The organism is Terriglobus roseus (genome assembly GCF_900102185.1).
In the GTDB taxonomy this organism is placed as follows: domain Bacteria; phylum Acidobacteriota; class Terriglobia; order Terriglobales; family Acidobacteriaceae; genus Terriglobus; species Terriglobus roseus_A.
On record NZ_LT629690.1, the window covers coordinates 2,994,287 to 3,051,003 of the forward strand.

The following is a 56,717-nucleotide window of genomic DNA, read 5'->3' on the forward strand; positions in this document are numbered from 1 at the left end:
CTTGATCCTGCGGTATTCGCTTCCGTAACAGGATTGCTATTGGCAGTGGCTGCGTTTGCTTGCTTCTTGCCTGCGTGGCATGCGGCTCGACTGGACCCGATGCAGGCACTGCGCAATGAGTGACGTTTATCCGATATGCTTCGCCGTGCTGGAGGATGAGCCACATGGCGGAGTATCAAAGCCCGGAAGACATGCGTTATGCGAAGAAGCTGATTGAGGGAGCACCAGCAGAAGCTGAAGCTTTCTTCAAATTGAAGGCCGTTACGGAGCGCAGCGATGGCGTGATTCCGGCGAAGTATCGCGAGTTGATTGCGCTTGCGGTGGCGCTTACGACGCAATGCGCTTACTGCCTGGATTCGCATACGCGCAATGCGGCAAAGGCTGGCGCAACGCGCGAAGAGATTGCCGAGACCGTATTTATGGCAGCAGCATTACGCGCAGGCGGAGCCGTGGGGCATGGCCTGTTGACGATGAAGTTGTTTGAGGATGCGGTAGGAAAGCTGGAGCACGATCCAGCAGCACTGGACCGCGCTCCTTGGGAATAGGCTAGATTTTTCCTGCGTCGCGCAACGCGTGAATCTCTTCATCGGTGAAGACGCGGGAGCGTGTGTGGAACTGCAAACCACCGGGTCCTTCAAGTGAAAACGCCGCGCCGAATCCGGGCACCACGTCGATGATGATCTGCGTGTGTTTCCAGTATTCAAACTGCTGCGGTGAGATGAAGAATTCTGCGCCACCGATTTCGCCGACCTTCTTATCGCGCGAGCCAATGCGGAACTCGCCGACGGGAAAGCACATGGGCGCGCTGCCTTCACAGCATCCACCCGATTGATAAAACATGATGGGGCCATGCTGGCCCTGAAGCTCATCGATGAGCTTCAGGGCTTCAGCCGTGGCGGTTACCTGTTCCGGCAATGTAGCAGTGGCCATTAGAACAATCCCAGTGCCTTGGTGCTGTAGCTGATGAGTTGGTTCTTCGTCTGCTGATAGTGGTTCAACATCATCAGGTGGTTCTCGCGTCCGATGCCGCTCTGCTTGTATCCGCCGAAGGCTGCGTGTGCGGGATACATGTGATAGCAGTTGGTCCAGACACGGCCTGCTTCAATGTTGCGACCAAAGCGGTAGGCGCGATTGATGTCGCGCGTCCACACGCCTGCGCCCAAGCCATAGAGCGTGTCGTTCGCAATCTCAAGAGCTTCGTCATCGTTCTTGAAGGTGGTCACGGATAGCACAGGTCCGAAGATTTCCTCCTGGAAGATGCGCATCTTGTTGTTGCCCTTGAAGACTGTCGGTTGGATGTAGTAACCGCCAGCGAGATCACCTTCGAGCTTGGCTGCGTTGCCACCGACGAGAAGCTCCGCACCTTCCTTGCGACCGAGGTCGAGGTAGGAGAGGATCTTTTCGTACTGCTGCTTCGATGCCTGTGCGCCCACCTGCGTGGAAGGATCGAACGGGTTGGCCTGCTTAATCGCAGCAACACGCTTGATAGCACGCTCCATGAACTTGTCATAGATTTTTTCGTGGATGAGTGCGCGCGATGGGCAGGTGCAGACTTCGCCCTGATTGAAGGCGAAGAGCACCATGCCTTCAATCGCCTTGTCGATGTAGTCCTCATCGGCATCCATCACATCTTCAAAGAAGATGTTGGGCGATTTGCCACCGAGTTCCAGCGTGAGCGGGATGATGTTTTCCGATGCGTACTGCATGATCATGCGGCCGGTGACCGTTGATCCTGTGAATGCAACTTTGTTGATACGCGGGTTGGTGGCGAGTTCCTTGCCCACTTCGCGACCGAAGCCATTCACCACGTTGAGCACGCCGGCGGGCAGGATGTCGCCAATGAGTTCCATCTGAATGAGGATGGAAACGGGCGTTTGTTCTGCGGGCTTGAGTACGACGCAATTACCTGCAGCGAGCGCCGGAGCCAGTTTCCATGCGGCCATCAGCAGCGGGAAGTTCCATGGGATGATCTGGCCTACAACGCCGAGCGGTTCGTGGAAGTGATACGCGACGGTATCGTGATCGATCTCAGAGATGCCGCCCTGCTGCGCACGGATGGCGCCCGCGAAATAACGGAAGTGGTCGGCGCTGAGCGGCACGTCGGCAGCGGTGGTTTCGCGGAGGGGCTTACCGTTGTCCCATGTTTCCGCTGCGGCAAGCAGGTCTGAATTTTCTTCAATGACCTGTGCGATGCGGATGAGCAGATTGGAGCGTTCCGTTACGGATGTTCTGCCCCATGCGGCCTTTGCCTTGTGGGCGGCATCAAGCGCCTTCTCTACGTCTTTTGCACCGGAACGCGGCACTTCGCACAGGACTTTGCCGGTGACCGGCGTGATGTTTTCAAAGTATTGCCCCTCAACGGGCTCTACCCATGCGCCGCCGATGTAGTTGCCGTAGCGCTTGCGGAACGGTACGGGCGTTGCACCGGAATGCGTGGGGTCCAAGGTGACTTCTGCTGTTGCCATGTGCTGCTCCTTCAGAAGAGACGCGATCAGGGCGTCTTTTTGATGGTGTACATCCTGCTCCTTTCTATTGACGTTTGCCAAGCGCGAACGTTGTTGCGTTTTATAGTCGGATTCCGATATAGTCGGGAACCGACCATGGCACACGCTGAAAACGAAACCGTAACTCCTTTACCTGCCGCCACACTCTACGTCCTGCTTGCGCTGGCGTCAGAGGATCGGCACGGCTACGGAATCATCCAGGAGGTGAGCCGACTTTCGTCGGCCACTTATCGCGTGGGTTCCGGAACGCTTTATGACAATTTGAAGAAATTGCTGCAGCAAGAGTGGGTAGAGGATTACGAGACACAGGAATCCGGCAGCGGTGAAACGCGAAGGATGTATCGCATCACGGACGAAGGCCGTCGCGTATTGGCAGCAGATGTAACGCGCATGAAACGCATTGTGCGTGTGGCTAATCGCATGTTGGCTGACGAGGGTGGCCGAGCATGATGCGGCTTCGTTGTGCACGCCGGGTGTACCAGTTGCTGCTGGCACTGCATCCTGCTGAGTTTCGTGAACGCTTTGCGCAGGAGATGCTGTGGGTGTTTGACCAGAGCGTTGCGGACACGGGCGTGTGCCATGTGCTGGCTGACGGCACGCTGTCGGTGATGAAGCAGTGGGTGGCAAACGATGTGAGTCCGCGCGCGGCTCACGGCATGTTTGGAAGGCTGCCGACGCAATCTCTCAGCCCGCAGCTTCTGGCGCAGGTAACGATATTGGCCACGATTGTTGCGTTGGGATTTTTCAAGTTGCTGACGCAGTCTGTTCCCTTGCCCAAGCCTGCGAAAACCTTTGAAGTGCGACGTGCAGGATGGGGTTTGTGCGAGGCGAGAAGACAGCATCCGGAACGGGTTGCTGTCCCTTGCGAATGATTTTCATCAGCGATGAAGACGAGGTGTTTGCATGATGCTTTCGAAACTTTTTCTGCTTAGCTTGATCGTTCTGGCAGAGCAAGCGCCTGTGCCGCTGTTACATCCTGTTTCGCCTATGCCGAGCTTTTCCGTGGTGAGTGTGCGGCTTAGCAAACCAGACGAGCAAGGCACAAACAGCGGTGTGAACCAGGACAGCTATCACGCCGAACGCACCACCATGAAAGATGTGTTGGCGTATGCGTTTGGCATGGGATACGACCAGGAGTTGGATGGCGGGCCTTCGTGGATGCGCAATGAGCGCTTCGACATCAATGGCAAGTTGGATCCAGAGGAAGCCGCGAGCATTAAGTCGATGAGCCGCGATGATCGCGAAGAGAAGATGCGCCTGATGGTGCAGTCGCTACTGAAGGAACGTTTTCATCTGACGTATCACTTTGAAGCGCGGGAGATGCCGGTGTATCGACTGCAGATTGCGAAAGGCGGACTCAAGTGTCCTCGCGATACGACTTCGCAACCAGCTATTCCTGATCCTTCGAAGCCGCGTTTCCGCTGGTCCGCAGCGCCTGCTCCTCCGCCTCCGCCGCCGGGATGGCACCAGCCTTCGCCTACGGAGTGGAAGAGGATGATGGGATCGTTGCACATGCATACGAAGGGCTGGCCGTGGTGGTTGATTGCAACTTCGTTGAGCCATCAACCGGAGCTGGCAGGCAAGCCGGTGATTGACGATACCGGTTTGGAAGGCGGTTATGAATGCGATCTGCAATGGTCTCAGGAAGGTTCAGAAGGAACGAATCAATACTTCTTTCAGGCGATACAGGACCAGATGGGATTGAAGATGACGCCGTCGCGCGGTCAGGTTGAGGTGCTGGTGGTCGACAGCATTGATCACCCCTCAGAAAACTAAACGCGCACGGTTTAATGCGCGAGGTATTCCTTCGGCGATGCGTTCAGTATTCGCTTGAAGACAGTCGTAAACGCTGCGGGGTTTTCATAGCCAAGGTCTAACGCCGTATTGGTTACGGATGTACCTGATGCGAGCATTGGCAGCGATGCAAGAACGCATGCCTGCTGTCGCCATGCAACGAAGCTTAGACCTGTTTCGCGTCGGAAGATGCGAGTGAAGGTGCGACGGCTGAGATAGAGGGCTGCCGCCCAATCATCAATGTTGTCTTTCGCCGTGGGGTGTTGCATGAATTTGCGGCAGAGGCGCGCGAGGTTCTTGTCCGTTGGCAACGGAAGTGAAAGCGGTAGTTCTGGCAGCGTTCCAATTTCGTATTGAATTAACTGGATCAGTGCGCCGGAGCGACCTTCATGACTGTAACGAACGGGCAATGCTACAGCTTCATCCATGAGACTGCGCATCAGCGGTGACACATCGACCACCTGGCAGTGATCGGGCATGGGCACCAGCGTGTCCGGTTCGAAGTAGAGGCTTTGCATTCTTACTTCACCCTGTGCGCGAAGTTCGTGCCGTACTCCTGCTGGAATCCATAAAGCGCGACGTGCTGGAACAGCCCATGTTCCCTGTGAAGTGGATGCAATCATCATTCCTGTAAGCGGGCAGAACAATTGGCTACGACGATGGCGATGCGGACGAACACGATGCGAGGCGGGATAGGTTCCAGCCAAAGCGAGCACAGGGCGTGTGCGATCCGTGAAGTATTTATCGATGTCGACGCTGAAACGGTGGCCCATTCGCATAGAAATTTGTCCCGGCTCAGGTGGTGGGCCTCTACATCAACATTGTATTGTCCAGACATAAGCTTTGAAACACCAGAGAAAGCAGATGATGCCATGAGCCAGAACTCAAAGGAATCCACCACTGCGTATCGCGTGTTAGGCGCAGCAAGCCTGTGCCACATGCTGAATGACATGCTGCAATCGCTTTTTGTTGCAGCCTATCCGCTGTTCAAAGGGAACTTCAATCTTTCCTTCGGACAGATTGGCACGCTGACGCTGGTGTTTCAGATCACCGCTTCGTTGCTGCAACCCTTTGTGGGCTTCTACACGGATCGCAAGCCGAAACCGTATTCCCTGCCCTTTGGCATGGCGATTTCCATGAGCGGTTTGCTGGTACTTGCATTTGCGACGAACTATGGCATGTTGCTGCTGGGTGGTGCGCTGCTCGGTATTGGTTCGTCCATCTTTCATCCGGAGTCGTCGCGATTGGCGCGACTGGCATCGGGTGGTGCGCACGGCATGGCGCAGTCGGTTTTCCAGGTGGGTGGCAACTTCGGATCGTCGCTTGGACCACTGTTGATTGCTTTTGTCGTGTTGCCGCGCGGGCAAAAGAGCATGGCATGGTTCACGCTGGCGGCGCTGTTCGGCATCATTCTGCTGACAGGCTTAGGGCACTGGTACAAGCTGCACGGACGCGCAATTCAGAAGAAGCATTCCACTGCAACGACGTTAACGTTGAGCCGGAAGAAGGTGGGCGGTGCGCTTGCTGTGCTGGTTGTGCTGACGCTTTCGAAGTACTTCTATCTGGCCAGCATTACGAGCTACTACGTCTTCTACCTGATGCAGCATTTTCATCTGGTGCAGAAGGATGCGCAGTTCTACCTGTTCCTGTTCCTTGCTGCAGTGGCCGCAGGCACGGTGATTGGTGGACCAGTGGGTGACCGCATTGGACGCAAGAAGGTTATCTGGATTTCGATTCTTGGCGTGCTGCCAATGACGCTGCTGTTGCCTTACGTCACATTGCCGGTCACCGTTGTTCTCAGTGTTCTGATTGGACTGGTGTTGGCTTCAGCGTTCTCTGCCATCCTCGTCTACTCACAGGAGCTGATGCCAGGACGCGTTGGCATGGTGTCAGGGTTGTTCTTCGGACTGGCCTTTGGATTGGGTGGCTTGGGCGCTGCGCTGCTGGGCAAGCTGGCTGATCATACGAGCATCGACTACGTATATAAGGTGTGCTCATTCCTGCCAGCGCTCGGATTGCTTACCGGGTTCCTGCCCGATACGAGCAAGAAACACGATGGGGGATCGGCAGAGGCGATTGCTCTGATGAATACCGAAAAACAATCGGCCTGAAGATTCGGTGACGATGTTGAGACGCCACCTTGCAGATATCGCAGGGTGGCGTTCTTCTTTGTGTCAGGGAGCGACGAATCCCAACGAATGCAGGAACGCTATGATCTGCGCGTTGGTTTCCGAGAGGTACGGCTCGTTGCGATAGAACGTGTGGACCTGATCGGGATAGATGTGTAGATCACACCGTGCGCCTGCAGCGTTTAATTTCTGCGCGTAGTCACGCAGCAGGTCGGCATGGATCACTTCATCCTTGCTGCCGCTGAGGATGAGCGTTGGCGGTACGTCTTTGTTGATGTAACTCATGGGCGAAAGCTTCTGATCGTTATGAAACATTGCAGCGGAGTAGTGAATGTCCAGCGCGGGGTTTAACAACACCAGCGCATCCGGTCGCGCAGAGATACGAAGGTCATCGTGGGGGTCATCCCAGCCCGACCCAACTGCAGCATAGGCAGCGTTGTAACCGCCTGCGGAGCTGCCGCCTGCTGCGATCTTGTTTGGATCAAGATGAAGTTCAGCGGCATGTGCGCGAAGCCAGCGCATGGCGCTCTTGGTATCTTCCACGCAGATGCGCGGCTCTTCATGCGGGTTCGGTGGCAGCAAACGATATTGCAACAGGATCGCTACCGCGCCATGTTGCGCGATGGCCTTTGCTTGTTCGTTGTGTACACCTGCAGCGCCGTTGGTCCAGCCTCCGCCGTGCACCAGCAGGACAGCAGGCCGCTTCGCCGCGTAGTCCTTCGCACCCAGGTCTTTCGGCTCAACGATCCACATGCCGAGGTCGCGTCCATCGACAGTCTTATATGTGACGCGATGGCCGATGGGTGGGTCCCATGTCTGCGCTGCGACAGAGAGGTTCAGAGTGGCAAGCAGAATAAACATGCACCAGCGAATCATGAGGTTCTCCACATAGGACGTCGTTACTTGGGTGGCTTGTCTCAAGCTAACGAAGGACAAGCCATATTTCCAGAGATCGAATCTTAAGCCGTTTTATGAGTAACGAGTACCATGTTCTCGAATGCGGAGACGCCCTAATGATGAGGACAGAATTGTTCCGTCTGAACGGAACGGTTGAGCACGATCCTGCGATCGACCGTTGGCTACAGGAACGAGGTGAGCTCGGTGCCATCGCAAGGCAGTGGTTTGAAGTCATGCGAAAGTGCGGCGATGAAGTCAGAGAGGTTCTTCATGATGGTTGCCCGGTGGCGTGTGTGGGTGACGTTCCTTTCTGCTATGTGAATGTCTTCAAGTCCCACGTGAATGTGGGGTTTTATCAGGGCTCGTCGCTGCCCGATCGCGAGGGCTTGTTACAAGGTGCGGGAAAGTTCATGCGACATGTAAAGCTGCAACCCGGAGTGGACGTCGATGCCTCGTCACTGCGAAAGCTGATCGAACGAGCGTATTCCGACGCGAAGGAACTTGTAGAACGCGGATAGGCCATTGGCCGCCTAAATATTCAAATCGAAAATTTCGATGAACCTTGTCGAATTACGAATTCACCGTTCGTCGTAGAGATGGAAGCAGAAAACAGCCCTGCCCGACCCAAACTTATGGAGAAAGACAATGCCACAGTATTTTGTTGCTGGATACCTTCCCGATGACTTCGATCCGTCCACGATGGATCCATCCGTTGGCCCCGCGATCCATGCGCTCAACAAGGAGATGCTGGCTGCGGGTGTCAGAAAATTTGCCTGCGGTCTTGGGGCTACGAAATCGCTACAGAAGCCAACTGACGGCCAGGTAGTAGTCACCGACGGACCATATCTGGAAGCCAAGGAACACATTGGCGGTTTCTGGATTCTGGAATGCGCTGACATGGACGAGGCCGTGGCATGGGCGCGCAAGGGTGTCGCCGTTACGGGAGGACGCGTCGAGGTACGGGAGATCTTCTTCGTTCCCGCGGAGGATTAACACTCCGAGAGAGCAAAAGCAGAAGAGGGACGCTTGCGCGTCCCTCTTCTTATATTTCCGGTTGCGACGTTACTTCGTCATCGGTTCGGTCCAGGGCTTTACTTCGCGGGCCCAGATGTTGCGGAAGCTGATGGGTTCGCTCTTGTCGCCGTGGGCCTGCAGCTTGATGGGCGCCGTGTCGTACGCCTTGTACTGAGGCTGGCCAACGTAGAAGGTTTCGCCCTTGAGTTCGAAGTGGTTCTCCACCAGAACGCCGTTCAGGAAGACGGTGACGTAGGCCGGGGTCTTCACGCTGCCGTCGCTGTTGAAGCGCGGGGCGGTCCACACCACGTCATAGCTGGACCACTCGCCGGGTTTGCGGGCGGCGTTGGCCAGCGGCACAGCCTGCTTGTACACGCTGCCGAGCATGCCGTTGGTGTAGGTGGGGTTGTTGTAGCTGTCCATGATCTGGACTTCGTAGCCGGAATCGCCCTTGCCGGTGGAGGCCAGGAAGAGTCCGCTGTTGCCGCGGCCCTGACCTTCGCCGGTGATGCTGGCGGGAATCTTCCACTCCAGGTGCAGCTGGTAGTCCTTAAAGCGGTGCTTGGTTTCGATGTTGCCCACGCCGCCCTTCTTTACAGTCATGACGCCGTCATGCACTTCCCAGTCGGCGGGGGTAGTGCTGTCTTTGGCGGCTACCCACTGCAGGGTGTCCTTGCCGTCGAAGAGCACGATGGCGTCCGAGGGCGGCTGGCCAACGGTTGCGGCCGGGGTTACGACGGGCGGAACCGGGTGGTAAAACTCGGTATCTTCGTGGGACGGCTTGGGAGCAGCCGTCTGGGCCGTGGCGCTGACGGCCAGAAGAGACGAGGCAGCAAGAAGACTCAGAGCGAAAAAGCGTGCGGGCATCATGGTGCAGCGAAGAATACCGCATCTGGAGCACCGGAGACAGCCAGCCACGCAAAAATGGCGTCCTTACAGCTTTCCACAAACGGCACCCCCAGGAAGATTTGAGGGAGATGTGCTGCCAGGCAGAGCGGAGGCCCGTCTTATATAGGAAGAAAACATTCAGATCGTAGGGTGCCTCCGAATGTTTCTCCGACTCTGATTTACACTGAACCGTAGACATTTCCGGGCCTTTTCCGTCCCAGGTACAGACCGCAGCGCCACTACGCACCAGGCACTGCGGGGAGGTTTTCTTTGCGTCGTCGTTTCCTCTCGTTGTTCATCCTGTTGTTCTTCGCTTTGCCTGTCGGCATTTCACTCTCCGGCTGCGCCAAGGGGACCAGTTCCGCATTTTGTAGCGGCACCATTGGGCCTCGGGTCGGCGATCCGCAGACCATCACCCTGAATCCGACTGTCGGCGGCCTCAGCATGAGCTACGGTCAGACGCAGAACGTGACCACGCCCACTGCCGTGGATTGCAAGAACAATACGGTGACCATCTCGAAGTACACCTATTCCACGGTGGACCCGAATAACGCCTCCAATGTTCCCGTTGCGGACGTAAACCCCACCACCGGCCAGCTTTGCGCCGGAACCTGGAACCGCAACAACCCGGGCGGCGTGGCGGACTACACCTATTGCACCTCCAGCGGAAAGTCCGGCATCGCGGAACTGACTGCTGCTGGCAGCGGCGCAAACAGCAATAAGGTGCTGGTCTATGTTCACCCGCTGATCACGGCGATCACGCTGGGGGCGGCGTCGACGGACTGTACGAATGACCCAGCGACGAACTGCCCGCAATACACGGCTTCCGCTGTGACGACGGCTTCGCCCTACGTTCCGAACACCTGCATCTCGTTCGGTCAGAGCGCTCAGCTGGTCACGCGTTTCTTTGCTGGATCGCAGAACGTTACCTATTCCGCTGGCCACGCGACCTTCACCGCGCAGACCGCTGGTCTGCTGACCTTTGAAGACACCAGCGGTGTGGCGACGGCAGTGCTTCCCGGAACGACGATTGTGACCGCGAACATTGCGCAGTCCACCTCGACAGCCGGTCTGATGTCTGTTTGCCCGCCGAAGACCATCACCATCAGCACGGCGAACGCCTCCAATGGCAACGTGGTCATCAACCCGAACACCACGGAACCGCTGACGGCCGTTGTGAAGGACGTGAACGGCGTTACCCTGACGGGCCTGACCCTGACGGTGACTTCGACGAACCCGGTTGCCGTTCCGGCATCGTCCTCGTCGATTGCCCCGGTATTCCCTGGCGTCGCAGCCATCAACGCATTCTGCCTTCCGCCGAGCTGCAACCCCGCGCCCTACGGCAACGTGGGTCTGCTGGGTACAGGCAAGCCGGTGGCTTCCAACACGATCACTTCCACCACGCCGGGCAGCAACAGCACCCGTCTCTGGGTGGGCAGCACCGACTCGCAGTACCTGGTGCCGATCGATCTGACGACCAGCGTCATTCCTTCACCCATCAAGCTGCCTTACACACCGACGTCCATGATCATGGCTCAGAACGGTACGACGATCTTCATGGGATCGGACCAGGCGCTGATGACGTTCGGAACCAGCAACAACACGCTTACGGCTTCGTACCCGTCCATTCAAGGCTCGCTGCTGACCGTGTCCCCGGATAGCGCGACCGCTGTTATTTCCGATAGCAGCCGCAAGGTCATCTCGGTCTTCAACAGTGCCACACCGGCCATTGTCACCACCTACAACGGTGTGGGCACGCGCGCGGCATACACTCCGGATGGTTCCACGCTTTACGTTCTGACCACGGACAACCATCTGCTGGTTTACTCCACCTTCACCAGCTGGCAGGACTATGACCTGTCCGCAGGCGGTGCTACCGACGTGGCCGTTGCGATCCCATCAGTGGGTGCGTTTGTCACCGGTAATACGGCAGTCAATGCGCGTTCGTACTGCGCAAACAGCACTGGCACCTCCACCATCTTCTATCCGCAGGCAGGAAACCTGACGGTCTCCGCGGCTGTAAGCGATCGTGCGGTTACCACGAACGATGGCAAGCATCTGCTGGATGTTCGTCTGGCGACCTCTGGTGGAACGCCGGTCGTAAACGACATCACCTTCCCAACCTCCACTGCGAACGATGGCGCCAACGGAACGCGTACCTTCACCGGTGTGTTGCCCACAGGCGACTGCCCCGAAGCTGGAGTTGCACCTGTATTTGGCATGGCGGCGAACACCTCGGCATCGACCAGCGTGAATAGCACCTCGGTCACAGGAATCTATCCCACGACGGATTCCACCCAGGCATTCACCACATACCTGCCGGTGAGCGGAGCCACTTCGAACGGCACCAAACTGCCGGTCTACACACCAAGCACCGGCGCTGTGACCTCGGTCACTCTGGCGAACGGAGCTACTGCTCCCGTAGTCGGCGTGTTCTCGTCAGACAACAAGTTCTTCTTCACGGGCACGGCTGGCGACAACCAGGTGCATCAGATCACGCGTTCCACGCTGACCGATTCCACCCAGTTGAATCCGAAGCTGCCCAGCCTGACGACGACCGGCGGCACTGCGGTTCCGAACCTGCTGGTACAGTACCCACGTTCGGTCACCAACAACTAACCGGAATAACAGACAAAGAGAAAGGCCGCCAAGCATGACGGCCTTTCTCTTTGTCTTTAACGAATCAGGATGACTTGCTCCGACTTCAGTACATCAGGAGTAGCGTTCTTCCATGACCGAACGCGAGACCGCATCCAGTACTCCGTTCAGGAAGGTGATGCTCTCCGGCGCGGCGTACTTACGTCCGATTTCCAGCGCCTCATTGATGATGATGGGGTGCGGCGTTCCCTTAAAGGCGATCATCTCTGCGATCGCGGTGCGCAGCAGGTTGCGATCCACCACGGCCATGCGATGCACGCGCCAGTTCTGCGAGTGCTTATCGATCAGGTCGTCAATCTCATTGCTGCGTTCCATCGCCACGCGGAAGAGGTCTTCCGCAAAGCTCTGTGTTTCCAGATCGACGGTTTGATTTCCCTCATCGTCCTGACGGCTCTTCCAGAACACGCGACGCACTTCCACAGCGGTCTGCTTGCCCAGGTCCGATTGATACAGCATCTGCATGGCAAGTTCGCGAGCTTTTCTACGTTGTCCCATTACTTTTGAAATCCTTCCGAGGCACGGTCGACGTCGACCTGTGCCAGCTTTCCTGCGGCCACACCGCTGCCTTCATGTTTACCGGCAGCCGCATGACCAATCTTGCGAGCGATGCTGACCATCTCAATGGCCGCAACCGCTGCTTCAAATCCCTTGTTGCCCGCCTTGATGCCAGCGCGGTTCAGAGCCTGTTCCAGCGTTTCGCAGGTGAGTACGCCGAAGGCATGCGGCACTCCGGTGTCCTGCTGCGATTGGCCGATGCCGCGAGCGGCTTCGTTGTAAATCGCCTCGTAGTGCGCCGTTTCACCGCGCAGCAAGCAGCCCAGCGTGATGATGGCGTCAAACTTGCGCTTGCCGTTGTCGTCACGAAGATCCGCCAACATGCGTGCGGCAGCCGGAATCTCCCACGCTCCTGGGGCGCGGACAATCTGCACGTCGTCGAGTCTGCCACCACTGCGAACAATCGCATCCAGCGAGCCCTGCAGCAAACGGTCTGTGATGACGGCGTTCCAACGCGCGACGACGATACCAAACTTCATGCCTGCTGCCGACAGATCGCCTTCGATAGCGATGGGGCGTCCTGCCAGAACGTCTTCGCGCTCCCAGAAGCCGAAGACAAGGCCATCGCCAAGATCGACCGTGAACAGGCGCGATTTCCAATGTGTTTCTGCAACACCCGACAGGCGTCCGCCGATATCTTCCGTGCGCAACTCCGCGCTGAGCCAGCGCTTTACGATGCCGTGGACAATGTCGAGCTGCGTGCATTCAATCAGCAGCTCCGGTACGGCAGGCAGTCGGCCGGTGACGAACTCCGCGTTTCCGAGAGGCGCGAGGAAGCTGACGCCGCGGCCTGTGCCGTCGTCCCATCCCTTGCCCGGTTCGAAGCCAAGCTCCGAAAAAAGCGTGCCGAGCCGTTCCCACGCCGCCGCCGAACCCACTGGCTTCACTACGGTCAAACCCTTGATCATTCTTTGATTGTAGAAGAGCGGTAGCATCTATTCATGGCACGTACGGAATCGAACACCGAACTTACCCTGGGCGCGGTTTGCCCGGCGTTTGAACTGGAATGCGTTCTCTGCGATAAAGCGCTGGGACGCGACGATATTTACGCCGGACCGGACGATCCGTACAACCGAAAAGGCCTCCTGGTGGCGTTCGTCTCGGTCCACTGCCCGTTCGTGAAGCACATGGAAGTGGCCTTCACTGCGCTGGCCAAGAAATACGCCGGGGAAATTGCCACCGTGTGCATCTGCTCGAACGATGAGATTGCCTTCCCGGAGGACGGCCCCGAAGGGATGCGCGAGCAAGGAAAGCGGCTTGGATGGGACAAAGGCACCGACATCTGCACGATTCCCTATTTGCAAGACAGCTCTCAGGAGACAGCCCGGGAATTTCACGCGGCTTGCACGCCGGATCTGTATTTATTCGATCAGGATCGGAAGCTGGTGTATCACGCGCAGTTTGACCGCACTCGACCCTACCGCGAGAGCGACGGCAAGGCGGGTGTGGAACGGCACCCGGAAATCCATCAGGCTGCCCATGGAGCAGATCTGGAAGAAGCGATTAAGAACCTGATTGCTGGGAATGCGCCTCTGGAACATCAGGTGCCAAGCCTGGGTTGCAACATCAAGTGGAAGTGAGATCGTCAGCTTCGAAGTAAGGGAGTGCTTCGGAATGCGCAGAGCAGTTTTCTCGCAGCTTATGTGGATTGCATTCGCTGGTTCGCAAGCCTTTAGCCAGTCGAGCGTTCTTGGAACTTCATCGGACTATCACCCGACCATGACCTTCGATGTCGCTTCGATTCGTGAATCGAAAGTGGGCAACGAGATTGTCCACACAGGCTCTTCTCCGCTTCATGCGAGCACGTTTCGCATGCAGAACATCAACCTGTCCAATCTGGTAACTCTGGCCTATGGTGTGCAGTATTACCAGCTATCCGGAGCTCCCAGTTGGGATTTTGAGACGCTGTACACCGTCGAGGCGAAATCCGACGATGCAGCCGATGCGAAACTCGCACACCTTAGCGACCATGATGCGCGGTTAGAAAAACAGCACATGTTGCAGGTGTTGCTGGCGGATCGATTTCATCTCCAGGTGCATTGGGAAAGCCGCCAAATTCCTGTTTATGACCTGGTGATCTCAAAGCCTGGATTGCTTAAAGAGACGAGTGATGATTCTCCGCAAATAAACGGGGCTAACGGAAAGGCCTACCCACCTCTCTATCAGCGTGGCAGCAGTATGACCGGGTTCGAACTGGTGGGACATGGAGCCACGATGGCAATGCTTTGCGACACGCTGAATAGCCAATTTGGACGTCCTGTGGTGAATCAAACAGGACTATCCGGAAAGTACGATTTTGTGCTGCCTTACCTGGGACGCTTCGATGCGGATCGAAAGTCCGACGATACGAATCCGGTGCCAACGCTTGACCACAGCCTGCAAGAGAAGCTTGGGCTTCGTGTAAAGGCATCTCGCGGAGACATTCCCGTTGTTGTGATCGACCAAGTCGATCAACATCCCCCGGAGAATTAAAGAATCCGCTTTCTCTCAAGAATAGAAAGGCCCCACGATTTTCCGTGGGGCCTTTCGTTACTGGATTACCCAACTTCAGACTACGGGTTGCTAGGTGTCTGAGGTGTGCCTGCCGAGGGAACAAGCGGGGCAAGGAGGAAGTCCTTACCGATCACCGTGCCGTTACCCAAAACGCGGTTGTAGCCCTTTGACGTGGTGGAATACAGGCCGTTGAAGCCGGGGATGCCCTGACGATAGACCTTCGTCAGGCCGAGGCTCTGCAATGCGGCCAGCGCGTAGATGTAGTAGTTCTCATTGCCAATGCGGCGGCCGTAGCGCTGCACTGCGAGAGCAGTCAGTCCAGCGAAGTCAGGAGCGGAAGCGCTGGTGCCAATCACGGAGTAGTTAAAGCCGCCAATGGTGACGATGTCAGAGCTGTCATCCGCATTGCAGGTGATCGCTCCCTGTGGGCAGCCGCCCATATGCAGCGATACGTCCGGCACAGTGCGATACTTTGCGTTGCCGGTGTTCACAAGAGCCTGATAGAGCGGCTTGCGGAAGTACACACTGTCGCCACCGCCCGAGCCCCAGTACTGGCCGGTGGACGATGTTCCGTAGAAGATGTCGCCTTCCAGCGGATCAGCGTAAGCCTGCTCGCGGACGTAGATGGAGTTCAGATCGGTCGACGAAGTCTGCGTCGTTACGAGGTTCGTTCCACCCACGCCAACAACATGAGGACTGGAAGCCGGGAAGCTGACAGCCGCAATGGCAGGTCCGCAATCTGCAACGCCGTCAAAGCAGGCTGGCGGAAACGCCGTCAGTGCACCTGCGTCGCCAGAGCTGGCAATGAAGGTAATGCCCTGAGCAGTTCCCTGCGCAATCAGGTCATTCTCTTCCTTCAGCAGGTAGCTGAAGTCCGTGCCATCGTTGTACTCCGCCTTGTAGAAGATTTCCGGCGAACCGAACGACATGCTCACCACGTCAGCCTTGTTGTCGTTCACAATCTGCGACAGGCCGGCCATGATGCTGTCATCGGACAGGTCAGGCATGTTGTAAAGGATCAGCTTCGCCTGCGGCGCCATGCCGCCGGACTGCTGCAGATCAAGATGCGTTTCCGTGGAACCGACGGGATCATACGGCGCACCACCGTTGATCTGCACCGTGGAGATCTTCGGCGTGGCGATCTTCTCATGGGTGAAATAGGCGTTCACATCGGTCGGGTTGTAATCGCCCGTCATCAGGATGCCAATGGTCACGCCCTTGCCGGTGTATGCGGTGTACGACGGCCAGTTATAAGCCTGCTTCAGATCGGTGAACCAGTAAGGTCCAGCGGTGCTGTAACGATTCTGCGGGTTTGCTGCAGGTGCGGTGTGCACATAGGAACGCGCGCGCACAAAACCTGAGAGGCCAGAAACGATAGCACCGCTCTGTGAGAGAGCACCGGTGAGTGTCGGAGCCTGCGATGCCATCACGGTCTTACGGCCATTGTGGAATGCTCCATCATGCAGCGTTGTGCGCAGAGCCGCTTCCACTGCGGAAGCCTTGCCACTGCAATGCAAACGCTGAGGGCCAGCAATAGTCACATCGATTCCCTGCGCTGCCAGTTGCGCAAGAACCGCCTGCAGCAACGAGGTGGAGGGCATGTACTTTGCCTTGAACTGATCCGGCGTCATCCACTTCTGGTAGCGCGAAGAAGTCGAGTCGTGCAGCGCGGCGATGTCGTTATCAAGTGCATCGCGGTTCTGCAGCGGCAGATAGATATTGAAACCTACCTGTTCAGAAGAAGGAGAGCGGCCTTTGTCCACGGCCTTTTCCGCAGCAAAGGCACTGGTGACGGTGAGTGCGATGGTCGCGGCGGCGATATAGCGGCAAGTTCTTGCAGTGTTCACGTACGGTCCTCCGGGAGGCAAGAGAAGAAAGCGGTACGCAGCCAGAGCAATGTCCGCTCCGTGATGCGCAACGGGGATATGGGTGCCTGAGAGCGTCGCATGCACCATATGGCAGTGCAACGCACAAGAGGCTTAAGCCCTATGACTCGATGAAAAAGGCGCAGCATTCCAGCTGCGCCTTTTCACGATGAATTGATCTATGCCTTTAGCTTCATGGCATCCGGGTCCCAATGAACAACGGTTCCCTTGTCCATGCTGAGCAGGCTCAGCAGAGCCGCACCTGCTGCGCGATAGCCGAAGACCGCATTTTCCGTGGGCTGCTGACGCGAACGCATGCAGCCAAAGAATGTGCGGAAGTGATCGGCCGTATCGTCGTAGCCAGTGGGAGCCATGTAGCGCTCCACGCTCGTAGCATTCAGCGCCGCACGAGCAGCAGCATCTTCTGCCTGCTTCATCGCATAGTCAGCCTTCAGGCGAGCCTGCATTTCGTTGGTGAATGAACCAATGCTGTAGCCCGGTCCCTTTTCGCGAGGCACCTTGTTTACGATGACTCCGCGGCTGGTGATCTCCATGCTGCCTTCGGTACCAACGAAGGTGAAGCCTTCGCTCTCTTCGCCGCCATCGACGAAGTTCACGCGCAGCTCCAGGTTCCAATCGCCGTAGTCATACAGGCCCAGCAGAACATCGGGAACGTCACGGCCATCCTTCCAGTAACGCAGACCGCCCGTGGCATAAGCGCGCGTGGGGCCATTCGTGCCGGTGATGAAGTGCGTACCGCTAAACAGGTGGACAAACAGATCGCCTGCAACGCCAGTGCCGTAATCCTTGTACTTGCGCCACTGGAAGAAGCGTTCCGGATCCCATGCGTGCTTGGGCGCTGCGCCCTGGAAGCGAGGCCAATCGCAGGTCTGTTCATTGGCATCCAGCGGCACGGTGTATTCCCATGCACCCTGCGCGGAGTTGCGATCCCAATGTCCCTGCACCAGGTTCAGCTTGCCGATGGCGCCAGCGGCCAGCAGTTCCTTCGCCTTGATGTAAATCATCGACGACACGCGCTGCGATCCGATCTGGATCACTCGGTTGTACTTCTTCGCCGCTTCGATCATCAGCGGGCCGTCCGCGTACTCATGAATCATCGGCTTTTCGCAGTAGACGTCCTTGCCTGCTGCCATGGCATCAATGGCAACCTTGCGGTGCCAGTGGTCCGGTGTGCCGATGATCACAGCGTCAATGTCGCTGCGTTTCAGAATTTCGTTGTAATCCTTGGTCGTCTGCAGGTCGTTGCCCCACAGCTCCTTGGAATGAGCCAGGCGGCCGTCGTAGCAATCCGCCACGGCCAGCAGTTTCACGTTCGGCAGCGTGAGCGCAGATTTCGTGATCGACTGACCGCGTCCGCCCGCACCAATCAGGGCAACGTGGATCTGGTCGTTTGGTCCCAGGCGGCGTTCCTGGCCAAAGGCCTTCAACAGGGGAATCTGTGTTCCCGCAGCGGCAAGGCCGGCGTTCCGCAGAAATGAACGGCGATTCAATGACATGCTTTGTATCCCTCCAGCAGCACCCGTCATCGTAAGCGATGCGCATATCATCTGCCCAACCGGACCGACGAAAATGCTGCACTGACAGGTGAAATCCAATACAGTATGGGGTACGTTTCCTCTTTAACTCAAACTGATCCCGAAGGACCGCGCATGAAGTTCCCCACCTATTCTGCGATTGCCGCCGTTGCCGTATTCGGCCTTGGCATGACCGCCAACGCCCAGCAGATGTCTCTCGCTCTGGATGGGCAGGAGGCTTCCATCACCGTTCCGAAGGCCGCGGTCTCCATGGACCTGTCCGCCATCGACAAGACGGCCGATCCCTGCACGGACTTTTACGCCTACGCCTGCGGCAACTGGCGCAAGGATCATCCCATCCCGGCAGACAAGGTACGTTACGGTCGCTTCGACGAGCTGCAGGAGCGCAACGTATATACCGTCTACGCGCTGCTGAAAGACGCTGCTGCGAGCCCGAAGAATCCGCTGCAGACCAAGTACGGCAACTTCTTCGCCGCCTGCATGAACGACGATCTGGCAGAGACGCTGGGCGCGAAACCGATTCAGCCCGTGCTGGCAAAGATTGATGGTTGGAACGACAAGAAGCAGTTGGCAAAGCTGGTGGGCACGCTGGAAGACGTTTACGGCACATCGCTGTTTTACGGCTTCGGCTCGCAACAGGACCAGAAGGACAGCAGCAAACAGATTCCGGGACTGTTCCAGGGCGGTATATCGCTGCCCGATCGTGACTACTATCTGCAGGACGATGAGCGCATGGTTACCTTGCGCAAGCAGTATGTCGAGCACGTAACGAAGATGTTCGTCCTCGCGGGCGACTCACCGGAGAAGGCTGCAACAGAAGCTCAAGCCGTGTTGAAGATTGAAACGGCACTGGCGCAGGCTTCCATGCCACGTGTTGAACTCCGCGATCCCGCAAAGCGTTATCACCCGCAGCCGATCACTGAACTGCAGGGCTACACACCGAACTTCCAGTGGAGCGATTACTTCACTGCCATCAAGACGCCGGTGACAAACCTGAACGTTGGCACTCCGGACTTCTTCAAGGGATTCAATGAACAGATTGCATCGTCCAGCACGGACGACCTGAAGAGCTACATGCGCTGGCATGTGATTCACAGCTCGGCAGGCGCGTTGAGCAAGGCGTTTGATCAGGAGAACTTCCGCTTCTTCGCGCAGACACTGCAGGGCCAGAAGGAACAGGCTCCCCGCTGGAAGCGTTGCACGCAGCAGACCGATGCCGCATTGGGCGAAGCTGTGGGCGCGGATTGGGTAGCAAAGTACTTCACGCCGGAAGCAAAGAAGAACATGCAGGAGCTGGTGCACCAGCTTGAAGCCGCGCTGGGCGAAGACATCAAGAACCTGGACTGGATGAGCGCTACCACCAAGCAGGAGGCCTTGAAGAAGCTGTCGGCTTTCCGCGACAAGATTGGCTATCCCGAAGTCTGGCGCGATTACAGCAAGCTGGAAGTGAAGCGCGATGATCGTCTGGGCAATCTGCAGCGCGTCGATATTTTTACGGATCGCCGCGATCTGAACAAGATTGGCAAGCCGGTGAACGAGAAGGAATGGGGCATGACACCGCCCACCGTGAACGCCTATTACAGCCCGGCGATGAACGACATCAATTTCCCTGCTGGCATTCTGCAGCCGCCGTTCTACGACCTGAAGATTGATCCCGCAGTGAACTACGGCGCCATCGGCGTGGTGATTGGCCACGAGATGACACACGGCTTCGACGATCAGGGCAGCAAGTTCGATCCGCAAGGCAACGTACGTTCCTGGTGGACGGATGCTGACAAGGCCGAGTTCGACAAGCGCACTCAGTGCGAAGTGGACGAATACGGATCGTTTGAGCCGGTTCCGGGCACCAAGCTGAATGGCAAGCTGACGCTGGGTGAAAACACCGCAGACAACGGCGGCTTGCAGGTGGCCTACATGGCCATGCAGAAAGAACTGGACAAGCTGGGACCAGATTCACGCAAGCCCATTGACGGTTACACACCGGAGCAGCGCTTCTACCTGGGCTATGCGCAGGTGTGGTGTGAGAACACTCGCGACGAAGCTGCACGCGTTCGCGCGAAGACCGATCCGCACTCGCCCGGCCGCTTCCGTACGAACGGTGGCGTGCAGAACCAGGCGAACTTTGCGAAGGCGTTCTCCTGCAAGCAGGGACAGCCCATGGCTCCGGTGAATGCCTGCCGCGTCTGGTAAACGAACACGTACTCCATGAAAGAAGGGCGCGGCTCACGTGGTCGCGCTCTTCTTTTTCTGAGGAAAACATTTCCTTTTCTACGTTCGGGTTGAGGGCTAACCTTTGCCACAAATCGCCGTCTACTCGGCACAGTAATAAGAAGCGGTAAAGGATCTGGCAGCAGCGGTGGCGGAAATCCCTCGCGGCGCATACAATCAACAGAGCATTTTCACTTCCCAGGCGAACGTGTGTCTTGCCGGTGGCATGTGTCCGGGGCCGCCCATGGGAATCGAAGGAAACACATGAAGTTGAGTGGAATCGGCCGGAACGTTCTGGCCTGTGCGGCAACAGTAGGTCTCTCCCTGGGAATCACCTCGTGCGGCAGCTATACGGTTGGCTACCTGTGGGTAATGGAAGGCCAAACGAGCAGCAATAGCGCCGCGGGCACCATTACCGGCTACAAGATTGATAACTACTCCGGCAACTTGACGGAGATGGTGCATTCGCCCTTCCCGGCAGGCGGCAACAACCCGGTCATGGGAGTTGTGAAGCCCGGCGGACGCTACCTGTATGTTCTGAACCAGGGCGACGCGAACAATTCCGTATCGCAGTTCAGCGTGGGCGGCGACGGTGTGCTCACCTTCCAGCAGGCATTTGCCAGCCAGGGCGGAACCCCCGTCTGGATGGATATCAGCACCGGCGGTGACTATCTGTATGTTCTGGACCAGGTGTCCCCGGACAGCAAGACCACCTGCGCCTCTGCCACTGGCATGCTGACCGCTGCTTGCGGCTCCATCACAGTTTTTGCGATTGACGCCGACACGGGCCGTCTGTCGCTGGTACAGAACCAGTCCGTTAAGAACAACGGCACGTATCTGACCTACACCTCCACGGGCCCGCAGCCCACCCGCATCAAGGCCACCTCGTCCGCTTCGGTCATCGTTGTAAACGGCGACCAGACTGTGACCTCGCTCACGGTAGGCACCGGCGGCCAGTTGACGGTGAACGCGAACTCCACGCAGGTGATTGATCAGACACAGACGATCAACATCACCTCCATGACGCAGGGCGGAAGCTACCTGTACCTGACGGATGCCGCGAACAACCGCATCCTGCAGTACACAATCTCCAGCGCAGGCGTTCTGCAGCCGGTAACTGGTGGCCAGGTGGCCAACTTCGTCAGCGGCGCGACCCCGGTCTGGACCCTGACGGATTCCGCCAACAAGTGGCTGTATGTTCTGAACCAGAACAACACCTCCACCTCCACGTCCAAGAGCTCCATCGGCGCGTACCAGATTCTGAGCACCGGCCAGCTGCAGCAGCAGGGTGGCCAGTTGAACCCGTATTCTGTAGGCTCCGGTCCGGTTTGCATGGTGGAAGACCCCTCCAAGCAGTGGGTGTACACCTCCAACCAGGATGGAACGGTGACGGGTTACCACATCGATCACAATCAGGGCACGCTGCAGGTTCTGCAGCACGGGTCCACCTTCCAGGCAACGGGACGTCCGGCCTGCCTGGTCGTCAGCGGCATCACGAGCTAGCACGGGAATATGCGGGATGGTCGCAAGGCCATCCCGCAACCGGCAACACGATTTGAGGAAATGCAACGCATGAAGTTCAACCAGATCAGCCGTTTCGGCGCCGCTTCCGTTCTCTCGCTGGCAGCCTGCCTCGGCCTTACCGCCTGCTCACGCGACTACACGGTCGGCTTTCTCTATGTGACCTCGTCCAAAGCCAGCACGACGACCAACCAGAACGGCGTACTGAATGAGTTCGGCATCGACTACCAGACCGGATCGCTGATCCGCCTGGCGTCGTCCGGCCAGGACACCGGCGGCCGCAACCCTGTGGCGCTGGCTATCACTTCTAACCAGAAGACCGTTTTCGTGGTGAACAAGGACGATAGCAACATCGTCAACTTCGCCATTGGTACGGATGGCAAGCTGTACGCACAGAAAACAGTCACTGTGGCGGGTTCATTCCCCACGGCGCTGGCCATCTCTGGCGACAGCAAGTTCCTGTACGTGACCTTCACCTACCAGCCTGGCTACACCACTGCGAACCCTGGCCCTGGCGGCGTGGAAGTCTTCCCGCTCTCCACGGATAGCAGCACCGGTATCGTCTCGCTGGGAACGCCGCTCTCCAACGGCGGCCTGAACTACTTCCCCGTCGGCTTCAGCCCGGCTGGCATCGCCGTTACGAGCAACGTGAATAACAACACGCCAAGCTCCATCAACGGCACCGACTGCACCGACACCAGCTGCTCGTCGTACGTCTACGTCATCGACCAGGACGGCAACACGACGAACAACCTGCTGGCATACCGTCGCACACTCAGCTCGGGTGTGATCACTGCCATCGGTCAGACCACGATCGCTCCTGGAACGGGCACCTCCACCGGTTACAATTCCGGCGTTCTGGCATCGGCCATCGCAGCTGTTCCGCTTGGCAACCGCCTGTACATCACGGACAAGAGCGCGAACCAGATCATCGGTTACACGATCCCGTCCAGCGGTGTTCCGCAGGCCATTCTGTCCGGTCCGTTCGCTACGCAGTCGCAGCCTGTGGGTCTTACGATTGATCCGCGTGGCCAGTTCCTGTACACCGCGAACTACAACTCCAACACTGTGGGCGCTTATGCGATCGCCAGCAACACCGGCGCTCTTTCCGCCACCAGCACTGGTGCTCAGTCCACCGGTGGTGTAGGACCGACCTGCGTGACCATTGAAAACGCGCTCGGCATCTACCTGTACACGTCGAACTTCCTGGACAACACCGTAGGCGGCCTGCAGTTGAAGCCCGCAACCGGTGAACTGGTGAAGATCCGCAACACGCCGTTCCCGGCATCATCGGGCCCCTCGTGCGCAGCGGCTGTCGCCAACGGAACCCACTCGACACAGCTAGTCACACAGTAAGCAACAAACCAGAACAGACGAAAGGGATGCGATCAACTCGCATCCCTTTCGCTTTTGGTCCTCAATTCCCTTCTCAGGTGGCTCGTCTACATCCATTTACTTTGTGGGTGGATTTGCATCAAGATCGATCTGATGGAGGACGCCTCCCACACCATCAAGGCTCGGATACCACTTAGGATCGCGGCCTTCGGGCGTCATGTCGAACATGGTCCACAGCGTATCTGGATCGGGCGCGCCACGTGGATCCTGTTCCGGGTCGTTCATCTCCATGCTCATCTCCGGAGCCCAGAAGTGATAGATACGCCCATTGCGACGAGCAAAGACGTTCATGCCAGGTACGTCAGCGTCCTCGGGTGAAACGTAGGTTCGCGTGTAAGCGCCATCGGAATCGGAATAAAGCTTCAGGAACTTCCAGCCTCGCTCTTTCTTCCAGTCCTCAAGCCGTTCGATGGGTGAACGCGCGAAGACAGCGAGAGAGGCCTTCTGCATGAAGTTGCGCGCTGCCGCTTCCCATGACGACAGCATCGACGTGCACATGGGACAGGGGCGCTTACGCTGCGGGCCATACATGTAGCTGTAGACCAGAAGTGTGTCCTTATCGCCAAAGAGGCTGGAGAACTTCACCGGTCCATTGGGTCCGACGATGGTGAAGTCTTCCGGGATTTCGCCACCCATCGGCAGGGCACGGCGCTTTTCCGCAACCTCGGCGATGTGACGACGGAGTTCGATTTCTTCAGCCAGAAGTTTATTGCGAGCTTCGCGGTATGCGGGGGATTCGTTGGGGTGATGGGCCTTGTTCTTTGCGGCAAGTTCGGTAGCTGGAGTCAACGACATAAGGTGCGTCTCCTGAATGTGGACATTGTACACATTGCTATGTACGAAGGTCCTTTCAGAAAATACGAGGACGTTCATTGCCGCGAAACGTCGCCGATTTCTTCCACTACATCAAACAGTGTTTTCAGGCAGTTGTTTCTGGACAATTGCGTTGCAAAATCAGCGACACCACAATCGTGACTGCAAGGATCGCAAAGATGACCACAAGCGATACCAGCGGAGTGACTTCATACCACGGCGCGGCTAGCATCTTGGCTGCGGCGAAGGCCAGCACAGCCGCGAGTCCAAAGTGCAGATAGGCTAGTTTTTCAAGCGCGTGCGTGAGCACGAAGAACAGGCTGCGCAGTCCCATCACCGCGAGAATGTTCGACGTGTACGCGATGAAGGTGTGCCGTGTAATCGAAAGCACCGCGGGAATGGAATCAAGCGCAAACACGAAGTCTGCAAATGCAATGCCAACCAACGCTAAAGCAAGCACCGTGGGAATGCGTCGACCATTCTCGACAGCCGTGAAGGAATCCTGCGAGAGCGAAATGGGCTGGCGCTTCTCCAGCCACATCTGCCACTTCGGTTTCTTGGGATGTACGTGATCTTCCGGCATCACCAAACGCACTGCTGCGATAAGCAGAACAACCGCGAAGATGTATGTGACCCAATCAAACTTCTCCAGGATCACCACGCCAGCAAAGATGAATCCTGCGCGCATGACCACTGCGCCGAGAATGCCGAAAAAAAGGACACGGCGCTGTTTATCCGGCACAATGCGGAAGCTTTTGAAGATCAGCAGGAAGACAAAGAGGTTGTCGATGGAGAGCGATTCTTCCAGCGCATACCCTGCAAGAAATTCCTGCCCCAACTGCGGATGGAGTCGCAGATAGACATACGCTCCGAAGCCCGCCGCGCCCAGTATCCATAGGGCTGTCGCGGCATAGGAACGCTTGGGTGCGCTCTCTGGGGTCGTCTTATGCAGAAGCAGAACTTCCAGCGCCAACAAAATTAAGAGCAGGGCGTGGAAGACAATCCAGTCAATGGGCTGGGCGTTGGGCATCGGTCACATTTGATGGTAATGCTTTTGGAGGCAAGTCAACGAGATAGCCTCTCAATCACGCAAGAGAAAACCCCGTTCGATGTCATGAACGGGGTCGATCTTTTGATGGAAGAAGACTACTTACCTTCGGTCAGTTCTTTCTTCTTTGGCGCCACAACAAAGGCCACGCCAATACTGAGCGCGTAAAGCACAAGCATGGGTGATGCGAAGAGCGTCATGCTGAGCGCATCGGGCAGCGGACAGATAATGGCCGCGATGACGAAGATGATCAGGATGGCGTAACGCGCGTGGCGAATGAGGAACTTGCCATCAACGATGCCGAAGATCGCCAGGAAGAAGATCACGATCGGCAGTTCAAATGTGATGCCCAGGCCAAAGATGATCGACAGGAAGAAGCTGTTGTAATCCTCAATCGTGATGATGGGGAGGAAGCGATGGCCGAAGTCGCCGATGAGAATCTTCAGCGCCGAAGGCAGTACCCAGTGATAGCCGAACCATGCGCCGCCAAAGAACAACGTAACGGTGGCCAGCATGAACGGGATCACATATTTCTTTTCGTTCTGATACATGCCCGGCGAGATAAACAGCCAGAGCTGATACAGAATGTACGGCGCTGCGATGATCGCTCCACCATAGAGCGAAGTCTTCAGATACAGGTTAAGCGGATCTGTGGGATGCGTGTAGTGCAGCTTATAGTTCAGCGAGTCGATCGGGAACGTGACGATGCTGAACAACTTCTCGTGGAAGATGTAGGCGATGGCGAAACAGATCAGCAATGCAACGACGGAGTGGATGAGACGGGAGCGCAACTCAGTGAGGTGCTCCATCAGGCTCATGCCGGGGAGTTCGGCGCGTTCGTGTACAGCTTCGCGTGCTTTTTCGATAACGTCTGGCATTCCGTCTTTCTTACGTATCAGTCGTTGAGTCGGTGGGCGGCTTCAGTGTCGGCCGGAACAAGTTCATGAATCTCTTCGCGGGGTTCTTCGCTGCTGATGCCAGCCTCGGAGGTGATCTCCTGATGCTCGGTATGCTCGGCTGCAGCGAAGTCCGGCGTGGGATAGCTGCCCGCTTCTGTCGGAAGTCCGGTGGAGGGTGGCATCATCTTCAGTGACCCAGCCTCAGCAATGGGCGTAGCTTCTGCGGCAGCAACTTCCGTGCCTTCGGCAACCGTTTCGCCGGCAGGTGTCTCAGAGACAGGGCCAGCAAGCGCGGCCACCTTTGCCTCGTGTTCCTTCTGCTCTTCCACGCGCAGTTCATCTTCCATCTGCATGCGGAATTCGTTGGAGGCGCGGCGGAACTCAGCCATCAGTTTGCCAAGCTGGCGCGCCAGTTTGGGCAGGTTCTTCGGACCCACCAGAATGAGGGCCAGAATGAAGATGACAACGGAGTCCTGAAAGCTGGGCATCGTGACTGTAAGGATAACAAGATGGAAGCGCTGCGGGATACGCGGCGATGACGGTTTACTGCAGTTTGTCGCCGCGGGTGAAGCGTTCATCCAGCGGTTTGCGCTCATCCCACCCGGCTTCGGCTGCGTGCCACTGGGTAATGTTCTTCTCGCCCTGCAGCCAGCACAGCATCACAACCTCGTCGCCCAGTTGATACGGAAACTCAAGCAGACCAGTGGCCAGGTCACGAACCTCCACGCCAATGGCTTCAATCTCTGCCAGCGTGTCCTTGGCCTGGGTGACGGCGGCAGTGTGTTCCGCCTTGATGCGGGATACTTCCTGCAAATCCACGCGTAGCCCACCAGACAGGAAGATGGCCTGGGACAGGCCTGCCAACGCGTTTTCGCGCACGGTGGCCACTGAGGCAGCCTCCTGTGCACGTTGCAATAGAGAATCCAGCACGGGAAGCAGCGTTTGTGCTTCGGGAAGAGTAAAGGTACGCATTGGGTTCTCCTTTCAGCAGAAGTACTTCGCGCAAGAATACGGCTCACGGCCCGCAAGTTCAACCAAGGGAGTTTCATCCTATGCGCATCGACGTGTCGGGGTGGAGCAAATTCATACCCGTGGTGGCCGGGTATCTGTCTTGACACTGCCAGTTGGGGCATTTCTACTAAATGGTGATATGCCTGAGACTCTCCGATCCTTCCGTGAACTCTGCGCCCGCCACGGCATCGCGGTGACGCATCAGCGGCAGGTGCTGTACGAGACCATGCAGGGCATGTACGGCCATCCCTCGCCGGAAGAGGTCTTTGAGGCGGTAAAGCAGCGCATTCCGTCCATCTCGCTGGCTACCGTGTACAAGAACATCCATCTTTTCGTGGAAAGCGGCGTGTTTCGCGAGCTTTCCATGCATCACGGAACGCTGCGTGTGGAGATGAACGATGTCCCGCACCATCACATGGTCTGCTCCGTGTGCCGTAAGGTTACGGATCTGCCAGACGGCGAGTTCGGCGCACCGCTCTTGCAGACGGCAATGCCCGGTGGCTTCCTGGTGGAGCGCGTTTCGATTGATGTGATTGGCGTTTGCCCGGACTGCCAGGCTCGGCCAAACTAAAGATTTTCCTGCGCGATTCCTTCCCTATTGCGTCCAATGGATTGACTTTCCCTGCTACCAGGAGTGGTGTTTTCTCCATGCTTCCGTTTCGTCGCGCGGTTCCGTTGTTGTTCTCTGGCCTTTTGCTCTTGAGTGGTTGCGGCACCGGCAAGTTCTTCACGCCGGAGACTGGCAATTCAGGAGGCGGCAACAGCGGTGGCGGTGGCACAGCATCCGGAAACTATCTCTTCGTAGCGAATCAAGGCGCAAATTCGGTATCGGGACTCAGCATTTCTTCCAGCGGTTCGTTGTCCACGTTGACCGGCTCCCCCCTGAACTTCAACTTCACACCAACAGCACTCACCGTGAGCCGCGACAACAAGTACCTATGGGTCGGAACGGTCTCGCAGATCTTCGGCTATTCCATCGGCAGCAACGGTGCGCTGACCTCGCTCAACAGCGGCAACGCCCTTACCAACGCAAACTGCGCGGACATGCAGACCTCGCCCGATGGCAAGTGGCTCATCGTGCTCGATGGCAGCGGTAATGCGCTGGATCTGTTCAGCATTGGCAGCGATGGCTCGTTGGCCATTGGGCCGAGTGGCGGCATTGGCTTCACAGTGTCAGGCACCGTAGTGCCCAAACAGCTTCGCGTTGCGCCCTCAGGCGCATTTGTCATCGCGGCCATGGGAACGGCAGGCGAACTCTTTTTCAGCTTCAACACGTCGACCGGCGCATTCCAATACCTGACGCAGACCGCACCGCCCAGCCTTACCAGCGACAACGCCATCGCCATCGACAGCACCAGCAGCTATCTCTACGAGGCGCGCAGTGGAACGAACCCCGGACTGGTGGTGAATACCATCACATCCAACGGCATCCTCACGCCCACCACATCGCAGACGTACACCACAGGCACGCAGCCTTACTCCGTGGTGCTGGATAAGACCAGCAAGTATGTCTACGTGGCGAATCGCGGCGACAACACCATCTCGGGCTGGTCAATTGACGCAAATGTGAAGTTGACGGCCATCAGTGGATCGCCATTCGCCTCCGGTGTTGCTGTGACGTCGCTGGGAGCCGATTCCACGGGCAACTACATCGCCGCGGCCGCGTACTCGGGCTCGCCAGATGTCACGTTGTATGGCTTCGACAGCACAACGGCGGGTAAGCTGAATTCCGTCGCAACAACGTCTACCGGCACAAACGCAAGCATTGTCGCGCTCTCCTATTAAAGGTTGCCTTGCGCCTCAGGCGTGGTTCGTTACACGACTCGCCAACGTGGCGATGCTATCCTCAGATGCAGTGCGGATGTTGCGATTGTCTCCATTTTCGGCCCGATTTGCGTGTGTTCTAGCCCTGGGATCGGCAGCCTCGTTTCTTTCCGGCTGCAATCACTTCAAGCCGAAGGTGCTGACGCATTACGTTTACGTAACGTCCAAGGCCACCTTCCTGCGCGACCGCATCGCGGCCGTATCAAACCGCACCGGCAACGTGGTCAACGGCCAGCGCCTTGAGATTCTGGAACAGAATCGCCGCTTCTATCGTGTGAAGACGGACAACGGCGAGATTGGCTGGATTGACGAGCGCGCCGTCGCCACGGAAAAAGTATCGGACGCATTCGAACAGCTCCAGAAAGATCATGCGAACGATCCTGTCGTCGCCACGGGCACGGTCAGCGACGATGTTTACCTGCACATTTCGCCCGGCATTCAGACCGACCGCTTTTATCGTTTGGCCGACGGCGACAAGCTGACGCTGCTGCAGCGCGCCTCCATCCAGAAGCCTCTGCCACCGGGACAGACCGTGGAAAGCATGGCACGCGCCAAAGGCATCCAGGTGAAGGAAGGCGAAGTGCTGAAGCCGCCCATGCAGGACTGGTGGCTGGTACGCGACTCCAAAAATCACACCGGCTGGATGACCAGCGGCTTGCTCAATACGGACGTTCCAGAAGCCATCTCGCGTTACGCCGAAGGCCAGCGGATTGTGGGCGCGTACATCATCAACAAGGTCATCGACCCCGAGATTGAGGGCGCCAGCAAAGAGGTGCCGCAGTACGTCACCGTCACCAGCCCCTACGAGGCCGGCCTGCCGTATGACTTCAACCAGGTCCGCGTCTACTCGTGGAATCTGAAGCGGCATCGCTACGAGACAGCGAACCGCGACAGAAACATCCTGGGCTACTTCCCGGTGAAGATCGGTACCGACCCCGGCACTCCCGCGCATGACCGCTTGCCCGGAACCGGCCCTGCTCCCACCTACGTCTACACGGTTCTGGCTGCCGGTGTTCCGGTGCCACAGGCCGATGCAAATGGCAGGTTCCTGGTTACGAAAGGCCAGCTTGTAACCAAGACCTATCGGTTAGAAGGCAACATCACGCGGCGTGTACTGCCGCCCGGAACGCAGCCACCCGCCGAGGCCCAGTTGCAGCCCGTCGAAAAGAAAGAAAAAGCAGGTAAGAAGCGGCGCTAGCAGCGATCCAACGTTTCTTCTGCATTTGGCGTCTTTCTCCCAATTGGGGAACGAGATGACGCGGTATGGCGTTCCAAGACAAGAACTTCTACCGATTCTGACCGTCTTGTACTTCATGCGCCTTTCGCTATGGCTGTGCGGTCTGACCCTTCTTTGCGCCGCACCGATAGGTGCCGTGGCGCAGGAAGCCGGACAACCCGCCTCCATGCTGGCAAAAGCGTCACTCGAGGGAACGATCCAGGACGGCGATGGCGCGCTGTTACCCGGAGCACGTGTCGAAGTCTTATCCGGAGGAGTGACCGCAGTCGCCTTCGCCGACGAAGACGGTGTCTTTCACGCATACGGCGTCACACCCGGCACCTACAGGCTGCACATCACGGCGATCGGCTTCTTTGCAGACACGCGCAGCGGCGAAATCCTTCCCGGAGAAGAGAAAGAACTGGACGCGATTGAGTTGCGCCCCGAAGGCAAGTTTGCGACCGTCACCGTAACAGCCACTGAGAAGGAGATCGCCACGGAGCAGGTGAACTTCGAAATGAAGCAGCGCGTGCTCGGCATCGTTCCAAACTTTTACGTGGTCTACGACGCGAACCCGGAACCGCTCACCAAGGGGCAGAAGTTTCACCTGGCATGGCGTTCCACGCTGGATCCATTTACGTTTGCCACTTCGGCCATCGTCGCGGGTGTGGAACAAAGCAATAACAGCTTCAGCGGCTACGGCACCGGAGCCTCGGGCTATGCAAAACGTTATGGCGCATCCTTCGCAGATGGTGCCATCAGCACATTCCTCGGCGGTGCCATTCTCCCGGTGGTCTTTCATCAGGACCCGCGCTATCGCTACCAGGGAACGGGTTCGATCATGTCGCGCACACGCCACGCCGCCGCCAGTGTGATCTTCTGCCGCAACGACCAGAACAAAGTGGTCTTCAACTATTCCAACATTATTGGGAACTTCGCCTCTGCAGGCATCAGCAATCTTTACTATCCCGCCAGCGACCGCAACGGAGCAGGACTAACGCTGCAGAACGCCGCCATAGGAACAGCCTTCGGCGTCTTCGGCGCCATCATGCAGGAGTTCGTGGTGCCTAAGCTAACACCCCACTTGCAAGGCCGCGACAAGCGCTAAGGAAAGATACATCCGTTGCGAGCGAGCCTAAACAGCTCGCTCGCAACGAAAACGCCTTAATTCACGCGCTCAAACACCACTACGGTTGAATCGTAGTCATCACGCATGTTCAACTGCACACCCGCGCCCATCAGCACTGCACCGCTCACCGTCTGCTCTCCGCGATACTTCTCTGCGTCCAGCGCACGCACGCGATACATAGCGTTCGCATCCAGTCCCTTCAAACGCACCGGCGGATACGCCACACGCAACCGCTGCGAATGCAGATACGCCAGCAGCACAGCCTGCGAACCATCACGAGACACATACTGCATCTGCGTCTCATCGCGATCCAGCGGCGACTGCAAACGATACTGCGCGCCCTGCTGCACCGTTGTACGAATCGTCTTGTAGAACGACACCAGCTTCGCGCTCAGCGCCATATCGGCATCGCTGAACTTGTTCAGATTGTTGCCAACGCCAAGCGCACCCTCCATCGCAACAACGAAGCGATACTGCAACGGAATACCGCGGCGCTCAGGATGCGAAACATCCGTCGTCCAGGCCACCATCACTTGCGGCGTATAGGCGTGGCTGAAGCCATACTGCAGGTCAAGCCGATCCAGCGCATCCGTGTTGTCGCTCGTCCACACCTCATCGGTGCGTTCGAGTATTCCTAAATCAACGCGGCCACCGCCACCGCTGCATGACTCAATCTCCAGCTTCGGATGCTTCTTCCGCAGGCGATCCAGAATCTCATACAGGTTCTGCACATACTTCACATTGATGGCCTTCTCCGCATCCACATCACGATGCGCCGCACTCGTACCCGGAGCCGTATCCCATCCCGGCTCGCTCCAGTTGCGGTTGTAATCCCACTTCAGATACGCAATGTCATTCTCAGTGACCAGCTTGTCCAGCCACTCAAACGTCCATTCCTTCACGTCTTCGCGCGCAAGATTCAACAGCAACTGATTGCGCTGTTCCGTACGCTGACGATCCGGCATCTGCATCGCCCACTCAGGATGTTTGCGATACAGATCGCTGTTCGGGTTCACCATCTCTGGCTCAACCCAGATGCCAAAGTCCATACCCAGCGAATGCACCTTATCAATCAGCGGTTTCAACCCATTCGGAAACTTCTGCTTGTTCAGATACCAGTCGCCAAGCCCGCGATGATCATCATTGCGTTCACCAAACCAGCCATCGTCAATCACGAATCGCTCAATGCCCAGCTTCGCTGCCTTCTCCGCCAGTTGCATCTGCATCTGGTCGGTAAAGTTCATCTCTGTGGCTTCCCAACTGTTGTAGACAATCGCGCGAGGCTTCGGCGGCTGCCCTGCTCCCTGACGAAGCGGCAGAATCTCATCCGTTTGAAAACGATGCAGCACACGCGACGCCGCACCCTGTCCACCATCGGTATAACCCGCATAAAACTTGGGTGTTTCCATCGACTGCCCTGCGGCCAGCGTCTCGTGGAAATCAAACGGATTGAATCCGCCCGTCACCTTCACCATGTGCAGGCTGGTGTCTTCCACCGTCATCCGCCAGCTTCCGCTCCAGCCAAGTTCACCAAACCAAACCGGCCCTGCATCTTCCGTCGTCTCATCCGTACGCCCAATCGCAAACCACGGATTCGCACGATGCGACGTGCTTCCCTTGCGGCTCTCCAGCACGCGTTCGCCTGCCTGGATCGTTTCTTGATGCAACTGCCACTCGCCGCCCCACATACCGGTAAGCCAGTTCAGGCTGTAGGCAGACTTCTCCGTCTCGGGGTACTGCGGCAGCGTCCACGTGGCGCTTGCAGCCTGCTCCAACTGCACCGGCGTCTTACCGGTGTTCTCAATGCGCGACCACCGCGCAATCACGCCCTCGGGATACGCCTTGTAGTACAGGTGAACGCGCAACGGCTGCGCCGTGTCCTTCAACACAATCTCAAGCTCATCCGCGCTCGTCTTCGCCGATTCAAACTTCAGAATCGACGTCCGATCGCCATTGCTGAAGTCCGCCTTCAACGCCGACTCCGTAAACAAACCCTCGCCCCACGCTGGATACTCCATCGGCATGGTTGAAATCTGTGGGTCAAACGAAGCGCGCTCCGGCGGAGCCTTCACCGCAGGCAGTGCCGCATTCGCGGGCAGCTTCGGCCCCCAGTACAGCGACTGCAACATGCCCAGGTCATTCACACCCACGGCATACGTCATCGTGCCCGCGCTCACAAACCACGTCTTCTTCGCGGCATCTTCACGTACCGCAACCTGCGCCACCAACGAGGAACTCGCCACAGCGCACAGAACCAGCGAAACCATCTGCTTCAGCATGTCAGCCACTCTATCGCGCCCCACACCCCGCTGGCGACCCTGCGATAATGGATTCATGAGCGATATCCGTGTTGAAGCTGCGTCCGCAAGCTATACCGTCCACGTGGACCGCAACCTTCTCGCATCCATCGCAGAGCGCACAGCGCCCCTCGCCAGGAAGATTTCGCAGGTCTTTATCGTCACCTCGCCTGAAATTGATCGCCTGTGGGGCGCTCCCGTCCGCAACGGATTTGAGACCCTCGGCAAACGGGTAACAACGTTACTCATCCCCGCAGGCGAATCGCACAAGCGCATGACCACCATTGAGCGTCTGCTGGAAGAACTGGCACAGCACGGAGCCGACCGCGACACGCTCCTCGTAGCCCTCGGCGGCGGCGTTCTCGGCGACATGACCGGCTTCCTCGCCGCCATCTGGATGCGCGGCGTGCCCTTCATTCAGGTGCCCACCACATTGCTCTCGCAGGTCGACTCCTCCGTGGGCGGCAAGACCGGCGCAAACCTCGCCGCAGGTAAGAACCTGGTAGGCGCGTTCTATCATCCGCTTGCTGTTTTCGCAGACCTCGACACACTCTCCACGCTGCCGCCCCGCGAACTCCGCGCAGGCCTGCAGGAAAGCGTAAAAGCGGGCGTCATCCGCTATCCCCAGCTCTTCGCATTCATGGAGCAGAACGCCGAGGCTATTCGCAACGGCGAACTCTCGGTACTGCAGCCGGTCATTGAAGACAGCATTCGCATGAAGGCCGAAGTCGTCGAAGCCGACGAACGCGAAAGCGGCCTGCGCATGATCCTGAACTTTGGCCACACCGTAGGCCACGCCATTGAAGCCGCCACAGGTTACAAGCAACTGCTGCACGGCGAAGCCATCGGCTGGGGCATGATCGCCGCTGTCCGCCTCGCGCAATCGCGCAATCTGCTTGATGAAGCCACAGCCACGCGCATCACAAAACTTGTGCATGCCTTCGGCCCTCTGCCTCCGTTTGAAGCAGAAGCACAGCATCTCGTCACACTCACGGGCTCTGACAAGAAGAAGCGCAGCGGCACACTCTCGTTCATCCTGCCCACCAGCATTGGCACAGTCGACATCGTGCGCGACGTCACCGAAGCAGAGCTACTCACCGCCGTTGAAACCATGCTCGCAGAGATGCGCACAGCAAACGCGGTGACTGCATGACCGCTCTGCAATCCGCGAAAGGCGCGCGTCCCGAAGGCGCAACAACAGACGAAGAAGCAGCCATCGCCGTACAAAAAATGTTCGATGAGATTGCGCCGCAGTACGACCGCGCCAATCACATCCTCAGCATGGGCATGGACCGCGTCTGGTGGAGCAGCACTGCGCGCTTCTTTGACGCAACACTGAAGCAGCCACAATCGCGCGTGCTCGACCTCTGCTGCGGCACCGCAGACATGACAGCAGCTCTGCTCGCTCGTCGTCATGCAAACGCAGAATCCATCCTCGCCGTCGACTTCTCACACGAGATGATCGAACGCGGTCGCATCAAGATGCAGGGCAAGCCCGTTGAGTTCATCGAAGCTGATGCTCTCAATCTGCCCATCGCAGACGCATCGCTTGACCTCGTCGTCAGCGCCTTCGGCTTCCGCAACCTCGCAGACTACAACGCTGGCCTGCGTGAAATCCGTCGCGTACTCAAACCCGGCGGACGCATCGGCATCCTTGACTTCTCCATGCCACCCGCGCCGCTGAAGCAGATGTACCGTCTTTACTTCCGCCATGTTCTGCCACACATCGGCGGCATGATCTCCGGCTCGCAGGATTCTTACGCATATCTTCCCGCCAGCGTAGAGCGTTTTCCCGCGCCAAAAGACTTCTTACGCATGATGGAAGCCGCGTCATTCCATGAAACGCGCTGGCAGCCATATCTCTTCGGCATCGCGGGCCTCTGGTCCGCAACCGCCTTGTAACAACTCGAACATCAGCATCCTGCATACTGGGTGCGGCATCTCATGAGTGAGCCGGGGACCCACGGCGAATTTCATCAACACAACACAGGAGCAACACGATGTCACAGGCATCCGCTTACGCCGCGCAGTCGGTAAAGACACCCCTCGGCCCCTTTTCATTTGAGCGCCGCGAGCCCGGCCCGAACGACGTTCTCATCGACATCAAGTTCTGCGGCATCTGCCACTCTGACCTGCATCAGGTGCGCGACGAGTGGGGCGGCGGCATCTTCCCCATGGTTCCCGGCCACGAAATCGCAGGCGTAGTCCGCGCCATCGGTTCTGCCGTCACGCACTTCAAGGTAGGCGATAACGTCGGCGTAGGTTGTTTCGTCGATAGCTGCCGTACCTGCGTGGAATGCACCGCGGGCGATGACAACTACTGCCAAGTAGGTATCACCCTCACCTACAACGGTCGCGACAAACAAGGCCAGCCTACGTACGGCGGCTACTCCGATCACATCGTTGTCGACGAGAACTACGTCCTCCACATCCCTGAGAACCTTCCGCTCGACGCAGCATCGCCGCTGCTCTGCGCAGGCATCACGCTATACAGCCCGTTAAAGCATTGGGGTGCAGGCCCCGGCAAGCGAGTTGCGATCATTGGTCTCGGCGGCCTCGGTCACATGGGCGTCAAGCTGGCACACGCCATGGGCGCACACGTCACCGTGCTGAGCCAGAGCATGAAGAAGGCCGACGACGCGAAGAAGCTCGGCGCTGACGAGTTCTACGCCATGAGTGATCCGGAAACGGTGAAGAAGCTTCACAACAGCTTCGACCTCATCATCAGCACCGTGGGCGTGGCCATGGACTTCACTCCGTACCTCACCATGTTGAAGAAAGACAGCACCATGGTTCTGGTCGGCGCACCCGAAGGCAACTCGGAACTCAACAGCTTCGGCCTTATCGCCAACCGCAAATCCCTCGCTGGTTCCATGATCGGTTCCATCGAAGAGACGCAGGAAATGCTCGACTTCTGCGGTCGCCACAACATAGTCAGCGACATTGAAGTCATCAACGCCGACTACATCAACGAAGCTTACGAACGCATGCTGAAGAGCGACGTTCGCTACCGCTTCGTCATCGACCTCGAGTCACTGAAGAAGTAAATCGCATTGGCAAAACGACAAAGGGCATGGCTCGCGCCATGCCCTTTCGTATTTATGAACACAGGCTATTTCTGCTGTAACACGCGGATCTCATATTCCAATTCGCGCCGGGTCTCTGCAATCACATCACGTCCATCCGCACCCACATACTCAAGCTCGTAGAAGCACGGAATCTTCCATCCGCGATCACGATTCATCTTCAGTATCTGCGCAGCAGGCGTTACACCATCACCAAACGGAACGCTGGCTCCATCGTTGGCTTTGCGATCATGCACATGCATGTTCGTGATCTTGTCATGAAGCGTTTCCAGCGCTGCTACCGCATCGAGACCACTTGCCGAATAATGCGCAACATCTAGGTTGATGCGGTACATCGACGACATAGCCAGCACCTGGCGGAAGTGATCCATCGTCGCAAGATCATCCGGATCCTTCGTCACCGCATGGTTATGAAATGCCACCATCACACCATGCTTCTCAGCAAAAGGAGCCACACGCTTTGCCACAGACACTTTGCTCGAAGCCGTAATCAACTTCAGCCGCAACGCCTTCGCCGCCATAAAGCCATGGTCAATTTCCGCATCCGTCATCGACGGCTCAAAGCTGTAGTTGTAAGAGAACAAGCCAATACGCGCAAAGTCGAATCGACGCCGAATCTCAGTGAAATGATTCGGAGGAGTATTCGTTCGCCACGCGCGTAGCGCACTCCTGCGGCTCTCCCGTTCGGCCGCCGAAAGCTGCTCTGCAGGCTGCGTCGCAGCACCACTCCACGGCGACCAGTAGCGCACCGGCAACGCAAACGGCTCTGCCTGCGGAGCCCACAGCTCCAGCAGATTCACCTTCAACTGGAGCGTGCCATCCAGGATGGTGTCAATCGCCTGCAGTCCGCCCTGCCGCACGTTGTGAAAGGTGTAGGTCTGCAATCCAAGCTGCACACCGCCCACTTCCAACGCCCACGATGGCATGGACAGTAGCGATGCCGCAGCGCCCATTCCCTTCAACACTTGCCGCCGATTCAGCATCTCTTCTCCTGCGTGCGTTTAGCTCAACTGCATATACGCGGGAATCGCGCATCCCACCAACACACAAAGCATCAGCAACACAGTGTCGCCAAGGGTCTGTTGATGAGGCATCTTGTTCCTTGCGCGGATCATCGCGAAGCAAAGCAATGCCGCGATCGCCGCTACGGTCACTGCAGCCAATGGCATCGTCGAGAAAAAGTACAGCCCAGTGCACGCTGCCACTGCGCCCGCCACAATCCACGACAATCCAAGCTGCAGATAGTAAGCGCGGCTCATGCGCGAGCCTTCCGTCAGCACGCCGCGTCCTTCGCGTGTAATCAGGAAGCCCAACACGAGGTGGACCGCAATCGCGGCGAGATATCCAAACACAATACCTGCAAACGCTCCCATGGACTGCCCTCCAAACTAATTGTCAGATGCCGACAGGATACGGCTTCTCATGCAGTTCTGCACCCGGATTCGCGTTGCGCTCAAAACGTCCTTGCAGCAGACTCAACAAACCGGTGTACCAATACCCCAGCACAAACAGCAGCAGGAACGGCACCGTGAAGTAATTCTCGCTGCTGAACGCATACCAGACCGTGAACGCGAAGTAACAACCAATCGCAAGTTCAATCCAGGGAATAATGCCCAGCCGCTTGCGATACTTCTTCGCCGCAACCGTCGCCTCGCCCTTCTTCTGCACGCGATACTTCGGCGTACGCGCAAACGCGCTCTGCACACCAAACAGCGCTTCCATCACAGCCTTGGTATTCGTGATGGTCAAACCAACACCCAGCGCCATCAGAAACGGCAGATACAGAAACGTCTTGTACCAGGTCTTCGGAAACAATTCTTTTTGCGACACAAGATAGAAGCTTGAGATCGACATCGTGCTCGCCATAAACAGCGGGAAGTCGATCAGCAACATCTGCACCCAGCCCTGCCACGAACGAATAATCATCGCCGGCATCAGCAACACGCTGAGCACAATCATCAGCGGATAACTGATGTTCGCCGTCAGGTGATACCACGCCTCCAGCTTCGTGTGCTTCGGTGCATCGCTGGCCAACACACGCGGCAAAATCTTCTTGCCGGTCTGGATCAATCCCTTCGCCCAACGCGCCTGCTGCGTCTTGAACGCAGTCATCTCAATGGGCAACTCCGCGGGACATTCCACGTCCTGCAGATACTTAAACTTCCATCCCTTCAACTGCGCGCGATAGCTCAGGTCCGTATCTTCAGTTAGCGTGTCATGCTGCCATCCACCGGCCTCATCAATCGCCGTACGACGCCACGCACCCGCCGTGCCGTTGAAGTTAAAGAACACACCCGCACGCGAACGTCCGCCATGCTCCAGCACAAAGTGCCCATCCAGCAGAATCGCTTCCACCTGCGTCAGAAAGCTATAGTTGCGATTCAGATGCGTCCAGCGCGTCTGCACCATGCCCACGCCCGGCTCTGCAAAATGGTTAACCACCTTATGCAACCAGTCCGTCGGCGGCACAAAGTCCGCATCGAAGATTGCAATCAATTCGCCCTTCGCCGTCTTCAAACCCGCATCCAGCGCTCCGGCCTTGTAGCCATGACGATCCGTCCGGTGCAGATAGTAGATCGGCTGCGGTGGCAGTCCTGCAGTGCCCTCCGCATACTTGCGCACAATCTCTGCAGCCACTTCATGCGTTTCGTCGGTCGAGTCATCCAGCACCTGGATCTCAAACCGATCGCGCGGATACTCAATCCGGCAGCAAGCATCCACCAGCCGGTCCACCACATACTGCTCATTGAAGATGGGCAACTGGATCGTCACAAACGGCAGTTCATTCTCCGCAAACTTCATCGGAGCATTCGTGCTCGTCGCTTCCTTCTTCTTGTTGCGGAAATACAGCCACACCAACTGGTAGCGGTGGATGCCGTAAAACGCCAGGATCACCATCACGATGAAGTAAGGAATCAGCAGTGCAATATCGAAGCTGTTCCAGTGATACATGCCCTTGAAGGTGTTCTGCATGTAGTGGGTCTTCCAGTAGTGCTGAAGACCGTGCTGCTGCTGAAACAGCAGAGTCAGGACAAGGGTGTGCATTGAGGTGAACAGAAGCATTGCTCCGCGGATAAAAATGGCTCCCCTGATTCTACCGGAGCAGGTCAAACCACCTGATAAATCGCAATTTGTGGGTGATAAAGCAAATGCCCACGCCTCCAGAATGAGACGTGGGCATTCAACAACCGCCAAAAGCCTACTTCAAGGGAACCGGAACAGCTTTTCCTGCGCCGCGTTCCGCAATCCACAGCGTGTTACCTGCAGGTTCCACACCGGTCGGCGTCTTCAAACCATCCTTGATCACCGTCACATGCGCGCGGTCGCCATCAATCGTCAGCGAAGCCACCATACCGCTGCCATTCGCCGCCACATAGATCTTTCCATTGGCCGCACGCATGCCATCCGGCCCCTTCACCGGCTGATCCATCCAGATGTCCACCGGAGCGCCCGCTTTACCGTTCGCGTCCACCGGGATGCGGTACAGCTTATTGAAGAACACGTTGTTGATGTACAGCACGCCATCCAGGAACGTGATGCCATCAATGCCATTCAGCACGCGGCTATCGGAAAACACCTCGGCAGTCGTCGCTCCGGCAGGCAGACGATAAATCTTGCCCACAGACGTGTCCGAGATATACAGCGCCTTATCCGGGCCAATGGCAAAGTCGTTGCAAGTGGTGTTATCGCCCGGCAGGTCCCAACGCAGCTTCTGCGTGCCGGTCTTCAGATCAAACCCACGCAACGCCGTGTGCCGCTGCGCCGGACGCGTATTCGGTACCGGCGTCAACTGGCACGTCCACAACGTGTTCGTCGCGCCATCGGCCAGCATGCCAAAGAAGAACGTTCCCGGGCCTTCGGCGCTCGCGTCCACAAACTTCTCTGCAGTCGTCGCACCGGGAGCCACCTTGTACACAAACGGCGAACTCGCGCTGCCCACATACAGCGTTCCACCAGGAGCCACCGTCAGGCTTTCCGGTTGCGACTTCTCATCGCCAATCACCACCTGTGCTGAGGCAATGCTTCCTGCCAGTCCCACACCGAAAGCCAAGCCAAGCGCAAGGCCGCGAACACAATTCATCGTCATAGCAGAACTCCGCAGAAAGGAAATCGAAAGGCCCGGAAGGGGGCAGACGAAGAATACCGCAGCCCAATCACCTATGTAACCCGCAAACGATAAAAGCCCTCCCGAAGGAGAGCTTTTCATCCAAACTACAAGACCTTAGTGCGAATGCACTTCACGTCCGGCCACACGGTCGTACATGTACTTGTCGCTGGTCGTGCCAAGGCTTTCGTTGTACAGCATGGTCGCACCCGCCGCATCATCCAGCTCCTGCTGAAAGTCGTGGATCGCACGCAGATGGTCCGCCGTGGCCACAATCTCCAGCTTCCCGGTCTTCAGAAACTTCTGGTAACCCTTGTCCACCAGGCTGGCAATCTGGCCATTCAGCACCCATCCGGCGCGCGAAACAATCTCTGCCGGTGCGGGCGCGGGCACAATCTTTTCGTTCGCCGCAGGGTTCGGCCGGATCTCAGCCGCAACGCCATACTTCGAAACGCGATACGTTCCCGAACCGCCGCCGCCCTGTGCAACATCAAATTTCTGCGAACCCAGCGCGGATAGAACATCGTTGAAGCTGCGCTTCTCGGTCTTCTTCTTGAAAAACATGGAACGTCCCTCGGGCGTTTTTCCGTTCGTCGACGCAAACGGGTTACGATTTACTTTCGCATATTGCAGGCAGGGAGAGCCAATCACATCACCATGGCAGCCACCGCAACCGACGTCTCAAAGCTAGGAAAAAGTGTCGTGGAGCGCATTGGGAACACCCCAATGCTCAACCTCACCAGGATTGTCAGCCACCTGCCCGGCATCACTTTGCTGGGAAAGGCAGAGTTCGCCAACCCCGGAGGCAGCGTCAAAGACCGCCCCGCCCTCTCCATTGTGCAGGCCGCCATGGCCGCCGGTGAACTGGGCGACGCCCAGCCCGAACGCGCCCTCCTGGACGCCACCAGCGGCAACACGGGCATCGCCTACGCCATGCTGGGCGCGGCGCTGCAGTTCCCCGTCACGCTCTGCGTCCCAGCCTCCGCCAGCCCGGAACGCAAGAAAATCCTGCAGGCCTACGGCGCGGAAGTCATCTTCACCCCCGCAGGTGACGGCAGCGACGGCGCCATCCGCAAGGTCCGCGAACTCTACCAATCTGAGCCGGACAAGTACTTCTACGCGGACCAGTACGGCAACGACAATAACTGGAAGGCCCATTACCGCACCACGGCCAACGAAATCTGGCAGCAGACCGAAGGCACCCTGACCCACTTCATCGCCGCCATGGGCACCAGCGGCACCTTCATGGGAAACACCCGCCGCCTGCGCGAGCTGAACCCCAAAATCCAGTGCATCAGCATGCAGCCTGACTCGCCCTTCACGGGCCTGGAAGGCCTCAAGCACATGCCCACGGCCATCGTTCCGCCCATTTACGACCCCAACCTGGCCGACCGCAACATCTGGGCTGAAACCGAACCCGCCTACGCCATGTGCAAACGCCTCGCCAGCGAACTCGGCGTCATGGTCGGCGTCTCCGCCGGTGCCAACGTCGACACCGCCCTCCGGATCGCGCAGGAAGAGTCAGACGCAGGCCGCGAAGCCGTCATCGTCACCGTCCTCTGCGACGGCGCGGAAAAATACCTCAGTGAACGCTTCTGGACCGAAAAGTAACTCTTGAAAAAGAAAAACCCCGTCGCCAGACGGGGTTTTCGTTTCCGTTCAAAATCAAGACTGCCCGCTACCGCTCTCAAACACCATCACCTTCGTTCCGGCACTCGAAGCCCGCATCGAATCCTGCGTCACCAGCAGCGTCACGCCCGGCGTCAACTCTCGATCCAGCGCCAAACGAAACTCCTCCGGCATCCGTACCCGAGCGCGTTCCGCCGCACTCATCTCCTGCCCCGGAGACAGCGTCTGCCCCGGCAGAGGCAACTGCAGCCAGCGGAAGTCCGCACCCTCAATCGACTTCAGCGTGAAGCCCATCGTCTCCGCTATCGGCCCATCAATCGTCACCGGACAAGACCCGATCAACACGCCATTCCGCAGCACCATCAGGCGCTTGTCCGCGCCGCTCAGCACCAGCGACATCGGCCCTGTGGGGCTCTTCTCCGGCCGCCACACCACACCGCCCGCCAGGGTGTTCTGGTCCACCGCCTGCGCCGCCTCCAACAAGTTCGGAGCGGGCGCAATCCTCGGCACCGCATCGCTATCGGTCACAACAACCGTCATGCCCAGCTTCGTCTCGCCATACAGCTTCTGCGCAAACGCCTTCGGCAACCGCACACACCCATGCGACGCCGGATATCCCGGCAGGTTCCCCGCATGCAGAGCAATGCCGCCCCACGTCAGCCGTTGCATATACGGCATCGGAGCGTTGTCATACAGATTCGAATGGTGCATCACCTGCTTCTGCAGCACCGTGAACACACCCGTAGGCGTCTCGTGCCCCGTCTTGCCAGAAGACAAGGTCGATACCGCAATCAAAACACCATTGCGATACACATAGCACCGCTGCAACGACAGGCTCACAATCGCCAGGATCGGCCCACTCGGAGCCAGTGACGGTGCCCAGAGAAACTGCCCCGGCTTTAACGCCCGTATCGCCGACTCCGCATCCTCTCCTGTCAATGGAGGCTCAGGCGGCAGTGGTGCTTTCTTCTGCGCGGGCAACCGCAAACCTATCAGCGAAACCGCAACCCCCGCCACCATCTCGCGACGCGTCCAGTGCATTCCGATAACCTCCGTAGCCAGAGCTTATCGCACCGCCACTAATGCACCGTCACCTGATTGAATCCCAAGCCGCGCAACAGGCTTTCCATGCCCAACCTCGCATTCGCCCTCGCCGTGTCGAGAATGCCGTCATTCGAAGCTGCCTGCAGAATCTGCGTCTCCGCCATCTTCTGCGTATTCATCTCCAGGCTCGGGTCCGCCTGCACCAGCAGCCCGGTCGTCCGCGCAAACACCTTCGTCTTCGACGTATCAATCTTCGTTGTGAAGATCTGCGAAGGAGGCAGGTCCACCGTTACCGACCGCCCATCCACCTTCACCTGCTCCGGTTTCAACTGCGACAGATCAACCCCGGCAATCACCTGCCCATGCACCACCAGGATCAGCCGGTCGCCAAACAGCAGGTCCGGCAACACCGTATTTTGGTGCTTACCCTCAACCACCGTATCCACGGAGTAGCTCACCGTCTCCAGCCGGTTCAGCCGCTGAATCTGATTCACCACATCCGGCGCGCTGGTATTAAACGTCTCGCGACCACCCAGCAGATAACTCGCCACCTTACCGGCAGCATCGTTGTTGCCAACGTGACGCAGCAGCCACACTGCGCCCGCACCACCCAGCACAAAGAAGATCAGCAGCCCCAGCAGAACCGCGCCCACGCGGCTCCTGGGCTTCTCTTTGTATGCAATCCGCTGTTCCCGCGCCACTTGGTACTGGCGCCACCGTTCCTCATCCACTACAGGTTCGTCTGCCATAGTTAGTACGATGCGCGGCGCAAAACCGCGCTGCCTCCCTGCACGATAAAAGGACTATAAGAAGACGGCTCATACCGGAAAGCAAAACAGGGACCCTATCTCCGTACAACTCCCTGACCATTTGCTATAGCCAGTTCTCATTGGGCTATACGAGAATGGATAAGCTCCTCATCAACAAATGAGTGTCAAAGACACCACAGCAAAACGTTCCAGACCTGCCGTATTTGAGACGACTATCTCCCATAAATGAATCCTCGGTAACAAGTTTTCATCATTCCGTATAGATAGCCGTAATCTCATGAACGTCGGAGCGCATCTGAGCGAGGAAAATTCGCGTATTCGGGCATGGCTTTCCAAAGCGCCGCCCATTCTGCTTTGGTCCTGCATCATTGTTCTATTCGTAGGATCGGTAGTCCCGTATGTCCTCTCCGCCTCAACTGCGTTTTGGTGGTGCAGGATACTGCTGACTGCAGAAAGCCTCGCCGCCGCGTATTTCTGCTTCCGCAGATTCCTCACCTCAGACAACGCTGGACGATGCCTCTGGATGTGCCTCGTCATCGCGGCTTCCATCCGCTCCTGCGCTCTGGTTCTTGAAGCCGTAGAAGAAAAGATATGGAAGGTCCCTTCTCATTTCACCCATCCGTCCGACCTTCTTTTCTTCGCATGGCTCCTGCCGCTCGTGTTGTTACTGAGCGTTCCAACAGAAAGCGAAAAGGATCGTTTTTTCTATTGGGCAAGTGCCATCCAGATTGGATTGTTATTAGTTCTTTTTTCTTATTTCGCCTTTGGCGGCTTCCGATTCCTCCGGCCACAAACAGAATTGAATTCCGGCAATAAGGCCTTCATCGCCTTCCTGGCAGCCAAGTTCGTCATTGCGATAGCCGCTGGCTTACGTTGGTGGAGCAAACCACGTTCAGCATCGGTGCGACAGTTCTTTGCGGTGGCATTTATTGCAACATCCGTCTATGCCGTAACCAGTCTGACTTACAACCTGATCGCGATTTTTCATCCGCACGCTTCGCTGCATTGGACATGGTTGTTATCTCTTGCGGAACTGACGCTCATCTTTCTCGCCGTGCACCTTCCACCCGCCCATCACAACGATTCGCGTTCTTCAACGCAGGATCTACTGGTCTCTGTTTTGGATCACGGTGCGCCCGTTGCTTTGCCTATCGCGGCCGGAGTCATGAGCGTACTGATTGCCCCCGCCTACTTCTTCGTTTCGTTAGCGGCTACCAGTATTTCCTTGGGCGTCTTCGCAATCCAGACCATTCGCGTGCAGGTTCGTTATCGCGAGAGTCAATCGAGCATGGCGGCGCTCCACACGCAGCTTCAAGACCTCGCACTGACTGACCCGCTCACTGGAATCGGAAACCGACGAGGCTATGACATCCACCTCGTTCAGGCATGGGAATGGGCAATTCAGTCAACGCGCTCATTCGCCCTGCTCGTGATCGACATCGATCACTTCAAGATATTGAATGACCTCTTCGGGCACCACGAAGGCGACTTATGCTTGCGCGCTGTGTCGCATGTCCTGGTCTCCGTCTCGCGCAATAAGCGCGACTACATATCAAGATACGGCGGTGAAGAATTCGCATTCATACTGCATGACGTCGATGCAGACAAAGCCGAAAAAGTAGCGACACGCATCTGCCGCGCCATTGAAGCATTGCAATTCAGAAATAAGACACCCATAGGAGATATCGTCACCGTCAGTATCGGTATCGCAGCCTCATGCGATGCCAACTCTCCCACCGAGTTATTCCAACTGGCCGATGCAGCTCTCTATCAAGCGAAGTCAACCGGAAGAAATCGCGTCTCCAAATCCAAAAGCCGTCTCCAAATCGTCCCGCTCCCAGAAGCCGGACAAGGCGTGAGCTCTGGTTACCATTTGCATTAAACCAACGAAGCCTCAGCCGATTTTCGCTGTCCGCGCCACCACAGCAACATCGCGACGCAAGGCACATACAGCAACACCGGCGCAAGCCAGATAGCACCTGGATACTGCGGAATCCGCGTCCGCGCCAAAGAATACAAACTGGAAGCCACCACCGGCCCACCCACTGCAATCAGGCTGTTCAGGCTCGTCAACACCCCCTGCAACTCACCCTGACGAGACTCATCTACACTGCGCGACAACATTGACTGCACCGAAGGCAACGCAATCCCACCCAGGCACAGCAGCGGAAGAATCGAGAACGCAGCCAGCGTCGTTGAAGCGATGGAGTACAACCCATAACCCACCGTATCCGCCACAATGCCAGCAAGCATGCTGCCTCGTTCTCCCACCCAACGCTGAAAACGTTCCGGCAGTATCGATTGAAAGATCGCATGCAGCAGTCCGAACACGGCAAACGACACCCCCACTACAAATGGCGTCCATCCAAACCGGCTGTTGCCATAGATCACCCACAGCACCGATGGCACCTGTCCCACCATGTCCATGGTGCAAAACACATACAGCATGGGCGCAATGCCGTGCAGACGAAACACGTTGCGCAACGAAGCAAACGGATTCAACTGCGCCAGCGTGATCCGCTTCGCATCCGTCACCTTCCTTGACTCCGGCAACACAAACACCGCCAACACCGCGCCCACAATGTTCAAAGCAGCCGCCAGAAAAAACGGTGCACGCAACGAATACATGCCTGCAATGCCGCCCAACACCGGCCCGGCAATGAAGCCCACACCAAAGCAGGCATTCATCTTGCCGAACGCACCAGAACGTTCTTCTTCCGGCGTAATGTCCGCCAGGTAAGCATTGGCAACGGTAAGGTTCGCACCGGAAAAACCAGCAAGGATACGCGCCGCATACAGGACCCACAGCGTCGGCGCCAAGCCCATCATCAGGTCGTCAAACGCAGTGCCTAACAGGGATAGAAGCAGCACCGGCCTGCGTCCAAAACGATCGCTCAACGCACCCAGCACAGGCGAAGCAAAGAACATACTCAACGCATACGCGGACAGCAGGTAGCCATATCCACGGGCAGGATCACCCACGCCGTGCATCAGCACACGCAGCAGTTCGGGCAAAGTAGGAAACACAATGCCGATGCCCATGGCATCCAGAACAACAACAAAGAAGATAAGAAGGCGGGCTCGCGCCATAAAGAAAAACTCCACACTCACTGCAAACAACGTGGTCGCCGCAATCTGCGGCAGCATGCACCATGTACGCGCTTAGGAACGCGCAGTGCAGTTACTTCACGGTTTGGGTGGAGATCCTCATCGGTGCGTCACAACAATCCGGAAAGCCGGACCAAGTGTGACGATACCACATCATTTCCGCGCGAACGGGCATTTATGGGCAAAAAAACGGCCCTCCGGGAGGAGGGCCAATCTGCCTTGGTTCTCTCTGCTTTGGAGAGGTTGCTTGGCGAGCGATTCTTGCAAACCACTCAGCCAATCTTTTGAGCTACCGGATGTCGTTCCGTTCCGGCTGCTGAACTTGTCGGCGAAAGGATCCCTTTCGCAAATCTTTGGTTGCCTGCTCTGGGTAACTCTGGGCGCCGTATGCGTGGCTGCGTATACGACGCCCGGTTTTCCCCGGAGGAGGGAAAGTTACTGAAGCGATCCGCTACCGGCAGTTCCGGCCACGTTGTTATTCGGAGCACCCGTGGATGAAACTGCGGGGCTATCCATGCTCGCCAGGCTGTTGTGCAGCAGCGTGACACGCACGCCGTTGGATACAGTCTGCTCACCGTCAGCAGTGGAGGCCTTAGCCTTGCCCATGCCCGAGCGGTAGATGCGATAGATCGGAACCTGCTTCTCCGTTACGAGGTAGCGAACCACCGAGTCGGCCATTGCGGTCGAGGTCTGAACACCACCGCGGCTGTAACCCTGCACTTCGATGATGTAGCCCTTCTCGCTGGCCAGCTTGTCGGCCATCTCGTCCAGATCAGCCTTGCCCTTCGGTCCCAGTGCGGTGCGGCCCTTGGCGAATGCCACCGGGGTCGATTCCACAGTCTGGTACTGGTCCAGGTTCTGAACCGTTCCGTGCAGAGCATCGGTCTTGGTCGAAGCAGTCGTTGCGGTCGTGTTCGCCTGGTCAGCGCGGGTGCCGGCTTCGGTGGCGTGCTGGTCGGCCAGTGCAGCCGAATCGCTTGCCTTCTTGATGCCTGCGGTAGCGCGAGCGTCTACGTCGCGAATGTCATTAGCGTTCTTCGCCTGAAGCTGATCCAGCTCGTTCACACGGTCCTTGACCGGATCCATCTGGCGTTTTACCCACTTCTTGCGGGCCAGGGGGTTCATATGACCCCAGAAACCTTCCTTCGACTGCATCTGCAGAGGCTGGCCGGTTGAGTAACTGGAGTTATCGGCAGCATCCTGCTTAGCTGCAGGAGCAGCCTGGGTTTGAGTAGCAGCTGCCTGTGCCTGGTCGGTCGAATTCTGCGCGTAAGAAGGCGCAGCAAGAACTCCTGTCAGTAGCAGTGCCGAAACCGACAGGGTCGCAGTCTTCATCAGATCATTCCGCTTCTTCATAGTGTGTTGCTCCTTCCGGGGGAACGCTGCAGTAATGTCTGCAACGCTGTTACGCCAGATACAAGAGCAGGCAACATGCCAAACCACACCAAATCCGTAACACCTTTAATTACTTTGGCTTAAGAAAAGGTGAGTATTAATGTCCGATCAATTCACGGAATTTTCTTCCCTCTCGGAAAGAAGAATCTCACCAAATTCTGCCCACTGCCATCGCTCCATAAGCAGCACGTTAAAAGTGGTAAATCTCTTGCACACTGCGTATTTACCCCAGAAATTCGCCCATCCTGGGCGCCCCGAAGCTACCGATGTCTGATAACTTCCATCCCTAAGCGATTCAGGCGAGTACGAGCTATAGCCTCTGAAAGCACGCAATCAGGCCGGCGTTCCTTCGATGACACTAACCAAGCGACGCAGCCAGATCCGCAAAGCAATCCTGCGCAATCAATTTGTAGTGCACCTTGTTCCGCGATTTCACCATGCCCAGCGTCACCGAGTCGCAAAAGGTCAGGTCGCTGTCGCCCAGGCTCGGCACACTCTCGTCGGTTGCCAGCACTTCCTGCAGAACATGCTTCTTCCCGATCGCGGAAGCGAAAAAGCTCTTCGCAGTCCGAAGCACCCCTTCACTCACCGATACCAGCGAGACGATCGACGGATGCTCCAGCCGGTTGATCCGGTCGATATGCTCCACCGCAGAGGAATACACCACGCCAAGCGGCGGGCGCGCCGAAGAGACAAATGGCTTCATCGCCTCCACGTAATGATTCGCAACGAAAACCTGCGCTCCAATGGCAAGTCCCGGCTCTCTGGCAAACGTGTCATAAGAACAGCCATGCGCAGGCCAGCCTAACTCATCCTGCAACTCCCGCCGGATAATCTCTCGCAACCCGGCCTCCTGCTCCACCACCAGCAAATGATCCGGAGGCTCTGCCAGCAACCGTTCGCGCACGCGTAGCCGCAACGCCTGCAGGTCATACCCCATGCGGCGCGCCCGTTGAATGCTGTAGTTGATCAGATCATCCAGATCCTGCGACCCTGCCGCCGGCCGGACCAGAGCCTTACCCACCACCAGCCGGCTGCCCGGACGCCGTGTGACCCAACCGCGGCGAACCAGTTCCTGATACGCCTCGCTCACCGTGTTGTGATGAACCTTGCTCAGCCTGCCTAAAGCACGCACGCTCGGCAGCTCATCGCCCGCATGCAACTGTCCTGTCGTTATGAGTAAGACAATCTGATCGGCAACTTGCTGTCGTAGTGGCACATCGCTGTCTTTACTCAACACCAGTTGCATCGTTCCCTTGTTCCCCATTCATGGTGCAGTGTGACAGTTCAGGAAAGCGTCACCCGCATAGTAGCTGACACGAAACCCACGCAACTAGTCTCCGACACAGCACAGTTTCAGGTCGAGGAGTGAACGTGGAATCCTTCGTAGTCATCGTCGCAGCCGCATTCTTGCTGTTCATCGTGATGGTCATCTGGGCAATCTCCCGGATTGCAACTCTTCGCGGCACTCAGGACAAGGTCCAGCAGTTAGAGAACGAGGTGAACCGCCTCGGTCGCCACCTTGCATCGCTGGAAACTCACATCACACAAACGGCCGCCAAAGCCTCACCCCGCGAAGAGCCGGCACCCAAACCTTCTCTCTTGACGGAGACGGTCGCACCCATCAGTCCGCCACCACCACCGCGCCGCACAATCACACCACCGCTCTCAGCCCCAATAGCACCACAGCGGCCGACACCACCGCCGCCTGTAAGAGTTCCCCAACCGCAACCAGTGCGATTGGAAACGCCCGCCGCAGAGCCAATCCCCTCCCCAAAGCGCTCCATCTCGCTGGAAGAGCGCCTCGGCCAGAACTGGCTGAACAAACTCGGCATCGTCACCCTCGTCACAGGTCTGGCTCTGCTGCTCGGCTATCAACTGCGCACACTCGGCCCTCTTGGCAAGAGCATCATGGGCATCCTGCTCTCCGTCGCAATTCTGGCCACCGGCCTTCTGCTCGAACGCCGTGAGCGCTACCGCATCTTCGCCCGTGCTGCCATCGGCGGCGGATGGGCCTTGCTGTTCTTCGTTACATTCGCCCTCTTCCATATCCCTGCCATGCAGGTGTTGCACTCACAGGCAATCGATCTTGTGCTGATGCTCACCGTCGCCACCGCAATGGTTCTCCACTCGCTGCGCTACCGTTCGCAGGTCGTCACCAGCCTCGCATTCCTGTTAGGTTTCTTCACCGTCGCCATCAGCCATGTCACCGTCTTCAGTCTTGTCGCAGGAGCCATCCTGGCTGCGGGATTAGTCGCTGTCGCCTTCCGTGAACGCTGGTTTGTCATGGTGCTTGGCGGACTCACTGCTGTCTATCTAACGCACTTCATCTGGCTGCAGCGCGTTTTACCAGATGGCGCACAACCCGGCCACACCTTCCCGCAATTCCTTCCCAGCGCAGCTCTGCTGCTCTTCTACTGGCTGTTGTTCCGCGCCTTTTACATCCTCCGCGTTCCCGACAACGAACGCGACCGCGCATGCGCAACCATCAATGTCCTGCTCAACTCCGCGGGCCTGCTCACGTTGCTCAAGTACCAGTCCTCACATCCGGAATGGGCTTTCTACGGCCTGCTGGCTCTTGGCGCCGCGGAACTCGTCATGGCATTCCTCGCACGTCGCCGTCATCACGACGCGTTCGTCACTCTGTCCTGCATCGGATCGCTCTTCCTGTTAGCTTCCATTCCCTTCCACTTCGCGGGTGCCAGCTGGCCGCTGGCGTGGCTGCTGGAAGCGGAGATGCTCTTCATCACCGGCCTTGCATTGCGTGAAACCGTATTCCGCCGTCTGGGTTTGCTGTCGGCCTTCGCTGCCATCGGCCAACTCTTCGTTCAGTGCGCTGCGCCCATCTTTGAAGCGCGACAGTTAGCTCCAGACGCAAACCACCATGCCGCTCTCGCAATGGTCTTCGGCTGTGCCGCATTCGTCACTTGGTTCAACGCAGAATATGCAGTTCGCCGTTGGCCCAGCGTCTCTCAACACAACATCGACCGCAACGCACTGCGCGTTCTGAGTTACCTTGCAACACTCTGCGCAGCCGTTGCCCTGTGGATGCCTCTCGCAGGAGCATGGACAATCCTGTCGTGGCTCGCACTGACTCTGAGCCTTGCGCTCGTGGCAGATCGTCTGCGCTCCGCAGATCTCGCTCAACAATCTGAGTTGCTGGGTCTGGCCACATTGGCACGCATGGCCATCATCAACTTCGCGCAGTGGAGCCACTTCAGCCACACCACCAACACGCTGATCCTGCTCTCCTCTTCCGCATTGCTTTACCTGCACATGCGTCGTCGTCAACCATCGCATCTTGTGCAGTTGTCGCAAATCGAAGCGGTCTACGCATGGCCTGCAACCACGCTGCTGGCAACGTTAGCGTGGTACGCACTTCAGCCTGCTGCCATCGGCATCGCATGGTGCGTGCTGGGAGTCACTCTGCTGGAGCTAGGCCTTGCCACACGCAAAGCCTTCTTCCGCCAACAGGGATTCGTCTTGCTCACAGCAAGCTTCGTACGCCTGTTCTTCATCAACATCGCTTTGGCTCCCGCGCCACGCGCTTACACCATGCTCCCATTGGCTGCCATCTTCGCGTATGTCTACCAGCGCATGTACAGCCGTGAGCAACAAAACCCGACAGACCGCATGGCCGGGGAAGCTCATGCATGGTTCGCCCTCACAACCGTTGCAACACTGCTCTACGTCACCCTGCGTCCAGAATGGGTCTCTATCGGTGGCGCACTGCTCGCGGTAACGCTGCTTGCACTCGCTCGTATGCTTCGTCGTCCACTCTTTACTGCGCAGGCCATAACCATGATCCTGCTCACAGCAGCACGCACATTAGCCTTCAACATCATCTCCGCAGAGCCGTTATCAGCACACGGAACAGAAGGCCGCATCTTCACCGTAGGAATAACCTGCGCACTCCTGTTCGCTGCACTGCCCATTGCGTTCTCGTTGCGCAAACAGCAAGCAGAAGCCTCCACAGAACAACCTGCATGGATGCAACCCATGCATCATCCGGAGCAGCTCTTCTTCTTCGCTCCGCTCACCTTGCTCTTCGCGTGGATTCCCATGCAACTGCGTGCAGGCATGATCACCGTCGGCTGGAGCACCCTCGGCCTGCTCACCTTCCTGGTCGCGCTTGCTGTGAAAGAGCGCAGCTTCCGGCTCGCTGGTCTCGGCGTGCTTCTCGTGGGACTGGGCAAGATCGTCGTCATCGACATCTGGAATGCTGCCCCCATGGACCGTTACATCACGCTGATTGTTATGGGCGCGGCCCTGCTGCTGGTCTCGTTCCTCTACTCCCGCTACCGCGAAACAATTCTGGAGCTGCTATGAGACGGTACGTTGTACTGGCATTCATTGCAGTCGCCGCAATCGCATCCATAGCGCTGGTGCAGCATCAGCAGATCAACACCCAGCCCAGTGCAGGAACATTGCTCACCGCCACTGCCGATGCGCAACACGAACTCACCCGCGTACCGGCAACGTTGGATCGCATGACAGACGCAGACGAGATAACCCTCGGCAATGCATTGGCAGCACGCACCGCGGCATCACACCACGTCACGGGAGACAATTCCTCCCGTGATGCTGCGGTGGAGGCATACCTCCAAACAGTAGGTTCGCGCGTTGCATCACACGCCCGCCGCAAACTGCCGTGGACCTTCCATTACATCTCGTCACCCACCTTCGTGAATGGCTTTGCATTGCCGGGGGGCCATGTCTTCGTCGGCGAAGGTTTATTGCAACAAATGCAAAGCGAAGACGCACTCGCAGCCGTACTCGGTCACGAAATCGAACACGTCGACCTCAGTCACTGCGCTGAACGTGCACAAACCCAGGCCACGCTTCACCAACTTGGATCACTCGGCGACATCATCGGTATTCCGGTCGAACTCTTTATGGCCGGATACACCAAGCAACAGGAACTCGAAGCAGATCGTGACGGTACCACCTTAGCCGTCGATGCTGGCTATAGCTACACCGGCATCCTGCAACTCTTCACAGCCTTCGCAAGGATGGAACCTAAGCAAAACACAACGAAGGCCGCAAATCCCATCGACGAAGCAGCACATCTCTCGTTTTCAACACTTACCGGCTATTTCGCATCCCACCCGCCCAGTACCCAGCGGATTGCATACATCCAGGAACAAGCAAAAGCACAGGGATGGAAGCCCCAGCCCGTCCAACCGCTGCACCACACAAATCGCTCGCCAGGATGAACGCTGTCAAGCCCCCAAACCACTCAACCCCAACAAACCAAAAGAAATAGAGTTGGCATGGTATTTCCGCCAAATAGCTAAAATAGAAGCAAAGGCAAAAGGGCCGCGCAGCAGCGCGGCCCTAACTTCTTTAGAAAGACGATTTTGCCTCTAACTCCAATGGGCAGACGATTTTAGCGCCATTCAAAACGTAAACCCAATAGAAAGACGATTTTAGAAAACAGGGGGGAGGGGGGTACCCCTACCGCAGCTCCGCATGGGTAATCGTAATCACCGGCGGCTGAACGTCCCAGTTCGCTGGAACCGATTCAAAGATCAGCCGGAAGTCCCGATGGTCGCCCGGCTTGATCGGATCGGCGGAAACCATCTGGAGGTCCACGTAAGGCACGCGCGTCCGGACAAGCATCAGCGGTGTGGTCTCACGATGCGGCTGTGTTCCATCCGTCGTAGCAAAACTCACCTGCGCCGTTGCCGCTGTGAGGGTCTTGCTGGTGTTGTTGGTGATGGTCCCATCCAGATAGGTCGACTTGCCGCCCGCACCGTTGGTCGCCTCAGACATGGAACGGTCGCTGATCGGCAGTGAAGCCGCATTCGCATCCGCGGGCAGCGCCGCCCCCGTGTTCACCGGCGTCCGCCGCAGCGTCGCCACAGCAGCAATCACGATCAGAAGCACGACAGCGCTAGCCGCAATCAACCATGTCTTGGTAGAAACGGTGCTTTCTGGTTCCGCACTCGTAAGGAAAGGCGTATGCTTCTGCTCATCTTCCATCGCTTGGAGTCTACTACGCAGATTCCTCTATAGGGATTTATCACCAGGTAACACCGCTTATGGCAAAGTGACCATAAGCAACATTGTCCGACTTGTCTCTGTGTCTGTGCCGCTTGTAAGCGGCACAACCTCTCCCCCGGAGAACCGGCCATGCATACCGTGACGACCACCCACGACTGGACATACCGCATAGCAGCCTGCGGCTGCGGCCTGCTGTTTCTATGGGTTCTGTTCTTCTAGTTTGAGGTTTTGTCTGCTCAAGGCTCGACGCGCTATCCAGCAAAGCTCAGACGAATGAGGCGCGCTTTACCTTCTGCCGGAAGTCTTCACCCTGCATCTCAACCGTCGTACACATCTCCATCAACCGTGAGCGCATACGTTCTCCGATGCGATCTCCCAGCGTCTCCTCGCGTGTGACGTAACGAGCGGAAGGAGCAATCTCCTCCGAAGCCACACCACGCGGCGGAAGGTTCGGATAGTTCGTGGTGATGATCGTAGTCCGCTTGTCGTTGTAGCGGGTGTTCAGGATGTGCGCGACCGTGTCCCAAACCCAATCGGTCGGCTTGGACGCACCAATCTCATCCAGCACCAGCACTTCCGCCTCAAACACCGGCGCAAGCACTTCCAGCTCCGTCGACGCAACGCGTGGGTTGTAGCTGTTCTGCACCTGCTTCAGCAACTCACGGTAGTCGTAGAACAGTCCAGTTGCACCGCGCTCTTCCACCAGAGCCTGCAACACACCCACAGCAAGATGCGTCTTGCCCACACCGATCGCGCCGGTCAGCAGCAGACCGCTGCCATCGTTCACCAGCGGATAGCCATCCACAAACTGCCGCGCACGACGCAGCGCCGCCTGCAAGGAGCGATGAGCACCATCACCGAAGTTGGGTTCGTAGGAATCCAGCGTGCAGTGTTCATACCGACGTGGAATACGGGCCAAGTTCAACACCCGCCGTGTACGCCGTTGCGCACGGCACACACAAGGCACAGCCGACCGGCGTCCCTGCGCATCCTCTACGATGCGCATGCCCTGACCGTCGCAGTAGATGCAAACCGGCTCTGACTCTGTACCGAAACCGACCTGATCTACCGTTGCCATGGGAATACGTCTCTTCCCTAACGGTAAACGATGCGGCTGCGAAGAGGTAGCTGTGGATGTCTGAGGAGAAGTGCGCCGCTGCTGTGGGCAACGGCGCACTGGATGGGATGGAAGGTTACTGCACGACTGCTACAGCGTCGCCCTTGACGGGTTCGGCTGCGTTGCACACCATCGGCACGGCGCCATCGGCAGGCTTGCACTCTTGGTAAGCCACGACTTCCCCCTTGTGGTCGACACACGTGGTGGAGGTAGCCGCGTTGGCACGTTTGGTCCAGCTCTTAGCCACACCCAGGCACGCACGCACCTGCGGGAGCTTGGCCTTCAGCATGGTGGCGTCACCCACCACCTGGAAGTCCATCGGGTAGGGGAACTTGTCCGGCTTGGCCACGACGGAGTTCACACGGATGACGGCTGTAACGTCATGGTGCTCCGGCGGCGGCATATTGGTGCTGGGAGAGACGAACCCCGGTGCCAGCCCCGTACACCCTGCCTCCACCTGCGCCTGAGTGGTCGGCTGACCGCTGGCGTCCATGTTGGCGCACGGGTGGGTGGCACTGGTCTTGTTCTGGGTACCCGGTGGCGTGACCATCCCGTTAGCGCTAGTCTGCGCCCCTGCCACCCCCATGGATAACGCCATCCCTAAAGCAATGCTGCACGATACTGCATTCATTTTGTGGCTCCCCCTTACGGCGCGTGATTCTAACTCTCTTTATGGAGAGTCGAATAGCGGGTATCGAGTTGTCTACGGAAGAAACTACCGTTTTGCCGGGAACAATTTGCTC

At 57.6% G+C, this 56,717-nt stretch carries 53 protein-coding genes (1 of these 53 cut by a window edge); 25 read left to right on the forward strand and 28 right to left on the reverse strand.

Going from position 1 to position 56,717, the window contains the following annotated elements:
- Window positions 1–123, forward strand: the 3' end of a protein-coding gene (locus BLT38_RS12460; RefSeq protein WP_083345469.1) for an ABC transporter permease. The gene continues 2,493 nt to the left of window position 1, outside the view; 123 of the gene's 2,616 nt are visible here — the last part of the coding sequence; the start codon falls outside the window, past its left edge; its stop codon occupies window positions 121–123.
- A 41-nt stretch (window positions 124–164) separates the two neighbouring features.
- The gene (locus tag BLT38_RS12465; protein ID WP_083345470.1) at window positions 165–545 is read left to right on the forward strand and encodes a carboxymuconolactone decarboxylase family protein; all 381 of its coding nucleotides are present in this window, start codon (window positions 165–167) and stop codon (window positions 543–545) included.
- A gap of 1 nt (window position 546) precedes the next feature.
- Here BLT38_RS12465 and BLT38_RS12470 read toward each other — a convergent pair whose 3' ends face one another.
- Window positions 547–930, reverse strand: coding sequence for a DUF779 domain-containing protein (locus BLT38_RS12470; protein WP_083345471.1), 384 nt, complete (start codon window positions 928–930; stop codon window positions 547–549).
- A complete protein-coding gene (locus tag BLT38_RS12475; RefSeq protein ID WP_083347075.1) occupies window positions 930–2,465 on the reverse strand; it encodes an aldehyde dehydrogenase family protein in 1,536 nt (511 codons plus the stop codon). The genes BLT38_RS12470 and BLT38_RS12475 overlap by 1 nt, the downstream gene beginning before the upstream one ends.
- Before the next feature lie 135 nt (window positions 2,466–2,600).
- Here BLT38_RS12475 and BLT38_RS12480 point away from each other — a divergent pair, with 135 nt between their 5' ends.
- The 3 genes from BLT38_RS12480 to BLT38_RS12490 are packed head-to-tail and all read left to right on the forward strand — an operon-like array spanning window position 2,601 to window position 4,280.
- The gene (locus BLT38_RS12480; RefSeq protein WP_083345472.1) at window positions 2,601–2,954 is read left to right on the forward strand and encodes a PadR family transcriptional regulator; all 354 of its coding nucleotides are present in this window, start codon (window positions 2,601–2,603) and stop codon (window positions 2,952–2,954) included.
- Complete coding sequence (locus BLT38_RS12485; protein ID WP_156785116.1) at window positions 2,951–3,376, forward strand: hypothetical protein; 426 nt, start codon at window positions 2,951–2,953, stop codon at window positions 3,374–3,376. Before BLT38_RS12480 ends, BLT38_RS12485 begins: the two co-directional genes overlap by 4 nt.
- 31 nt (window positions 3,377–3,407) lie before the next feature.
- Window positions 3,408–4,280, forward strand: a complete 873-nt coding sequence (locus BLT38_RS12490) for a TIGR03435 family protein (protein ID WP_083345474.1) — start codon at window positions 3,408–3,410, stop codon at window positions 4,278–4,280.
- An 11-nt stretch (window positions 4,281–4,291) separates the two neighbouring features.
- Here the strand turns inward: BLT38_RS12490 and BLT38_RS12495 are convergent, their stop codons facing one another.
- On the reverse strand, window positions 4,292–5,077 hold the full coding sequence (locus BLT38_RS12495; RefSeq protein WP_083345475.1) for an AraC family transcriptional regulator: 786 nt from the start codon (window positions 5,075–5,077) through the stop codon (window positions 4,292–4,294).
- Window positions 5,078–5,170: 93 nt separating this feature from the next.
- On the opposite strand from BLT38_RS12495, the gene BLT38_RS12500 reads away from it, so the two are divergent.
- Window positions 5,171–6,409, forward strand: a complete 1,239-nt coding sequence (locus BLT38_RS12500; protein WP_083345476.1) for an MFS transporter — start codon at window positions 5,171–5,173, stop codon at window positions 6,407–6,409.
- A 63-nt stretch (window positions 6,410–6,472) separates the two neighbouring features.
- Here BLT38_RS12500 and BLT38_RS12505 read toward each other — a convergent pair whose 3' ends face one another.
- A complete protein-coding gene (locus tag BLT38_RS12505) occupies window positions 6,473–7,303 on the reverse strand; it encodes an alpha/beta hydrolase (RefSeq protein ID WP_083345477.1) in 831 nt (276 codons plus the stop codon).
- 137 nt (window positions 7,304–7,440) lie between these two features.
- On the opposite strand from BLT38_RS12505, the gene BLT38_RS12510 reads away from it, so the two are divergent.
- Both BLT38_RS12510 and BLT38_RS12515 read left to right on the forward strand, forming a co-directional pair.
- Window positions 7,441–7,842 carry a DUF1801 domain-containing protein gene (locus tag BLT38_RS12510; RefSeq protein WP_231966463.1) on the forward strand — a complete coding sequence of 134 codons (402 nt, stop codon included), beginning with the start codon at window positions 7,441–7,443 and terminating at the stop codon, window positions 7,840–7,842.
- A gap of 127 nt (window positions 7,843–7,969) precedes the next feature.
- Window positions 7,970–8,317, forward strand: coding sequence for a YciI family protein (locus tag BLT38_RS12515; RefSeq protein ID WP_083345478.1), 348 nt, complete (start codon window positions 7,970–7,972; stop codon window positions 8,315–8,317).
- Window positions 8,318–8,386: 69 nt separating this feature from the next.
- On the opposite strand, the gene BLT38_RS12520 is transcribed toward BLT38_RS12515, so the two are convergent.
- Window positions 8,387–9,208, reverse strand: coding sequence for a 3-keto-disaccharide hydrolase (locus tag BLT38_RS12520; protein ID WP_231966464.1), 822 nt, complete (start codon window positions 9,206–9,208; stop codon window positions 8,387–8,389).
- 288 nt (window positions 9,209–9,496) lie between these two features.
- Here BLT38_RS12520 and BLT38_RS12525 point away from each other — a divergent pair, with 288 nt between their 5' ends.
- Complete coding sequence (locus tag BLT38_RS12525) at window positions 9,497–11,845, forward strand: hypothetical protein (RefSeq protein ID WP_083345479.1); 2,349 nt, start codon at window positions 9,497–9,499, stop codon at window positions 11,843–11,845.
- Window positions 11,846–11,938: 93 nt separating this feature from the next.
- On the opposite strand, the gene nusB is transcribed toward BLT38_RS12525, so the two are convergent.
- Both nusB and ribH read right to left on the reverse strand, forming a co-directional pair.
- Window positions 11,939–12,379 carry a transcription antitermination factor NusB gene (nusB, locus tag BLT38_RS12530; protein WP_083345480.1) on the reverse strand — a complete coding sequence of 147 codons (441 nt, stop codon included), beginning with the start codon at window positions 12,377–12,379 and terminating at the stop codon, window positions 11,939–11,941.
- Window positions 12,379–13,347, reverse strand: coding sequence for a 6,7-dimethyl-8-ribityllumazine synthase (gene ribH, locus BLT38_RS12535; RefSeq protein ID WP_083345481.1), 969 nt, complete (start codon window positions 13,345–13,347; stop codon window positions 12,379–12,381). Before ribH ends, nusB begins: the two co-directional genes overlap by 1 nt.
- Before the next feature lie 33 nt (window positions 13,348–13,380).
- Between ribH and BLT38_RS12540 the strand changes: the two genes are divergently transcribed.
- Together BLT38_RS12540 and BLT38_RS12545 are read left to right on the forward strand one after the other, a co-directional pair.
- Complete coding sequence (locus tag BLT38_RS12540; RefSeq protein ID WP_083345482.1) at window positions 13,381–14,019, forward strand: redoxin domain-containing protein; 639 nt, start codon at window positions 13,381–13,383, stop codon at window positions 14,017–14,019.
- Window positions 14,020–14,053: 34 nt separating this feature from the next.
- Complete coding sequence (locus BLT38_RS12545; RefSeq protein WP_172838265.1) at window positions 14,054–14,911, forward strand: TIGR03435 family protein; 858 nt, start codon at window positions 14,054–14,056, stop codon at window positions 14,909–14,911.
- An 80-nt stretch (window positions 14,912–14,991) separates the two neighbouring features.
- Here the strand turns inward: BLT38_RS12545 and BLT38_RS12550 are convergent, their stop codons facing one another.
- Both BLT38_RS12550 and BLT38_RS12555 read right to left on the reverse strand, forming a co-directional pair.
- Entirely contained in the window at window positions 14,992–16,779 is a 1,788-nt protein-coding gene (locus tag BLT38_RS12550) for a S53 family peptidase (RefSeq protein ID WP_172838266.1), read from the reverse strand.
- 197 nt (window positions 16,780–16,976) lie between these two features.
- Window positions 16,977–18,314 carry a Gfo/Idh/MocA family protein gene (locus tag BLT38_RS12555; protein WP_083345485.1) on the reverse strand — a complete coding sequence of 446 codons (1,338 nt, stop codon included), beginning with the start codon at window positions 18,312–18,314 and terminating at the stop codon, window positions 16,977–16,979.
- Between the two features lie 153 nt (window positions 18,315–18,467).
- Between BLT38_RS12555 and BLT38_RS12560 the strand changes: the two genes are divergently transcribed.
- From BLT38_RS12560 to BLT38_RS12570, 3 genes are all read left to right on the forward strand, one after another.
- Window positions 18,468–20,543, forward strand: a complete 2,076-nt coding sequence (locus BLT38_RS12560; protein WP_083345486.1) for a M13 family metallopeptidase — start codon at window positions 18,468–18,470, stop codon at window positions 20,541–20,543.
- Between the two features lie 282 nt (window positions 20,544–20,825).
- Window positions 20,826–22,064, forward strand: coding sequence for a beta-propeller fold lactonase family protein (locus BLT38_RS12565; RefSeq protein WP_083345487.1), 1,239 nt, complete (start codon window positions 20,826–20,828; stop codon window positions 22,062–22,064).
- Window positions 22,065–22,133: 69 nt separating this feature from the next.
- Complete coding sequence (locus BLT38_RS12570) at window positions 22,134–23,438, forward strand: lactonase family protein (protein ID WP_083347078.1); 1,305 nt, start codon at window positions 22,134–22,136, stop codon at window positions 23,436–23,438.
- Between the two features lie 96 nt (window positions 23,439–23,534).
- On the opposite strand, the gene BLT38_RS12575 is transcribed toward BLT38_RS12570, so the two are convergent.
- The 5 genes from BLT38_RS12575 to BLT38_RS12595 form a co-directional block, all read right to left on the reverse strand.
- Window positions 23,535–24,272, reverse strand: coding sequence for a DUF899 family protein (locus BLT38_RS12575; protein WP_083345488.1), 738 nt, complete (start codon window positions 24,270–24,272; stop codon window positions 23,535–23,537).
- Between the two features lie 124 nt (window positions 24,273–24,396).
- Window positions 24,397–25,320 (reverse strand): TerC/Alx family metal homeostasis membrane protein, encoded by a 924-nt coding sequence (locus BLT38_RS12580; protein ID WP_083345489.1) that lies wholly within the window; start codon window positions 25,318–25,320, stop codon window positions 24,397–24,399.
- 116 nt (window positions 25,321–25,436) lie between these two features.
- Window positions 25,437–26,216, reverse strand: a complete 780-nt coding sequence (gene tatC / locus BLT38_RS12585; protein WP_083345490.1) for a twin-arginine translocase subunit TatC — start codon at window positions 26,214–26,216, stop codon at window positions 25,437–25,439.
- A 17-nt stretch (window positions 26,217–26,233) separates the two neighbouring features.
- Window positions 26,234–26,833 carry a twin-arginine translocase TatA/TatE family subunit gene (locus tag BLT38_RS12590; RefSeq protein ID WP_231966466.1) on the reverse strand — a complete coding sequence of 200 codons (600 nt, stop codon included), beginning with the start codon at window positions 26,831–26,833 and terminating at the stop codon, window positions 26,234–26,236.
- Entirely contained in the window at window positions 26,781–27,209 is a 429-nt protein-coding gene (locus BLT38_RS12595) for a DUF2203 domain-containing protein (protein WP_083345492.1), read from the reverse strand. The genes BLT38_RS12590 and BLT38_RS12595 overlap by 53 nt, the downstream gene beginning before the upstream one ends.
- Before the next feature lie 178 nt (window positions 27,210–27,387).
- Between BLT38_RS12595 and BLT38_RS12600 the strand changes: the two genes are divergently transcribed.
- The 4 genes from BLT38_RS12600 to BLT38_RS12615 all read left to right on the forward strand — a co-directional run bounded on the left by BLT38_RS12600 (window position 27,388) and on the right by BLT38_RS12615 (window position 31,396).
- On the forward strand, window positions 27,388–27,819 hold the full coding sequence (locus BLT38_RS12600; RefSeq protein ID WP_083345493.1) for a Fur family transcriptional regulator: 432 nt from the start codon (window positions 27,388–27,390) through the stop codon (window positions 27,817–27,819).
- 77 nt (window positions 27,820–27,896) lie between these two features.
- Window positions 27,897–29,033, forward strand: a complete 1,137-nt coding sequence (locus tag BLT38_RS12605; RefSeq protein WP_083345494.1) for a lactonase family protein — start codon at window positions 27,897–27,899, stop codon at window positions 29,031–29,033.
- A gap of 76 nt (window positions 29,034–29,109) precedes the next feature.
- Entirely contained in the window at window positions 29,110–30,270 is a 1,161-nt protein-coding gene (locus tag BLT38_RS12610) for an SH3 domain-containing protein (protein ID WP_083345495.1), read from the forward strand.
- A gap of 55 nt (window positions 30,271–30,325) precedes the next feature.
- The gene (locus BLT38_RS12615) at window positions 30,326–31,396 is read left to right on the forward strand and encodes a carboxypeptidase-like regulatory domain-containing protein (RefSeq protein WP_083345496.1); all 1,071 of its coding nucleotides are present in this window, start codon (window positions 30,326–30,328) and stop codon (window positions 31,394–31,396) included.
- Window positions 31,397–31,452: 56 nt separating this feature from the next.
- On the opposite strand, the gene BLT38_RS12620 is transcribed toward BLT38_RS12615, so the two are convergent.
- Complete coding sequence (locus BLT38_RS12620; RefSeq protein ID WP_231966469.1) at window positions 31,453–33,753, reverse strand: alpha-galactosidase; 2,301 nt, start codon at window positions 33,751–33,753, stop codon at window positions 31,453–31,455.
- Between BLT38_RS12620 and aroB the strand changes: the two genes are divergently transcribed.
- The 3 genes from aroB to BLT38_RS12635 all read left to right on the forward strand — a co-directional run bounded on the left by aroB (window position 33,752) and on the right by BLT38_RS12635 (window position 36,761).
- The gene (aroB, locus tag BLT38_RS12625; RefSeq protein ID WP_083345497.1) at window positions 33,752–34,867 is read left to right on the forward strand and encodes a 3-dehydroquinate synthase; all 1,116 of its coding nucleotides are present in this window, start codon (window positions 33,752–33,754) and stop codon (window positions 34,865–34,867) included. The two genes, BLT38_RS12620 and aroB, sit on opposite strands and share 2 nt — an antisense overlap.
- Window positions 34,864–35,616 (forward strand): bifunctional demethylmenaquinone methyltransferase/2-methoxy-6-polyprenyl-1,4-benzoquinol methylase UbiE, encoded by a 753-nt coding sequence (ubiE, locus tag BLT38_RS12630; RefSeq protein WP_083345498.1) that lies wholly within the window; start codon window positions 34,864–34,866, stop codon window positions 35,614–35,616. Before aroB ends, ubiE begins: the two co-directional genes overlap by 4 nt.
- A gap of 98 nt (window positions 35,617–35,714) precedes the next feature.
- Window positions 35,715–36,761: an NAD(P)-dependent alcohol dehydrogenase gene (locus BLT38_RS12635; protein ID WP_083345499.1), complete on the forward strand. Its 1,047-nt coding sequence runs from the start codon at window positions 35,715–35,717 to the stop codon at window positions 36,759–36,761.
- Window positions 36,762–36,826: 65 nt separating this feature from the next.
- Here BLT38_RS12635 and BLT38_RS21195 read toward each other — a convergent pair whose 3' ends face one another.
- The 5 genes from BLT38_RS21195 to BLT38_RS12660 form a co-directional block, all read right to left on the reverse strand.
- Window positions 36,827–37,351, reverse strand: a complete 525-nt coding sequence (locus tag BLT38_RS21195; RefSeq protein ID WP_419865776.1) for a sugar phosphate isomerase/epimerase family protein — start codon at window positions 37,349–37,351, stop codon at window positions 36,827–36,829.
- 450 nt (window positions 37,352–37,801) lie between these two features.
- Complete coding sequence (locus BLT38_RS12645; protein ID WP_083345501.1) at window positions 37,802–38,173, reverse strand: hypothetical protein; 372 nt, start codon at window positions 38,171–38,173, stop codon at window positions 37,802–37,804.
- 22 nt (window positions 38,174–38,195) lie between these two features.
- Complete coding sequence (locus BLT38_RS12650; protein ID WP_083345502.1) at window positions 38,196–39,863, reverse strand: cellulose synthase family protein; 1,668 nt, start codon at window positions 39,861–39,863, stop codon at window positions 38,196–38,198.
- 136 nt (window positions 39,864–39,999) lie between these two features.
- Complete coding sequence (locus tag BLT38_RS12655; protein WP_083345503.1) at window positions 40,000–40,887, reverse strand: SMP-30/gluconolactonase/LRE family protein; 888 nt, start codon at window positions 40,885–40,887, stop codon at window positions 40,000–40,002.
- Window positions 40,888–41,022: 135 nt separating this feature from the next.
- A complete protein-coding gene (locus tag BLT38_RS12660; RefSeq protein WP_083345504.1) occupies window positions 41,023–41,469 on the reverse strand; it encodes a hypothetical protein in 447 nt (148 codons plus the stop codon).
- A gap of 93 nt (window positions 41,470–41,562) precedes the next feature.
- Here BLT38_RS12660 and BLT38_RS12665 point away from each other — a divergent pair, with 93 nt between their 5' ends.
- The gene (locus BLT38_RS12665) at window positions 41,563–42,516 is read left to right on the forward strand and encodes a PLP-dependent cysteine synthase family protein (protein ID WP_083345505.1); all 954 of its coding nucleotides are present in this window, start codon (window positions 41,563–41,565) and stop codon (window positions 42,514–42,516) included.
- 54 nt (window positions 42,517–42,570) lie between these two features.
- Here BLT38_RS12665 and BLT38_RS12670 read toward each other — a convergent pair whose 3' ends face one another.
- A complete protein-coding gene (locus BLT38_RS12670) occupies window positions 42,571–43,575 on the reverse strand; it encodes a L,D-transpeptidase (protein ID WP_083345506.1) in 1,005 nt (334 codons plus the stop codon).
- A gap of 38 nt (window positions 43,576–43,613) precedes the next feature.
- Window positions 43,614–44,327: a DUF4230 domain-containing protein gene (locus tag BLT38_RS12675; RefSeq protein WP_083345507.1), complete on the reverse strand. Its 714-nt coding sequence runs from the start codon at window positions 44,325–44,327 to the stop codon at window positions 43,614–43,616.
- Between the two features lie 298 nt (window positions 44,328–44,625).
- Here BLT38_RS12675 and BLT38_RS12680 point away from each other — a divergent pair, with 298 nt between their 5' ends.
- Window positions 44,626–46,230, forward strand: a complete 1,605-nt coding sequence (locus BLT38_RS12680) for a sensor domain-containing diguanylate cyclase (protein WP_083345508.1) — start codon at window positions 44,626–44,628, stop codon at window positions 46,228–46,230.
- Here the strand turns inward: BLT38_RS12680 and BLT38_RS12685 are convergent.
- The 3 genes from BLT38_RS12685 to BLT38_RS12695 all read right to left on the reverse strand — a co-directional run bounded on the left by BLT38_RS12685 (window position 46,227) and on the right by BLT38_RS12695 (window position 50,100).
- Window positions 46,227–47,495: a TCR/Tet family MFS transporter gene (locus BLT38_RS12685; RefSeq protein WP_083345509.1), complete on the reverse strand. Its 1,269-nt coding sequence runs from the start codon at window positions 47,493–47,495 to the stop codon at window positions 46,227–46,229. The two genes, BLT38_RS12680 and BLT38_RS12685, sit on opposite strands and share 4 nt — an antisense overlap.
- A gap of 396 nt (window positions 47,496–47,891) precedes the next feature.
- Window positions 47,892–48,812 carry an OmpA family protein gene (locus BLT38_RS12690; protein ID WP_083345510.1) on the reverse strand — a complete coding sequence of 307 codons (921 nt, stop codon included), beginning with the start codon at window positions 48,810–48,812 and terminating at the stop codon, window positions 47,892–47,894.
- 397 nt (window positions 48,813–49,209) lie between these two features.
- Complete coding sequence (locus BLT38_RS12695) at window positions 49,210–50,100, reverse strand: GntR family transcriptional regulator (protein WP_172838267.1); 891 nt, start codon at window positions 50,098–50,100, stop codon at window positions 49,210–49,212.
- Between the two features lie 125 nt (window positions 50,101–50,225).
- On the opposite strand from BLT38_RS12695, the gene BLT38_RS12700 reads away from it, so the two are divergent.
- Window positions 50,226–53,180, forward strand: a complete 2,955-nt coding sequence (locus BLT38_RS12700) for a DUF2339 domain-containing protein (protein ID WP_156785117.1) — start codon at window positions 50,226–50,228, stop codon at window positions 53,178–53,180.
- A complete protein-coding gene (locus BLT38_RS12705) occupies window positions 53,177–54,067 on the forward strand; it encodes a M48 family metalloprotease (RefSeq protein ID WP_083345513.1) in 891 nt (296 codons plus the stop codon). The genes BLT38_RS12700 and BLT38_RS12705 overlap by 4 nt, the downstream gene beginning before the upstream one ends.
- 241 nt (window positions 54,068–54,308) lie before the next feature.
- Here BLT38_RS12705 and BLT38_RS12710 read toward each other — a convergent pair whose 3' ends face one another.
- The 3 genes from BLT38_RS12710 to BLT38_RS12720 form a co-directional block, all read right to left on the reverse strand.
- The gene (locus BLT38_RS12710; protein ID WP_083345514.1) at window positions 54,309–54,836 is read right to left on the reverse strand and encodes a DUF2393 family protein; all 528 of its coding nucleotides are present in this window, start codon (window positions 54,834–54,836) and stop codon (window positions 54,309–54,311) included.
- Window positions 54,837–55,122: 286 nt separating this feature from the next.
- Entirely contained in the window at window positions 55,123–55,935 is an 813-nt protein-coding gene (locus tag BLT38_RS12715) for an ATP-binding protein (RefSeq protein ID WP_083345515.1), read from the reverse strand.
- Between the two features lie 115 nt (window positions 55,936–56,050).
- Entirely contained in the window at window positions 56,051–56,605 is a 555-nt protein-coding gene (locus BLT38_RS12720) for a hypothetical protein (RefSeq protein WP_156785118.1), read from the reverse strand.
- Window positions 56,606–56,717: the final 112 nt, after the last annotated feature.

Excerpts from the sequence above, each read along its gene's own strand:
- BLT38_RS12655 (WP_083345503.1), bottom strand. The coding sequence starts at position 40,887 with ATGACGATGAATTGTGTTCGCGGCCTTGCGCTTGGCTTGGCTTTCGGT.
- BLT38_RS12715 (WP_083345515.1), bottom strand. The coding sequence starts at position 55,935 with ATGGCAACGGTAGATCAGGTCGGTTTCGGTACAGAGTCAGAGCCGGTT.
- BLT38_RS12520 (WP_231966464.1), bottom strand. The coding sequence starts at position 9,208 with ATGATGCCCGCACGCTTTTTCGCTCTGAGTCTTCTTGCTGCCTCGTCT.
- BLT38_RS12570 (WP_083347078.1), top strand. The coding sequence starts at position 22,134 with ATGAAGTTCAACCAGATCAGCCGTTTCGGCGCCGCTTCCGTTCTCTCG.
- BLT38_RS12500 (WP_083345476.1), top strand. The coding sequence starts at position 5,171 with ATGAGCCAGAACTCAAAGGAATCCACCACTGCGTATCGCGTGTTAGGC.
- nusB (WP_083345480.1), bottom strand. The coding sequence starts at position 12,379 with ATGGGACAACGTAGAAAAGCTCGCGAACTTGCCATGCAGATGCTGTAT.
- BLT38_RS12690 (WP_083345510.1), bottom strand. The coding sequence starts at position 48,812 with ATGAAGAAGCGGAATGATCTGATGAAGACTGCGACCCTGTCGGTTTCG.
- BLT38_RS12580 (WP_083345489.1), bottom strand. The coding sequence starts at position 25,320 with ATGCCCAACGCCCAGCCCATTGACTGGATTGTCTTCCACGCCCTGCTC.
- BLT38_RS12465 (WP_083345470.1), top strand. The coding sequence starts at position 165 with ATGGCGGAGTATCAAAGCCCGGAAGACATGCGTTATGCGAAGAAGCTG.
- BLT38_RS12540 (WP_083345482.1), top strand. The coding sequence starts at position 13,381 with ATGGCACGTACGGAATCGAACACCGAACTTACCCTGGGCGCGGTTTGC.
- BLT38_RS12675 (WP_083345507.1), bottom strand. The coding sequence starts at position 44,327 with ATGGCAGACGAACCTGTAGTGGATGAGGAACGGTGGCGCCAGTACCAA.
- BLT38_RS12470 (WP_083345471.1), bottom strand. The coding sequence starts at position 930 with ATGGCCACTGCTACATTGCCGGAACAGGTAACCGCCACGGCTGAAGCC.
- BLT38_RS12680 (WP_083345508.1), top strand. The coding sequence starts at position 44,626 with ATGAACGTCGGAGCGCATCTGAGCGAGGAAAATTCGCGTATTCGGGCA.
- BLT38_RS12660 (WP_083345504.1), bottom strand. The coding sequence starts at position 41,469 with ATGTTTTTCAAGAAGAAGACCGAGAAGCGCAGCTTCAACGATGTTCTA.
- BLT38_RS12560 (WP_083345486.1), top strand. The coding sequence starts at position 18,468 with ATGAAGTTCCCCACCTATTCTGCGATTGCCGCCGTTGCCGTATTCGGC.
- BLT38_RS12665 (WP_083345505.1), top strand. The coding sequence starts at position 41,563 with ATGGCAGCCACCGCAACCGACGTCTCAAAGCTAGGAAAAAGTGTCGTG.
- BLT38_RS12605 (WP_083345494.1), top strand. The coding sequence starts at position 27,897 with ATGCTTCCGTTTCGTCGCGCGGTTCCGTTGTTGTTCTCTGGCCTTTTG.
- BLT38_RS12635 (WP_083345499.1), top strand. The coding sequence starts at position 35,715 with ATGTCACAGGCATCCGCTTACGCCGCGCAGTCGGTAAAGACACCCCTC.
- BLT38_RS21195 (WP_419865776.1), bottom strand. The coding sequence starts at position 37,351 with ATGACGGATGCGGAAATTGACCATGGCTTTATGGCGGCGAAGGCGTTG.
- BLT38_RS12545 (WP_172838265.1), top strand. The coding sequence starts at position 14,054 with ATGCGCAGAGCAGTTTTCTCGCAGCTTATGTGGATTGCATTCGCTGGT.
- BLT38_RS12610 (WP_083345495.1), top strand. The coding sequence starts at position 29,110 with ATGTTGCGATTGTCTCCATTTTCGGCCCGATTTGCGTGTGTTCTAGCC.
- BLT38_RS12650 (WP_083345502.1), bottom strand. The coding sequence starts at position 39,863 with ATGCTTCTGTTCACCTCAATGCACACCCTTGTCCTGACTCTGCTGTTT.
- BLT38_RS12515 (WP_083345478.1), top strand. The coding sequence starts at position 7,970 with ATGCCACAGTATTTTGTTGCTGGATACCTTCCCGATGACTTCGATCCG.
- BLT38_RS12510 (WP_231966463.1), top strand. The coding sequence starts at position 7,441 with ATGATGAGGACAGAATTGTTCCGTCTGAACGGAACGGTTGAGCACGAT.
- BLT38_RS12555 (WP_083345485.1), bottom strand. The coding sequence starts at position 18,314 with ATGTCATTGAATCGCCGTTCATTTCTGCGGAACGCCGGCCTTGCCGCT.
- BLT38_RS12595 (WP_083345492.1), bottom strand. The coding sequence starts at position 27,209 with ATGCGTACCTTTACTCTTCCCGAAGCACAAACGCTGCTTCCCGTGCTG.
- BLT38_RS12495 (WP_083345475.1), bottom strand. The coding sequence starts at position 5,077 with ATGCGAATGGGCCACCGTTTCAGCGTCGACATCGATAAATACTTCACG.
- BLT38_RS12590 (WP_231966466.1), bottom strand. The coding sequence starts at position 26,833 with ATGAGCGCAAACCGCTGGATGAACGCTTCACCCGCGGCGACAAACTGC.
- aroB (WP_083345497.1), top strand. The coding sequence starts at position 33,752 with ATGAGCGATATCCGTGTTGAAGCTGCGTCCGCAAGCTATACCGTCCAC.
- BLT38_RS12600 (WP_083345493.1), top strand. The coding sequence starts at position 27,388 with ATGCCTGAGACTCTCCGATCCTTCCGTGAACTCTGCGCCCGCCACGGC.
- ribH (WP_083345481.1), bottom strand. The coding sequence starts at position 13,347 with ATGATCAAGGGTTTGACCGTAGTGAAGCCAGTGGGTTCGGCGGCGGCG.
- BLT38_RS12615 (WP_083345496.1), top strand. The coding sequence starts at position 30,326 with ATGACGCGGTATGGCGTTCCAAGACAAGAACTTCTACCGATTCTGACC.
- BLT38_RS12490 (WP_083345474.1), top strand. The coding sequence starts at position 3,408 with ATGATGCTTTCGAAACTTTTTCTGCTTAGCTTGATCGTTCTGGCAGAG.
- BLT38_RS12480 (WP_083345472.1), top strand. The coding sequence starts at position 2,601 with ATGGCACACGCTGAAAACGAAACCGTAACTCCTTTACCTGCCGCCACA.
- BLT38_RS12620 (WP_231966469.1), bottom strand. The coding sequence starts at position 33,753 with ATGAATCCATTATCGCAGGGTCGCCAGCGGGGTGTGGGGCGCGATAGA.
- BLT38_RS12505 (WP_083345477.1), bottom strand. The coding sequence starts at position 7,303 with ATGATTCGCTGGTGCATGTTTATTCTGCTTGCCACTCTGAACCTCTCT.
- BLT38_RS12565 (WP_083345487.1), top strand. The coding sequence starts at position 20,826 with ATGAAGTTGAGTGGAATCGGCCGGAACGTTCTGGCCTGTGCGGCAACA.
- BLT38_RS12705 (WP_083345513.1), top strand. The coding sequence starts at position 53,177 with ATGAGACGGTACGTTGTACTGGCATTCATTGCAGTCGCCGCAATCGCA.
- BLT38_RS12475 (WP_083347075.1), bottom strand. The coding sequence starts at position 2,465 with ATGGCAACAGCAGAAGTCACCTTGGACCCCACGCATTCCGGTGCAACG.
- BLT38_RS12695 (WP_172838267.1), bottom strand. The coding sequence starts at position 50,100 with ATGCAACTGGTGTTGAGTAAAGACAGCGATGTGCCACTACGACAGCAA.
- BLT38_RS12645 (WP_083345501.1), bottom strand. The coding sequence starts at position 38,173 with ATGGGAGCGTTTGCAGGTATTGTGTTTGGATATCTCGCCGCGATTGCG.
- BLT38_RS12685 (WP_083345509.1), bottom strand. The coding sequence starts at position 47,495 with ATGCTGCCGCAGATTGCGGCGACCACGTTGTTTGCAGTGAGTGTGGAG.
- BLT38_RS12670 (WP_083345506.1), bottom strand. The coding sequence starts at position 43,575 with ATGCACTGGACGCGTCGCGAGATGGTGGCGGGGGTTGCGGTTTCGCTG.
- BLT38_RS12720 (WP_156785118.1), bottom strand. The coding sequence starts at position 56,605 with ATGAATGCAGTATCGTGCAGCATTGCTTTAGGGATGGCGTTATCCATG.
- BLT38_RS12485 (WP_156785116.1), top strand. The coding sequence starts at position 2,951 with ATGATGCGGCTTCGTTGTGCACGCCGGGTGTACCAGTTGCTGCTGGCA.
- tatC (WP_083345490.1), bottom strand. The coding sequence starts at position 26,216 with ATGCCAGACGTTATCGAAAAAGCACGCGAAGCTGTACACGAACGCGCC.
- BLT38_RS12710 (WP_083345514.1), bottom strand. The coding sequence starts at position 54,836 with ATGGAAGATGAGCAGAAGCATACGCCTTTCCTTACGAGTGCGGAACCA.
- ubiE (WP_083345498.1), top strand. The coding sequence starts at position 34,864 with ATGACCGCTCTGCAATCCGCGAAAGGCGCGCGTCCCGAAGGCGCAACA.
- BLT38_RS12575 (WP_083345488.1), bottom strand. The coding sequence starts at position 24,272 with ATGTCGTTGACTCCAGCTACCGAACTTGCCGCAAAGAACAAGGCCCAT.